Consider the following 42,802-nt stretch of genomic DNA (forward strand, 5'->3'; position numbering starts at 1 on the left):
ATATTCCTCTCCATAAAACAAAAATACCACAGTCAAAATGACCGTGGTAGACCCAAATTTTATACTTTCTTATCTTTTAAAAAAAGGCCTGTCCAAAAGTCGGTTTTTAGACTTTTGGACAGCCCCTTTTCACCCCAATGCCACGTCCAGAATCATCATCAATACAAAGCCAACCATTAAACTCATGGAAGCTAAATCTTTATTGCCTTTTTCTTGTGAACCCGGAATCACTTCTTCGGCTACCACAAAGATCATGGCTCCGGCTGCAAAGCTTAATGCATAAGGCAGCAGAGGTTCTATAATTGTAACAGCATATGCACCCATGACCGCAGCAATCGGTTCCACCATGCCCGATAATTGGCCATAGAAAAAGCTTTTTTTTCTCGACATGCCTTCCGCTCTTAAGGGCATGGAAACCGCAACGCCTTCAGGGAAGTTTTGAATGCCAATGCCCAGCGCCAGGGTTAAGGCCTCGGCTATAGATGCCTCCGTTCCCCCGCTGGCAAGTGCACCGAAGGTAATTCCCACCGCCAACCCTTCGGGGATATTATGCATGGTGATCGCCAGGACCAACAATGTACTTCTCTTTCTTTTTTTCGGATGATAGCCTTCCGCTTTGCCAAACGAAGCGTTGGGATGAAGATGGGGCAGCAGTTTATCAATTCCCCACAAAAAAATGCCGCCCAGCAAAAAACCAAATGCTGATGGAAACCAGGTTCCTATGGGATTGCCTTCGGACATGTCAATGGCCGGAGCCAGCAAAGACCAATAACTGGCTGCAATCATGACACCGCCGGCAAACCCTAACATACTATCCATTAGCCGCTGGTTTATTGCTCTTGTGGCAAAGACGAGGGCAGCTCCCAAAGCTGTCATTCCCCATGTAAATAATGTTGCCATGAATGCTTGTGTAATAGGGGTAAAGTTCAGAAAAAAATCCGCCATCGTGCATGAACTCCCTTTAAGTAAATACCGGGATAAAAAAGTGTGTACAGGAAACAATTTATGTACGATCCATCATTTTGTCAATCCTTTAACAGGTTTCAATAAGGTTTCCCCGCTAACAAGCATATTACAACTATATTTATTTTATACAATCATATTTATTATCCATTTCTCAATGGAAAGTAACTTCTTTCGGGATAGAGGGATATGGAACAGTTTTTTCCATGAAAGAGCAATTTATCCGGGAATTTTTCACGCTGGCTCACCCAAGACGGAGCTCGAATCATTGCTCGATCTATATATTCCAGGCAACTTCCTGTATCGTCCCATGAAATAAGAAAAGAAGGAAACGTCAGTTCCTTCTTTACCATAAATAGTCTATTATTTCCCCTTTAAACAAATTGGTATCAATGTTGCAGCTTTTTGCATCAATGCCATACTGCCAGCCGAGCACATTGGCCCCATCCGGCGCCTCCGGCTTATATTCGGGGGCATTGGCTTGCGTGCTAATCCCCGTTTGCGGATGGGCTGTCCATACAATCATCTTGGATTCCAATTTTTCATCGCTTTCAACCATTTCTTTAAAAACATGATAAAGATCTTGTTCTTCGGAAAAAACACCGTAAATGCCGGCATGGTAACCCGAATTTTCCATTCCTTCCATCCAGCCTTTGATAAAGTCTGAATCCACAGGATAGTCAGGCTCTATATCAACAAAAATCGCTTTTTCTTTCGGCACTCCCAATTCATCGGCCAAAGATGCCGCTTTTTCAGCATGGGAAAATCCGCTCTTATGTCCCCTTGCATCAGTGACATGATTATAAATAAGCAAGATTTTTATATCATTGGCATGCAAGTACTCCGCTTCCTTCACAGATAAACCGACAGACGCTCCTTCGAGGTCACCCAAGTATCTTCCCCACACCTTTGGTTCCCCAAAATTTTCCGCGACACAACGATACTGTTGTTCATTTGCAGAGCTGGCTGAATCGATTCCCCAAATGACCTTGTCCTTTCGTTCATGATCCTTTTCCTGTTGTCCGTTTTCTTGCTGCACCGGTGGTTCTTTTTCCTTGTTCACTGGTGGAACATGCCCCTTAAATATAAAAAGTAAAGAAATCAACATAAGGGTTGCGATGGCGATTAACCATACATCCCGCCACTGATTCATCTGCTTCTCTCCCTCCTTGCTTCAAAATATGCAAGGAAGGTAAGAAGAGAGTGGGTTCTGCCGGTTATTTTCGTTCCTTTGATTCCGCCAGTGCCTGCGCTGTACGCAACAACTATTTCCATTTGTCTATTTTATTGGATTATGATTAATCAGATGACAGCAAAAAGCGAACCCCCCAGTATTTGGAGAGCCCTCTTGTTAAGTATGAGGAGAATAACGTCTATGAAAGCGCTTTAATCAGGATGGGTTTAAAAGAAGTAGGAAAAGTCAAAAGCCAAATTCAGAAAAAAGATGGTGTGCACTAATGTAAAAATGATCCCCTGCTTGGTTGTTTTATTCATGTACTTGCACCTCCATTGGTTTTGTGTAACCAGTATATATCCTAAAGAATATCTTTGTAAACAAAAATTTTTCATTTTTTATTCACAAATTTTGTTAACTGCCCCTTGACAAAAACTCTTGCCATCTGATTGCTGCTGGTTCATTTTCATTATCCTGTTGCCTCTCGGTATACATGTACAATCACGATCTGATTGAATACATAATTTGTAGAAAGCATGTTCACGAGTGAAAGGAGGGTCAAGGTGGAAAAGGCTGAAGAAAAAGGTGGAAAAGGTGGATTTGCTTTAATTGTCGTGCTGTTCATTTTGTTAATCATTGTGGGAGCCTCGTACGCAGGTGGAGGCGGAGACGACCCGGTGTTTGTTGGGGTTGGGTTCTTCCCGTTCTTTCCATTCTGGTGGTGGTAATTTTTTCAAATCATAACCACCCGTTTTTTCAGAACGGGTGGTTTGTTCTACAACTGAACGCCTTTGTTGCCGGAAGCCCCTCAAGTCTTCTATATTTTGCTGCAAATACGATCTGTTACTTAATTAATGCCTCGCTGAAAGCTTTCCGGAACCATACATAGCGAATGATTCTCATTTTTTTTAAAAAAGGCCGCCTCAATCCGGGCGTCGCCTTTCTTGTTTAGTTATGAAGGAGAATTATAATTCATACTCCCATTCATCCTTCATATGTAAATAAAGAACGAGAAGTGCGTTTTCCAGCTCGGGCTGTTCTTTCCCGCCTATATCCACACCGAGTTTTCCGAAGAGAATGTCCGCCGTTTGTTTCGTAAATGCGGCCCGCTCGTGTGGCGATAGCGCAGAAAGCCGGTTGCCGTAAGTTTTCACCAGTTTCCAATCCTTGGCATCCAAAGAGTTCAGTGCCCAATCACCGATTTCGAGATCATGTTTCGTCAGGCCCCGCCTGTTTATTTCCTTCTCAACAGGTGACAGGCGCTTTTTTCCATTTGCCTTTCGCTCGTGAACCACAATCGTACCGGCCACAACGTCACCGACCCGTTTATGTTTTGGATGAAGAAAGATCGTCAAAATGCCAATTAAATAGCTGGCGGGCAAAGAATCGACGATGCGAAGCAGGTTGCGAATAAAGCTAGAAAGCAATGTCAGGCTGTGCCCGTTGTCCTGGATCACACGGATGCCGATTATTCGCTTGCCGATCGTTCTTCCTCCGGAAAAATATTCGAATGCAATAAAATATCCCCAATGAATGGCAAAAATCAAGATCATCACAATTCCCAAAAAAACCGGGCCAAAATTTGAATTTTCAAAGAGGGAAACTTCTCCTGTAATCACAATGAATCCGATGGCAAACAATAGCAGATTGACCGCTCCCAAAATAAGGGAATCAATTAAAAACGCAGCAGCCCTGCTCCCCAGGCCCGCCAGCTTAAATTGAAGGGAAACATATTCCGGCGTTTTAATGCCAACTTGTTCCTGATCCAATGAACACACTCGCTTTCAATAGTTGATTCCCCAAAAGAAAATCACTATCATAATAGGATAAAAGATAAAAATGGAGACGACATATGAACGCAAAACAATTTGTCAAAAAGCATCGGGATGATTGGAAACAGCTTGAACGTTTGACAGCAGCGTTGAGTAAAAACAAGCCCGATCTAAACGGGACCGGCATTAACCAGTTTTACAAGCTTTATCAAAAAGCGGCCAACCATCTGTCATACGCCCAAACCTATTTTCCGGAACAAGACGTAACTCATTATTTAAACGGCCTTGTTTCAAAAGCCCACAATTTACTATATAAGGACCAAATATCAAGTGTAAAGCAAATGCGCCATTTTTTCAGTACAACATTTATCAGGCTTCTATTGGAACAGTGGAAATTCGTATTGGCGGCCTGCGTTCTCTTTACACTGGGCATGCTTGGAAGCTTTTTTTCCGTCATCAATGATCCAATGAGTATATATTCCGTCATCCCTGCTGACATCGCCCAAAATGTTGACCCTGAGCAGCTTGGTAAAAATGACGGCCAAGTGCTTTCCACACTGATGTCCGCCAGCATCATGACGAACAATATACAGGTTACCATACTGGCTTTTGCCGGAGGGATTACATTCGGCCTGTTAACCGTCTATGTCCTCATTTATAACGGTATGCTCATCGGCGCCCTTTTTGCCTTATTTTGGCATTCAAACAAAACATATGAATTTTGGGCATATATCGTTCCCCACGGAATGATTGAATTGACGGCCATTTTTATTGCTGGAGGTGCGGGACTGTTAATGGGATACAAGCTTTTTGTTCCCGGCCGGCTTCCAAGAAGCCTTCATTTGAAAATACAGGCAAAACGGTCGGTCCAGCTGCTGCTGGGCACTGTTCCGCTGTTTGTCATTGCCGGTGTGATCGAAGGTTTTATTACCCCTGCCGCCATTTCTTTGGAGGCCAAATATTTTACAGCATTTGCCACAGTGATCGGGCTTGTTTTATACATTGCAATCGGCAAGATGCGTCTTGAAAAACACGAACAGCGATTTAATCAAAAAGAAGGGGTATCCGCAAAACAATTGTAAGCTTGGGCTGCTTTTGAAAAGGAGGAAACACCAACGCTACAAAAGATTCCGGTTCATCAGTTCGATATAGCCGGATATTGCCCTTGCAGCCAAGCTTTCTTCGCGGGCTTCAATCAGCTGCAGGCCGTGACTTTCCCATTTCGCTTTTTCCCGCTTTTTAAAAAGGAGCTGCTGCTGGGCAATGCTTTTTACCATTGCAGCCTGCACGGTATCGGGGTCGTCATCGGCCCTTTCCAAAAGAGGCCCATCTTCAAGCCCCAAGATTAAAAACAAATGCCTTCTTCTGAGGGTTTGCAAATAGCCGAGTGCCGTTTCCTCATGCAAAAATGTCCGCACATCACTGAACAACAGGAGGAGGCTCCGCTTTTTCTGCACAGTTTCCAAAAAGGCAAAAACGGCCGCATAGTTCGGCTCAACCGGATCTGCTTCCACATCATAAATGGCTTCCAGAATCGTTTGCAAATGATCCATCCCTTTGGCAGGCGGAACATATTTTTTGATGTCTTTGGAAAAAGCCAGGACGGAAACATAGTCTCCTTTTTGCAGGGCTGCCGCCGCAATGGCCACAGCGGCATCCAATACGCTTTCCAGGCGGCTGCCTTTTGCGAGCTCCGCCCCCATCATTCTCCCGCAATCCATTAAAATCGTAATATATTTCCCATGCTCCGGCTCATATTCATTTGTCATCACTTCACGCAGCTTGGCCGTTTGCCGCCAGTTGACCATGCGCGGATCATCACCGGGCACATAGCGGCGGATCTGGGAAAACTCTCCCGTTCCTTTTTCAAATTTGCGGATTTTCGACCCTTCATACAGCAAAAATCGTTGGGCGTCCTCCAAATATTGCTTCGTCTCGGTTAAATCCGGGATCACCTTAACCGTTTCCGGCAAATCGGCGGTTATTTGTTTTTCCCAAAGCCCCCACACACTTTTATATCTGACATAAAACTTTCGGATTTCATATTGTCCCCGTTTTCGCGCGGCTGTTTCATATGAAATCATTGCGGTGGTCTCCTTTTGTATATGGCCGTAAACAGGAAAGGGGGCGGCAAACGTTTGGGGAAGCCCATCCATGAATCTATAAGAAACGCGATGGCGCGACCGGTTTCTCACTTTTACCTTTACTTCATAGGTGAGGCCTCTTTCCATTTGCTCCGGTAATTGCCTGTTAAAAGCCAGTTCATTTTTCTTTGGGGACAGCGTTAAATCAACAAGACTTGCCAAGAAAAGAAGGATATTGATGGTTATGACTGCAGTCCATGATATTTCGGAAAAGAAACCAATCATGGTTAAACCCAAAGATAAAATAACAAATAAAATGAGCAAGCGTTTCGTCGGCAACATTCCTCTATCTTGGAACAGGAACCGCCCCCACCAGTTCTTCGATAATTTGGTCAACGGCTGCTCCCTCCAGTTCAACGTGCGGGGATAATTGGATCCGGTGCCTTAATGCGGGCTTTGCCACCATTTTAATATCATCCGGGGTCACATAATCCCGGCCCGCAAGATATGCCCACGCCCTGGCGGCTTTTCCGATCGATATGCCCGCCCTCGTACTCGCTCCGAAACGGATCGCTTCTGTTTCACGCGTCCTTCTTACAATGTGCATGATGTACTCTAAAATGCCTTCTCCAACTGTAACCTGTTCAATTTCTGCTTTTATGGCCAAAAAGTCAGCCAGATTCATGACAGGAGAAAATAAACCAGTATTCAGCTCGTTTTCCAAGACCTTTCTTAACACTTCCGTTTCTTCATCAAAAACCGGAAAATCGATATGGAGCTTGAATAAAAAGCGGTCTTGCTGCGCTTCCGGCAGCGGGTAGGTCCCCTCAAATTCAATCGGGTTCTGGGTGGCCACGACAAAAAACACTTCCGGCAACGGGTACGTTGTTCCCTGGATCGTCACCTGCTGTTCCTCCATGGCCTCCAAGAGGGCGGCCTGCGTTTTGGCCGGCGTCCGGTTAATTTCATCCGCCAATAAAATATTTGTAAAGATTGGGCCTTTTAAAGTCTCAAATTTTCCCGCCTGCATATTCAGAATCATGCTCCCCGTAATATCGCTGGGCAGCAGGTCGGGGGTGAATTGGATTCGCTCGAACCTGCCGTCCAATAGTTTTGCAAGCGTCTTGGCCATCGCCGTTTTTCCCGTTCCGGGAACCCCTTCGACCAATACGTGGCCGCCGGCCAAAATGGCCGACAATAAAAGCCGCAAGTTGGCCCGTTGGCCTAAAATGGCGCCCTCATATTGTTCCAGCAAGGCATGTAATTTCTCTCTCATCCATTCTCTACCTCTTTTCTTACACGATCGATTTTCTTGGACCATAGCAAGTATTCCTGTTTACTGATGGTTTCCTTCTTTAAAACGCCATCCAATCCTTGCAAAAAAACGTCAGCCTCTTCTTTCTGCCATCCTTTTTGTAAAAAGTAAGCGGTGAAATCGGTCCAGCCATTCTGAAATGATAAGCCCCGCTCTTTGAAAATCTGTTTTAAAAAATCAGCCTGGATGGCCAAAGAATCTTGATACCGCCGTCCTCTCATATACCAAGCGGCAAGCGCCCGAATGCTTTCATCGCTGAAACGAACAGTCTCTTCTCTTGGAATGATCACCGGGCCGAAACGCTTTCCTTTGTACCACAGCCAAAGAATGGCCATGATGCCCAATTGAAACATGATCAATAAAAACCATTGCGGATATAAAACCAGCACCGCCCCTGTCCCTTTTTCACCATGTATGTATTCATCAAAAAGAAACGCGTCTCCGCCAGCTTCGTTGAGCATAGAAATAACCAAAGGAACATGGTCCTCTTCCGGCAGCTCGGCATTCTTTAACCAGTTTGGAAATAGCGAGACAATCAATTGACCGTCCCCAACCTTCCGCTTCAGGGCGATCGGACCGTATTCATCGTGTAAAAGCACTTGATCATCAGGAGCGGAAATAAGCCGTTCATCATACGCCAGAATCGCGTCGTACTCATTCCCGTTTCGATCCAAAACCTTGCCAGTCCCTTCACCATCTATTGGTTCGGTGGACAAGCCAAACCATCCTTGGGGTTTCCGGGCCCATAATATGATGGTATTTCCTGCATCCATAAATTGCTTGTATGCATCCATTTCAGCCCCGTCCGGCATAGACGCTGGCTCGGCCATGACAAGCGTTTGCTTCGTTGCATCCGCGTTCAGGCGCTTCGGTGAATGGCGCCATCTTTGTACATTGTTTTTTTCATCTTTCAAGTATGTATACAATGCCTTTAAACCTGTTGGAGAAGGAGATTCGGAAACATACTCCCGATACTGTTTCGGCTGCTTCTTGTCCAGGAAATAGGTGGATGCCAGCAACAATACGAGAACCGCAACGCCCCAATACCACAGTTTGCTGTTTGAGGTGCTTTTTTGCAAAGCCCCATCCCCCTTTCCTGCCTAACTTCCCGTTTGCTCTTCAACTTGTTCCAGCCATCCCATGACTGTATGTCGAAAAAGACGATATTCTTCCTGTGATATTTGTTTCTCTCCATATGCTATTTCGTCAAACACCTTGGCCAATCCGTAAAACCTTTCGGCCCAAGTCACATTGGTGCGTTTGATTTCTTCGTAATACTCCCAATTTGTTTTCCAAATTTTTGCTTCCAGCCACTCTTTTTCATGGCAATAAAGAAGGAGTGCCAAAAAAAGATGGCGGGCTGCAAGGGAAAGATCTCCCAAGCTCTCCAGCTTTTTGGCTTCGGACAAATGCTTTAAACAGGTCCACTCCAAGTACTTCTTTGATTGAAATGGTTTTTCGTCACGAAATTTGCGTGATCTCGATACAGCCCGCGCAATCAGAAATGCCGCTATACCAAGAACGATGACGAAGATCACCACAATCAGAACAAGAAGCGGGCCCGAAACTGACTCTGAAACCTCCAAGGAAGGGAATAATTGACTAAGCCAATCTGCAAATCGTTCCTTTGCTTTTTCCCACCAATTGGATAAAGGATTACGATAATACGCTTGATATTCTTCTTTACTCAAAATCTTTTCAAGCTTTTTGCCCGCTTCATCCGCGTCTAACATGAATCATCACCTGACTTGTTAAGTGGTATGGTAATCTCCAATCATTTCCTTTAAATCGTCTGCATCTTGACGCGCTTTCAGGTCAAAATACATGACGGCATAACCAACGGTGAATATCACGGAAGTAAACAGCGTCCCTGCATTGACGATGATCGACAACAAAACGCTGTTGCCCAAAATAAGGCCGAAAGAAAATTCCAATGCCATGCTGATGCACGTAATAATCAAAGTAAATATCACATAAAGCCCAAATGTTGCCCAAAGGCGTCCTTTCGTAAGCTCCCAGCTTCTTGAAAGACCCGGCGTCCCTTCTTTAAACACAACTGAACCGAAATAAAAACTCCAGCGGGTCAGCAAAAGCCCGAGCCCAAAGGCGAATCCCAAAAAAAGAACAACAGCCAAAGCGATCCCGGCGAACGGAGACATAACCGCCCCCATGATCCCGACAAAAAACACGATGATCATTGGAATAAAGAAAAGCCCGGCGGTAATCAGACCAAACAAAATATTGCTTCCAAGCATGGGCCAAAAGCGTGAAAATGCCTCTTTAATGACCGAGCCCACGGTATATTCCTCGTCTTTTCTCATATGGTTAACAGCGAACATGATGGCGGCCCCAGCAATCGGAGCAAACAACAGGGAAAGCAAGCCCGAAACAGCGAGTGTCGCATCCGCGTCCGTTGAAGTTTCGTCAAAGCTGCCCAAAATATTCTCAAACCACGTGCCTCCCGTTTCCATCTCCCTGAAAAAACTGACACCTGAAGCTAGTTCCATTACTGCCTGCAAAACATAAATGGGCCCCAAAAAAATGAGCATGATCAATATTAATTCGGAAAACTTCTTTTTGCTGATAATAAAAGTCAGGTCCAGGATTTGCCCAAATCCTTTCGGACTGTCAATCTTTGATTCCACTTTTCTACCTCCTATAGCTGTTTATCTGCTTATTTTATCATTTTATTATATGCATGGGCATCCCATTTTACCAGAAAGCGGGGCCGAAAAATAAATGATTCATTGCCCGGTTCAAGAAAAACAAGGAATGGCATGACCGTCAAATAAAGCGCCGATTCATTGGGGGAGAAGTGCTCCCTCTACCTGGCACGCTCGAATTCCAGCCGTTTTTTCACGACAAAAAAAGCCAAAAATGAAACCGCTTTCACAAAATATTGCGAATATTAGATGTGTTAATCTGATAAATACCATGTTATAATATAGAAATGTTTATACGAAAGCGGAGGTAGACTGACGCCATGAGTACAACAAAGGAAAAAGCAAAAACCTTGAATCTGGAAGATATCCTCATTGCTTATCAATTTTTGAAAGACGTAGTGGCCCATACGCCTTTGCAAAAAAACGAAAGATTATCCGAGAAATATGATTGCAATGTGTATATAAAAAGAGAAGATTTGCAGCATGTGCGTTCGTTCAAGCTGCGCGGTGCTTTTTATAAAATGAAAAGAATCGAAAAAGAGGCCCGCGAAAAAGGCGTTGTGTGTGCAAGTGCCGGAAACCATGCCCAGGGCGTCGCATACGCATGTGCCCAATTGGGAATTAAAGGTACGATTTTCATGCCGCAAACAACCCCCAAACAGAAGATCGACCAAGTGAAAATGTTTGGCCGGGAATATATCGAGGTGGTTTTGACAGGTGATACATTCGATGAGAGTTCTGCACGCGCAAACGAATGTGCGGTGGAAGAAGACTTAATTTTCATCCATCCGTTCGATGACCATCAAATTATTGCCGGACAGGGAACCGTTGCGGTTGAAATCATGAATGACATTCATGAACAGGTGGATTTCGTGTTCGGAAGCATTGGCGGCGGCGGTTTGATGGCCGGTTTAAGTACTTATATTAAAAACGTCTCTCCGCATACGAAAATGATCGGGGTAGAGCCCGAAGGCGCACAAAGCATGAAAACATCAATTGAAAACAAAGCTGTTACCGCGCTTCCGGCAATTGATAAATTTGTGGATGGCGCTGCTGTGCAATGTGTTGGAAAACATACATTTGAACTTTGCCAAAAACATGTCGACGATATTGTTTCCGTACCCGAAGGAAAAGTGTGCACAACCATTTTGGATTTATACAACCAACACGCGATCATCGCCGAACCTGCCGGGGCCCTGCCCATTTCGGCACTCGACTTTTACAAGGACAAAATCAAAGGCAAAACAGTCGTTTGCGTGATCAGCGGCGGAAACAACGACATCAGCAGAATGCAGGAAATCAAGGAGAAATCATTGATTTATGAGGGGCTGCTTTATTATTTTATCGTAAACTTCCCGCAGCGCGCCGGTGCCCTGCGTGAATTTTTGGATGAAGTCCTCGGACCCGATGATGACATCATCACTTTTGAGTACACGAAGAAAAACAATAAAGAAAGAGGCCCAGGCTTGGTCGGCATTGAACTGAAACGCCGCGAAGACTACGCAGGCCTGATTGAGCGAATGGAACGCAAAGGCATTTCCTATATGGAAGTCAATAAAGACAGCACGCTGTTCCACTTGTTAATATGATGACGAAAGGCGCCTGTTAGGGCGCCTTTTTCATTGAAACACTGTTCTCCCAGTAATACTCGTGGCGAAAAAATCGTGATGATGAAAGCTGCTTGCCGAACGCAGTATTTTATCGCTATGAGAATGATGGCAAAATTGGATGATGAAATATTTCCATACATTCAAATAGTCCGGTCTCCTTGGTTATGTGCACTTTGTGTATTAAGATTTTGGCTGATGCTTTTTTAACATTTGCTGCAAGTATTCGTCTGATTTTCCTCTCGGGATGCTCAGGCTTTGCCAATCTTCATTTCTGATTTGCTTGCCTATATATACGATTTGGCCAATATGATAAGCATAATGCGCCAACTGCCTCTCAATTGCCTCCATGGCCAAATGGCTTTCACCGCGGATAAGTACACGCTTTAATAAATCTTCTTCCTTTAAATGATTTAATGCTTCAAAAAACACACTCCACCCCTTTTCCCAAATCCTTATCAATTCATTTTTTGAGGATACGTCATCTGCAAATTCTTGTTCCCGGTTCCTATACGGCTTTTCACCATCTGATTCCAAAAAGTCGGTCCATCTTGAAACCATGTTGCCGCTAAGATGTTTTACGATAACGGCGATGCTGTTTGATTCCTGATTCATTTTCCAATGAAGATCGGCTTCCGATAATTGGGCAATTGTCTGATCCCCAAGCTTTTTTATACTTTTAAACCTCTCCGTTACAATTCTTAAATACTCAGATCCGATATTCATGATGAACCTCCCCCGCTTTTGATATAGAAGCTGGCGACTCATTACCGGCCTTGGATTACTTTTGGTAAATGGACTTTTTCGTTAGGACAAGCGGGTCCTTTAGATTGGTTTTGTTGGGGTTCACTTTGCTTTTGGGCGTGATTACTTCTTCGGCGACCCTTTCAAATTATCAAGCAGCCTGTATAAAAGCTATCCCAAAGAGAAAAATTTTAACCTGGAAAATATGGGCTTTTTTTTTTTGAAGGCCATTTCTATGGGCGTCATATACAATAGGGAACCTCTTTTGTACCAGAGGCATTATTTTAATGACTTTTTAAATACATAACTGACTTTGTCGTAATCCATTTTATCTTCATAGAAACGATGCGCATCAGTACGTTGCAGCCCCGACGACAAAGCAACACTTTCATATTGATTTCTCTTTGCCCATTCCTGTACATATGCCAGAAGCTTTGCGCCATATCCGTTGGAACGTTTACGAACATCTGTCACTAAATCACATACCCACACAAACCTGCCGTAATAAAGCGTAATCATTGGTTTAAACCCTGTAACGGCTGCTAATTCACCGCCGTCAAACAGGGCAAACATTTTGTATCTGTCTTTTTCTTGAGCATCCAATACCAATTCAAGGTAAGTCTTTTCATCGAGATGGGTTCTTAACTGTTTCATGAGAGAAAATGCTTCAAGTATCTCCGATTTTGTTTTGAGCTCTTTCATTTCCATCTTTATATCACCTGTATTTGTATGGGATTGGGGTAAAGCAGATCTTATGCGGGTACTGCTTCTTTTCCCTTATTCTACCTTAAGCGGTTCGAAAGAACCATAAGTCATTATAGGCAATATTACGGTTGGATTCCTGTTAAAATGAATCTCTTAATCCTATTAAATATTTCCCGGTGTTTCCGGGCCCTGGATATTTGAAAATCAGGTCATTATTATGCATTATGCGGAATTGACAAAGGGATGTGTGATAAGCGCTGCAAACAACTCTTTGCGGAAAATTTGTTTTTACTTTTCTCCTTCATTTACATTTATAGCGGCGCCCGTTCAAATGTTTATTTTCCGGGCAATTTGATCATGATAGTATATTTTGGTTTTTTGTATGCCATTATCTTAGTATATATTTGACTAGATTTTAATAAAACTTATAGGTATACTATGATATGATTTAAAATCTATAGAAGGGACAGCAGAGAATGGATCCAAAACATAGACAGAAACCAATGAAGTTTTTAAACTTCATTGAAGAGATAGGCAACAGACTTCCCCATCCTATTACCATTTTTATTTTATTTACACTGGTTGTCATGATTGTATCTCATATTTTCTATTTAATGGGCACAAGCGTTACCTATGAAGGAGTTAATAAAGAAACGATGGAGACAGAGGTCCTGACCGTGAAAATAGTCAGCCTCCTCGTTCCTGAAGGCATAGCGTATATGTTATCAAATGTTGTCAGCAACTTTACTTCTTTCGTGGCTCTCGGCCCGGTTTTAGTAGCAATGCTCGGAGTAGGAGTTGCAGAAAAAACAGGCTATATTGGTGCATTGATGACGAATACTGTCACAAAAGCCCCGAGAAAGCTTGTTACGCCAATCGTTGTACTGATTGGCGTTCTTTCGAACGTGGCTGCATCTGTCGGCTATGTAGTTCTCGTCCCGCTTGGGGCCATTATTTTCCTTGGTTTTAAGCGCCATCCATTGGCGGGATTATCAGCCGCGTTCGCAGGAGTTGCCGGAGGATACTCCGCCAATCTATTTCTCGGTACAAACGACCCTATCCTGAGCGGCATGACGACGGAGGCATCCCGCATACTGGATGCAGGTTATACTGTCAACCCGACGGATAACTGGTTTTTCATGTTTGCCTCCACTTTTTTGATTGTATTGATCAGTACTCTTGTAACGGATAAAATTGTTGAGCCGAGGCTGGGAACTTTTACGCCTGATGAAAATAAAACCATGCACAACATATCAAACGGAGAAAAAAAGGGACTGATCTGGGCAAATATTTCTTTGTTATCGACGATAGGAGCCATTGCCTTATTAACCGTTCCTAAAAACGGTGTTTTGCGCGGGGACGAAGGAAGTTTGATCCAATCTCCGTTTATGAGCAGTATTATCTTCCTGATGATGGTGGTCTTTTTAATCCCGGGTATAGTGTATGGGATCGTTACAAAGACGATCAAGAACGATAAAGATATTGCAAACCTCATGACTTCGTCGCTGGAAACAATGGCCGGTTTTATTGTATTAATATTTTTTGCTGCGCAATTTATTGCGTTATTCAATTATACGAACTTAGGAACTTTAATAGCAGTAAAGGGTGCAGGCTTTCTGCAATCCATTCACTTAGATGGAATTCCGTTATTGATTGCATTCATCATTATATCTGCATTCATCAATTTGTTTATTGCTGCGGATTCCGCAAAATGGGCCATCATGGCTCCTGTATTTGTACCGATGTTTATGCAAATGGGCATTGCTCCGGAAGTTACCCAGGCGGCTTATCGAATAGGTGATTCTGCAACGAATATTATTTCTCCTTTAATGCCGTTCTTTCCGCTCGTTGTGGCATTCGCTCAACGCTATGGGAAAAATAACGGTATTGGTACAGTCGTTTCACTCATGCTGCCGCATTCCATCGTTATTCTCATTTGCTGGACCATCTTCTTTGCCATATGGTATTTTATTGGCATCCCGGTAGGCCCCGGTACAAGTTTAACCTACTGACACTCAAGGAGAAAGGAAAATAGATATGAAAGTAACGACAAAATGGACAGGCGGCCGGGCATTTACTGCAGTCGGTGACTCAGGTTATGAAATCCGAATGGATGCGACAAAAGCGTACGGCGGATTGGAAAAGGGCGCGACTCCGACAGAAATGCTCTTGAGCTCACTCGCCGGCTGTATCGGCATTGATGTCACAATGATTTTAAAACCGCATTTGGAAAAGATCACCCATATTGAAATTATCACAAATGGTTTGCGTGCTGAAGAAGCACCGAAAGGATTTACGGATATTGAAGTCACATTTATCGTTGACGGTGAGATTGATTCGAAGAAAGTATGGAGAGCCATCCGATTGGGTGAAGAAAAATATTGTTCCGTATCTGCGTCATTAAAAGCAAATATTGTTTACAAGCTTATATTGAACGGGATAGAACAATGATTTACATTCAGCAGAGGAGCATATAGATTGTCTATTGCTCCTTTTTTCGGTTTATAGGCTGCAGAAACGAACTTTTTTTACAAAGTGAGATCGTTCATGAATGGAACTGAATGGATATACCCGGCATAAGGTAGCTCACGGTCATATAGGGCCGGGAAAAGGATTTCGCTTGGGTGATAAGAATCAGGTTGTTCCCATTCTCTCTCATTCGTTACCGAGCAACGAAAGATGAAGATGTTCGGAAACTTTAAACTCCTTTTCGTTACCGAAGCAACAAATGATCCGATTGTTCGGAAACTATTGCCGCTTTTTGTTCATTCTTTTGGCCCTTCCTAAAAATACCCCCTTTCCTTCTAGCTCTTGCCACTTCAAGCTTTTAGTGACATATATCATTGCCTTGAATATGGTAAAAAGAGATCCATTTGTGCTTTCTTTTTGAGGTGACCATATATGAAAATACATGTTGTGAAAAGCGGGGACACCCTTTGGCGCATCTCACAGGAATATGGGACAACGATTGGCCAGATTGTTGCGGCTAATGGCCTGGAAGATCCAAACAGGCTGGTAACAGGGGAAGCTTTGGTTATTCCTGCACCTTATCAACAATATGTGGTTCAGCGTGGCGATACGCTTTGGTCTATCGCCAGCCGTTTTGGTGTAACCATTCAGGAAATTGTCAATGCCAACAGGCTGACTGACCCATCAAGGCTGTATATTGGCCAACTGTTAACCATTCCCGTTCGATACCACATTGTTCAACCGGGAGAAACCCTGTCAGCCATTGCAAAGCGATATGGAACAACTGTTGCTGCGATTGTCCAGGCAAACCAAATTCAAACCCCCGGGGTGATCCATGTTGGTCAAAGGCTGAGAATTCCGGAGGCCCCGAAAACAGCCATTGAAGTAAATGCCTACGTAACCAGAATGGGCCAAAGAGGAGCGAATCTCGTTGCACCGCTTGCACCATATTTAACGTATATTAGCCCGTTCAGTCATAACGTGACGGAAGACGGCAGTATAACACCTTTAAATGATGCTCCGCTTATCAGAGCAGCCCGAGAAGGAAATGTTTCTCCGCTGCTTGTCCTTACAAACATGGACGGGGGTAAGTTTAGCTCCGATCGGGCTGCCCTTATTTTAAGAAACCGGAACATTCAAAATCGAGTGATGGCCAATCTATTAACGTTGCTGCGCGAAAAAGGATACTCGGGGATCAATATTGACTTTGAATATGTCTACCCGGAGGATCGCGAAAATTATAATCACTTTTTAAGGAAATTAGTTGATCGGTTGCGGCCGGAAGGATTCTCGGTATCAACTGCTGTGGCCCCGAAAATCAGGGCTGATCAGCCCGGGCTGTTGTATGAGGCACATGATTATGCTGCACATGGCGAAATTGTTGACTTTGTGGTGCTTATGACTTATGAATGGGGGTGGGCTGGCGGAAGGCCATTGGCCATTGCACCCATCAATGAAGTAAGAAAGGTTCTTGACTATGCGGTTACAGCGATTCCCCGCCATAAAATTGTCATGGGGGCACCGCTGTATGGCCGTGATTGGAAAATACCCTGGGTACAAGGGACATTCGCCAAAACAGTCGGCCCGAGAGCGGCCGTCAACCTTGCTGCCAAATACGGTGCAGCCATCCGCTATCATGAAACCTACCAATCTCCATTTTTCCGTTACACGGATGAATCAGGCCAGCAGCATGAAGTATGGTTTGAAGATGCCCGCAGCATGCAGGCAAAATATGATACGGTAAAAGAATATGGACTCGGAGGCATCAGCTATTGGGTGCTTGGGCCGGCTTTCCCGCAAAATTGGCCGGTTTTAGAAGCAAATTTTATAATAAATAAAAAGTAGTAGAGTGTTTTCTGTTATCCGCGGGTATTCTTCCGTTATCCGCGGGTATTTTCTGCTATACGCGGGTATTTCCGTTTATCTGCGGGTATTTCCGTTTATCCGCGGGTATTCTTTCGTTATCCGCGGGTATTCTTCCGTTTATCCGCGGGTACTGTTCCGTTATCCGCGGGTATTCTTCCGTTATCCGCGGGTATTTCCTGCTATCCGCGGGTATTTCCTGCTATCCGCGGGTATTTTCCGTTATCCGCGGGTATTTTCCGTTTATCCGCGGGTATTTTCCGTTATCCGCGGGTATTTTCTGTTATCCACGGGTATTTCCTGCTATCCGCGGGTATTTTCCGTTATCCGCGGGTATTTTCCGTTTATCCGCGGGTACTTTCCGTTATCCGCGGGTATTTCCGTTTATCCGCGGGTATTTCCGTTTATCCGCGGGTATTCTTCCGTTATCCGCGGGTATTCTTCCGTTATCCGCGGGTATTTTCCGTTATCCGCGGGTATTTCCGTTTATCCGCGGGTATTCTTCCGTTATCCGCGGGTATTTCCGTTTATCCGCGGGTATTTTCCGTTATCCGCGGGTATTTCCGTTTATCCGCGGGTATTTTCCGTTATCCGCGGGTATTTTCCGTTATCCACGGGTATTTTCCGTTATCCGCGGGTATTTTCTGCTATACGCGGGTATTTTCCGTTTATCCGCGAGTATTCTTCCGTTATCCGCGGCTTGCCTTTAATAGCTGTTTTTTTACATAATAATGATTAAGGGAGCCAACATACAGTTGGCTCCCTCTTTGTCTGCAAGAAGTGTCTTTGACAACACATTCATTATTTAGATGCAGGTATGTCCGCATCTTGATCTTTCGGTGTTTGTTTCGATCTGAACCAAGCAACGACAATTGCTGCAATGAGCGTAAATCCAAGATAGCCCATGGCAGGATACACTGTTCCGACAAGTGTAATAAAGCCGATAAAACTTGCGCCAAACGCGGCAATTCCGCAAATGATCACAAGAAGTTTAAATCGCGGGGTATCCGTATTGGCAATACGTGCGGTAAACGCGTAAAGCATTCCCACTGCGGTGTTAAAAATCATGCCTAATAAAACGATGGCGAAGATCGCGCCAAAAATCGGGGAAATTTCATTTGCCAAATAGAGCATCGGCATATCGACTCCAGAAATTGTATCTAATTTTGCAAACATTCCGATATTGATGAGGAAGATTAAAAGTCCCAATCCTATACCGCCCATAATTCCTCCCCAGCCGGCCGTCTTTTCATCTTTTACAGTACCGCCCATAACCGCAAGCATCGCGGCCCCTGCAGCGATGTTATAAGAAACATACAGGAAAGAACCAAGCACCCAGTTGGAAGCTGCCGGTTTCAGGGAATGAGCTGTTTCCTGCATTTGCGCAAAAGTCCCGTCCATTGTAGACAATGAATAAATCGCAATCATGATAACCGCCAAAACCAAAAATGGAGTGACAATCCCCATAGCTGATATAATCTTCTGAATATTAAGACATACAACAAAAATAGTAATAAGTGCAAGCAAAATATTCCCGGCGATTCCCGGAACCCCAAACTGCTGTTCAAATATGGAACCTGCCCCGGCAAACATCACAACGGTAACCCCGAATAAGAAAAAAGTCATAATGACATCCACGGCTATACCCAAATATTTACCGCAAATATGATAGATGACTTTCTTATGGGAGGTTGTTTGCAGACGACTTCCCAGCTGACTGAGATTCATGCCAAAAAAGGCAAATAAGAAGGTTGCCACTGCAGACCCGGCAACTCCCGCCCAGCCAAAACTTGTAAAAAATTGCAGGACTTCCTGGCCAGATGCAAAGCCGGCTCCAACGATCAGCCCAATAAATGCCCCTGCAATTTGAATACTTTTTTTCATGAAGAGTTCTCCCCTTTTTATGATTGAATTTTTTGTCAATTAATTATACAAGAAGGAAGGAGGATGCCTTCCTCCCGTCATTTTGAAAATGTTTTCTTCTTGGTTGTAAAGCTCTCGATTGTTTCCAGGTCCGGCTTGTACCCAATTCCCGGTTTGTCTGGAACCGTAATATAGCCATCCTCAACAGTTACTTCCGGTTTGATAATGTCTTTTTCCCAGTAACGGGAAGAAGCGGCTGTATCGCCAGGCAACGTAAAATTGGACAATGTCGTCAGCGCAACGTTATGTGCACGCCCGATTCCCGATTCCAGCATGCCGCCGCACCAAACCGGGATGCCGTGGCTTTCGCACAAGTCGTGAATGCGTTTGGATTCTGTCAAACCGCCGACGCGGCCGATTTTAATATTGATGATCCGGCAGCTGCCCAATTCAATCGCCTTTCTCGCATCCTCGCATGAATGGATGCTCTCATCAAGACAAACCGGCGTTGTCATTTCTTTTTGCAGGCTAGCATGATCGATAATGTCATCGGATGCCAAAGGCTGCTCAATCATCATTAAATCAAACTCGTCGAGCGCTTTTAACGTATCGATATCATTTAATGTATATGCCGAGTTGGCATCGGCCATTAATGGAACGTCCGGAAACTGTTTTCTGATTTCCCTTATGACATCAACGTCCCAGCCCGGCTTGATTTTCACTTTCACCCTTTTATAGCCTTCTTCGATATGACCTTCGATCAGGCGCAAAAGATCTTCCACGGTATCCTGGATGCCGATGCTGATGCCGACCTCAATGTTGGATTTTTTTCCGCCAAGTGCAGCAGCAAGGGAAATGCCTTTCTCCTGACAATACAAATCCCATACAGCGCCTTCAAGCGTTGATTTGGCCATGTTGTTTTTGCGTATATTGGAAAAAATCTCTGAAACTTCGTCAGGGTGTTTTAGCTCCTGATTTAATAAAGCCGGAATTAAAAAGTCCTCCAGTACATGCCAATTTGTTTTCATCGTTTCTTCACTGTACCAGGGAGAATGAAAAGCAACCGATTCACCCCAGCCGCTGTTTCCGTTCTCGTCTTTCGCTTCAAGCAAAATAAAGTCTCTGTTCTGGAGTGTTCCAAAACTCGTTGTAAATGGAAACTTCAGCTTCATTTGCATATGGCGCAACGTAACTTCCTTAATTCGCATGTTTTTCCGCCTCCAATAATTCTCTTTTTACCAATTTATAATAATGGACAGGTCCTTCTTGCTCTTTCTCAAGCGCGATGGCCACATAACCTTTGCTAAACAATGTTTGGAAAATATTCCGTGTCTTCATCCGCCAATCAATGACAAGCATGTTGTCTTTCTGTTTCATCTGCTGGAAAAAGGCAGGAACCGGGACAAAAACGATATCATGATCCTCTATTTCAGATAAGTGAGATTCAATATTCGCCAATTTTGGCATTTCTTTTTTGGCATACTCCCAAGGAATCCGGTACGCTTTTCCAGTGTCCAGCAGGTTGAAACGGCGATCAATCCACCATTCCAATTTGAAGCGGTCCGTAGGAAGACCCTTGTTTAAGGAATCATCCATGTCCCCGTAACAATTTTCAATATAAGTTGAGCATATGCCGCCCAGTTTGGATAAATTTAAGTATGCATTCCTGCTTTCCAATGGATCATAGGTCCACGTCAGTAACTTATATCCCATTTTTAAGGCAGCAGCTTTTTGTGCTTCCTTTAATTTTTTTCCGATTCCTTTATGCTGATAATCAGGATGAACCCCAAGCATATGCGAACATAAATATATATTCCCATCCGAATAGCCGGGAAAACTGTAGCTGAATCCGACAAGTTCTCCTTCAATAAACGCACCGAGCATCAACCCGCCGTTCCGGACTGCCGTGGCCGTTTGATGAATCGGAATCGGCTCCATTTCCCAAACGGTTTTCTCCAATTTTTGTACGAGCTGCAGCTCATGAATAGTATGAAGTGTTCGTATCTCAATCATTTGAATACCTCTTTTATAAGATGATTAAGTAAAAAATAATCCATCACTGTTGATTTGATCATATGCTTCTTTCCGTTTTTCGAAGTTATGCTTATCCTTGATTGTAACGCCTGCAACTATGGCATTGATGAAAGAAATCAAAGCGGGGGCAATGTCAAGGGTGGACATTTCCATGGAATGAAGCGGCAATAGGATATCAGCTGCCTCTCTGATCGGGGCAAGCGGGGAATCCGTAATGCCGATAATAACCGCTCCACTGCTTTTGGCCATTTCTGCAATCTGAACCGTTTCCTTCATATAACGGTGGAAGGAAAGTGCAATAAAGACAGATTGACTGTCCATTCCTGTAATGGCGGAAAAAATATCGTCTGTATCCCTTCGGATCAGTTGCACGTTCTCCCTTACAATGCCAAGTGAAAAGGCAAGCCAGTTTGCAGAGGAGAAAGACGATCTCAATCCGCATACATACACCCGCTCGGCTGAAACCAAACTGTCGACAGCCCGGTGGAAGTCGACTTCGTTGATATGCCCGATTGTTTCCCGAATGAGCTGGCGGTCCCTTTCCATCACCTGCTCAAAAAAACGGGGCTCGTCTGCCAACTCCATTTTCGAAGAATAGTAGTGGGTCAGACTGCTTTTTTCAAAAATAATTTGATCGCGTACTGTTTTTTGCAACTCTGAATAGCCCGACAAACCAATGGCATAACAAAACCGGATGACGGTCGTCTCACTCAGCCCGATCATCTCCCCGATCTCTTTTGCTGAATGGACGGCAAATTCCCTTGGTTGTTCAAGAAAATATTTGGCCACTGTTTGCTGGCCCTTTGACAGACGTCCATAATGGGATTGAATCATTTCCGTTAATTTCATTGCGTTCACCTTTACGAAGAAGGGGAAACTTTTCCATTCATGAATGATGAAGTTTCAGCTTCATAGTTTATTATAAACTTACCATATTTGTTCGCTATATACAATCACTTTTCTGAACATTTCTTGCATTAAAGGAAAAGGAGATTTTCGATTATTTTTTATTATTTCTACATTGACAAAATCGAACAAAAATAACATAATTGAACATGATAGTTGTTATAATTGAACAACAGAAAAAAGGAGATTACAGCATGTTGCTTTTGGAACGGCGAAATTGGATTGAAGCACAAATTCGTGCGAATGGGAAAGTGGATATTGAAAAATTGGCAAAAGAGCTAAATGTCTCAAGTATGACCATCCGACGGGATCTTGCTGAACTCGAAAAGACGGGTAAAGCCATCAGAACACACGGAGGCGCCATTTCTCCTGATTCGCTTATAAGAGAGGTTCCCTATTCATCGAAAGAAAACCGAAATATGAAACAAAAGAAAATGATTGCAAAAAGTGCTTTATCGCTCATTCCCAAAAACGCCAACATCATTTTGGACTCCGGCACCACTACATTAGAATTGGCAAAACTTTTAAAAACCAGGAATGACTTAACCGTTATAACCAATGATATAAAAATAGCGGTTGAATTAATGAATAGCGAACTAAATGTAATGGTCGCCGGCGGTGAATTGCAAAATCATGTTGGAGCTTTATCGGGATGGCCGACACAGGAGTTTTTCAAAAACATCCATGTAGATCTTTTCTTTATGGGTGTACATGCGATTGACCTCGAAGCAGGCATTACATCCCCTTCCTTTGAAAAATCATTGATCAAAAAATTAATGATGGGCGCGGCGGCATCCACTTGGGCACTCATAGACTCAAGTAAATTTAACAAAATATCCTTTTCTGCCGTTTGCCCGGTTACAAGCATAGAGGGCATTATAACAGATGATGATTTAGATGCGGGTGTGCGGGCAACATATGAAGAAACTACAGTCATCAACTTTAGTGGAGGCGAACACAATTGAATGTCGGAGTGATTGCAGATGACTTGACGGGGGCTAATGCAACGGGTGTCAGGCTGGCGAAACAAGGTTTTAAAACCATTACAGTTGTCCAAAATGCTCCTCTGCCTGATCAGAATAAATATGATGCAATTTGCGTTGATACAGACAGCCGCTATATTCACAGGGAAACCGCCAAAAAACGGGTCAAAGAAATTATCAAGCAATTTAAAGAAAGAGGTGCAAAGGTTTATTGCAAGCGGATTGACAGTACAGCCAGAGGCAACCTGGGGATTGAAATCGACGCGGTATTGGAAGAACTCGGAGATGCGGCAATTGCCGTTGTAGTTGCTTCGTACCCGGATTCAGGCCGAACCACCGCCGGCGGTTATTTGTTGGTGGATGGAGTGCCTGTACAAGAAACGGATGCAGCCAAAGATCCGATCGCACCGATAACAAAATCGTATATTCCTGCCATTATTGGGGAACAGAGCAGTTACAAGGTAACTCTTATTGGCCTTGACGTCACTTTGTCAGGTGTAGACGCCATTACGGCAGAACTTCAGGTGAAAATATCCGAAGGAAACAGGATTATCGTATTTGATGCGGTTAATGACGAACAGATTGAAATGATTGCTGCGGCGATGGCCAATGTTCATGAAAATGTAATGGTTGCTGTTGATCCCGGCCCCCTGACCGCTTATTATTCAAAAGCTTTTTTACACAAAAAAGCCGATCAGCTAAAACTGTTGGTAACGGTTGGAAGTGTCACTTCTGTAACTGGAAGACAACTTCATTATTTATATGCCAAAACGAATACAGAACCAATTTTTGTCGACCCGCAGGCACTCGCAAGCTTTGGTGGCAGTTGGGAAATGGAAGTGAAACGGGCGGCCCTTTTAGGGGTTGAGGCGTTGAAATCCCAATCGATTCTTATCATCACCACATATCATCCATCTGCCAAACGCCTGGATTTAAAGGCGATTTCAAAGGCAGATGGCGTTTCTGAAGATGCGCTGGCAAAACGGATTACTGACGGACTTGCAACTATCACACGCAAAATAATTGAACAAGCGGAATACAGGGTCTCTGGCGTTTTTTCTAGCGGAGGCGATGTGACGGCATCTCTTTGTGCGATCGGCCATGCGAACGGTATAGAGCTTGAAGATGAAGTTTTGCCGCTCACTGCCTACGGAAAATTTACAGGCGGATTTTTTGATGGTCTCCATGTGGTCACAAAAGGCGGCATGATCGGTGATAATAGGGCGATTTATAAGAGTATTAAATACATGCAAACAAAGATTTCACATCATAAAGGGAGTGTTCTAAATGGTTAATCAAGCAAAAGCACATATCGCCATTCCAATGGGCGACCCGGCAGGGATTGGACCAGAAATCACTGTCAAATCACTGGCTAAAGCTGAAATTTATGACGTGTGCAAACCGGTCGTAGTTGGTCATACTGAAGTAATGAAAAAGGCACTGGCCGTTACACACACAAATCTTGAAATCAATGAGATTTCTGAACCGGAAGAAGGCAAATATGAGCACGGAACCATTGATATGATAAACCTCGACAACCTGAACATCGATCATCTCGAGTGGGGCGTTGTGCAGGCTCAATGCGGACGGGCCGCCTTTCAGTACATTAAAAAATCGGTGGAACTTGCACTGGAGGGAAAAGTTGCAGCGATTGCTACAACTCCCATCAACAAAGAGTCTCTCAAAGCAGGCGAAGTGCCCTATATAGGACACACTGAAATGCTTGAAGATCTGACGAACTCCAGGGACCCATTGACAATGTTTGAAGTAAGGAACCTGCGCATTTTCTTCCTGACCCGCCATGTATCGCTTAAAGATGCCATCTCCCAAATGACCAAAGAAAGAGTATTTGAGTATATCGGGAGATGTGAAGAAGCATTGAAACGTCTGGGAGTCGAAAATCCGCTCATCGCCGTTGCCGGATTAAATCCCCACAGCGGGGAAAATGGCTTGTTCGGCCGTGAAGAAGTTGATGAAATTAAACCCGGGATTGAGATGGCTGTTGAAAAAGGATACCGCGCGGTTGGCCCCGTTCCAGCCGACTCCGTATTTTACCAAGCACTCCAGGGCAAATATGATGCTGTTCTCTCCTTGTACCATGATCAAGGTCATATTGCGGCAAAAATGACCGACTTCGAGCGGACAATTTCAATTACAAACGGCCTGCCATTTTTGCGTACATCAGTGGACCACGGAACAGCATTCGATATCGCCGGCAAAAACATCGCCAGCAGTGTCAGCATGGAAGAATGCATCAAACTGGCCGCAAAATATGCTCCGAACTTCCGTTCATAAAACACAGGTTGTAAACTCTCTTGGGACGCGATTCCCAAGAGGGTTATGAAATAAGAAATTTAGGGGGTTAAAAAAATGGCAGAAGTCACAGCTTCAGGAGGCCAAATGATGTTTGGCCTGGTATTAGGGATAGTCCTTTTAATTTTCTTAGTTTTAAAAACAAAGATTCATGCTTTTTTGGCACTTATTCTCTCCGCTTCCGTGACCGGTCTCGTAGGGGGCATGAAGGCGTCCGATGTAGTAACGGCAATTACTGAGGGATTTGGTTCTACACTTGGTTCGATAGGTATCGTGATCGGCTTTGGGGTCATGATGGGAAGGATTCTCGAAGTTTCCGGGGCTGCCGAGCGAATGGCCTATACGATTGTAAAAGTACTGGGAAAGCGCAAGGAAGAATGGGCGCTTGCAATCACTGGATATATTGTTTCCATTCCCATCTTTGTTGACTCGGCATTTGTCATTTTATCATCCCTTGTTAAAGCGCTTTCGAGGAAAACCGGTAAATCTGTCCTTTCCTTGGGGGTAGCTCTTGGCATCGGACTGGCTGCTACTCACCATGCGGTGCCACCTACTCCCGGCCCGCTCGGAGTTGCCGGTATTTTCGGAGTGGATATCGGGATGATGATCCTTTGGGGACTTGTTTTGACGATTCCCATTATTATTGTGGGCGTTTTTTATGCAAAATGGCTTGGAAAAAAAATCTATCAAATTCCGGATGAAACAGGCCTTGATTACATTCGCCCAGAAAAAGAAATCACGGTGGAGGATTATTTGGCTGTCAGTGAATCCAAGAATCTTCCCTCATTAACGAGAGCCATGCTTCCAATTGTCATTCCAATCCTGTTGATTTTTGCAAATACACTGCTCGCCGCGCTTGAACTGTCCGGCGGCATTTATGATTATATTACTTTCCTTGGATCACCCATCATTGCAGTTGGCATCGGCTTGATTTTTGCCATTTATGGGCTTTATGGGCACGTCAAACAATCCGAGGCACTGGACAGAATGGAAGAAGGGATTCAGACCTCCGGCATCATTCTGCTTGTAACAGGGGCAGGCGGCGCTCTGGGCAACGTACTTCGTACAAGCGGGGCAGGCGATTTTATCGCGGAACAGATTGCCAGTATCCAAATGCCGGCTATCCTGATCCCATTTATTATCGCTTCAGTTGTACGTTTGATCCAGGGAAGCGGAACAGTTGCGATGATTACGGCAGCATCTATTTCCGCCCCCATTTTGACAGGACTTGATGTCAATATGGCGCTTGCCGCACAGGCAGCTGCCCTTGGAGCCATGGTTTTCTCATACTTCAACGACAGCCTGTTCTGGGTAATCAACCGTATGCTCGGCATTAAAAATGTGAAAGAGCAAATCCTGACTTGGTCCGTCCCGACTACCTTGGCATGGGGAACTTCCCTTGTCATGCTTTTAATTGTCAACGCTATTTTCGGATAAGAAAAGCGCTGCGTCTTTCTTACAAGTAAGAGGTGGGAGTTTGGATTGATTAAATTGCGAACTGCCAAAAAAAGCTGTACACCCTCCGCCTAAATAGGCTGGAGGGTGTTTAAGTCTATCTACTAAGAAGAATGGGGCAAGAAGCCGAGTCAATGACAATCTGCTGCTCTCATAATTGCAGGAGTGCAGTTAAGTGCACCAGTGGCATGGGCCACTATTTTTTGTTTGGCCAATGTTTAAAACGCTGGCCGCTCCGCTTATATAATCTATATACAATGAATGTAAGTGCTTAACACGCAATCATTTTAGACGATCGGTATTTATTATGAATTGGCCCGGCAAGCCAATGCCGTTACCCGCGCCGGCGTTATTTCACCGAAAACGGTCAAAGGAACGGGACCCCATTGCCCGCGCCCGAAAACGGTTAAAGGAACGGGCTCCCATTGCCCGCGCTGGCGTTATTTCGGTGAAAACGGTCAAAGAACGGAGTCCCATTACCGATCTTTTCGGGTATAGAATACGAATAGTCAAAAAAGGATGGGAGATCAATGACTAGACGCAATGGCTTTTTGTCAGATTTTTACGTTTGCATTCAAAAATTCATTTTTATATAGGACCCTTATGATTTTTAACTCTTGGAAAAGAAACAGCGGGGAAATCCTATCTTCCTTTCGGATATTTGCCTGATTAGCAACGTGCCCAGTATATGCTCTTTGAAAAAGAGCTGTACTAAAAAATAATCAGGCGGCCTTATGTGTGAAGGCCGCCTTCATATTTCATTCAACTGTTCGCTTTCCATTTCGTAATGCACTTCATCAATGATCCATTTGTTTCCATTGATTTTTTTATAAAAGATGGTCAATGTCGCAGGCCCGTATAATTCAACGGAGCTGAACTGGCTGATAGACATCTCCGTATCGCTTAATTTTTTGAATTCGTATGGAAGTTCGCTGTCAAACCAGAGCGGAGGCTCAGTCGGAATGTGTTCCAGCACTCCATTTTTCTCAATAAAAAAAGCGTTGAGAAACTCTTCTGCCAAATCTAAGTCACTTACATTTTTATAATAGTTCATATAGTCTTCTTTCGTTTTTAAGCCAAGGCTTTTTCCATCAGGATGAAGCGGAAGGATAAAATCGTCCGCAAGATCAACAGCCATTTTCTCCATCCCTCTTTTATCATTGACGTTGTTCGCTCCGCTGCCCTCGAGCTGGATGGCTTGTGGAGTATGTATGCCGGAATCCCCGGGGGTATAAGAAAAGAACAAACATGTGGCTGCTAACAGGTTCAACATCATTGGCGCGGGCATATACATTCCTCCTCTTTTTATATGATCAAGTTATTGTATTTATGATTTTCCCTAATGCTCAGGCGGCAAACTCATTAATTGATTCGGTAAGAAAAAAAGCTGCGGATTTCGGGAAATTCCCGGTTATTCCAGCAGCTTTTTACCAAAAAATCTATTTGATTGGCATCCAAATCTCATGATTCCAGTAAATGCTTCTCCATTTAGTCTATGGCTTTTTGCAAAGCTTCAGCCAATGCCATGCTGATCAGGACAGTTAAAAATGGCGGTATTATGATTGAATTCATCAGCTTTTTTGAAAAAATACGGCCGGCCCTTCCCTAAAGGCCAGCTTCTGTTTTTCCTGAAATCATTTTTTACATAATCCATCTGACTACCCTTTATAATTGGAAACCCTCCAATAGATCACAGTATTGGGTTCAGCCGGCCACTCTGTTCCCTCGCTTTGATGCAGGGTTGTCCATGATCGCTGTATCCCATGCTTCAAATACACTTCGTGATTGGGAGCCTGCTCATGCATTCCGGCAATGTCATAAAATCCGCTCCGTAAAAAAGCAGCCCAAACTTGATAGTCGACGGCGGGCGCATCGGCCAAAGGATTTTCAACCGAGTGCTTCAACACGAAGGAAGCTTTATTCTCTTCCACTTCTACATCTTCCAAGTAGATGCCCTCATCGGAAGGAACCACTTCCCCCTTCAATTTTCTCAGCATCCCATACCCTTTCATTTTCCCTATGTCTTTGTTCAACCTGATCTCAAATTCATCAGCTGTTACAACAATTTCGGCCATCGAGCGGTAATCCTTGGATGCGGGATCAAAGCCGCGCCCATCGCCTTTAAAATAGCGGTACGGGGACGCGTCATCCGGATTTTTTATCCAGCTCTTTCTCAAAAATGTTTTATACAGGAATTGCCATTCCTTTTTCTCGGATGGCGCATCACCAGATTTTAATATCTCTTCCAACGGATCCAACACTTTTGTCATATGGAATTTTTCGATGGCGGCTTCCGGAAGCTTCTCATCATTCGAATCTTGTTCAAACCCCGGCAAAGGCCGTTCAGCGTACACGCGATATGTATATGCCACCTGGCTCCTTACCCAGCGGTCTACAAAGAAAGGCTCTTCCACTTTGGCAATTCTTTTGCCGTTCTGGTAAATGGCATATTCTTCAACGCCTTCAATTGGCTCCCACTCCATCGCAACCAAAGACCGCGAAATAATAGTGGTTTGAATGCATTCTTTTAGCACATTCTCCGATTCCCTGAATTTAGCGGCCGTTGAAGTTTGGACTTTTATCCGTTCCGGCGAACTTCTTCTGGCCCCTATTTCAATTGTATAAAAATAGGCAGTCCCCGCAGCCAATTCACTGTCCGTAAAGGATTCATCCTCCCCTTCATAAATCAGCCGGCCTTCTCTGTAAATCCGGAACGGCCCCTTTCCGCTCTTAAAATGAAAAATGATGTCATTTGTTGTCTGCTCAATCGACTCAATCGGGAAGCTTTTTGGATACGACATCTTTTGCTGAAGCTTTTTACCAATCATTACAAGGGCTGTTCCAATAAAGCTGATTAACGGTATCAAATAGCGCCTGACCATATAATTGTCCTCGCTTTCCCTTAGAAAAATTGCATTTTGAACCAGTGACAAGAACCCATCATATCCTGCATCAAGAAGGGATGGTGATGATCTCGTCAGGTGAGTTTTTTCAGGAAATGCTCTCTATATATTGTATCGCCATTTTGGGGTGAGGCGCCAGAAAAAGGAATATCCCAGGTAAAGAATCAATGCCTGTGCTGACACAAATTCTATTAATTAGGGGATTTCCCCTATACCATCGGCCTCCTGCTTTGATTATGGTTAGAGTAGAAATTTTATAGAATGTCAGAAAGAAGGTTAACGCATGAAAAACTCTTTTAAAGTTGTTATTGCCGGAGCCGGCACAGCCGGAATATTTGTCGCAGCGCGTTTACTTCGGAAGTCACATCATTTAGCTAATGACATAGCTATAATGATCCCGCACAAAAACACTATTATCAACCGCTATGGACGCTTGTTGGCGGAGGAGCCGCGAAAAAAGAAGATTCCGAGCGTGATATGGAAAGCCTCATTCCGGAAGGAGCCGTTTGGATTCCACAAGCTGTCGATGCTTTTGATCCAGATCATAACAAAGTTATTTTAAAAGATCAAACAGCCGTTACCTATGACTACTTAGTGGTCGCTGCCGGAATCGAAATCGACTGGGACTCCGTTAAAGGTTTAAAAGAGGCACTCGGCTCCAAAAATGTCTGCAGTAATTATTCATTTGAGCATGTGCACTACACATGGGAAACGATTCGCAATTTCACTTCCGGAACAGCCTTGTTTACACATCCGAATTCCCCGGTAAAGTGCGGCGGTGCCCCCCAAAAAATCATGTACCTTGCGGAAGATTATTTCCGTAAAAAAAAGATACGTAAACTTTTTGAACTCGACATTTTCGAATAATGAACAGCATGCAAAGCTCGAAAAGGCTCCCCAATTGTTCATAAACCGATTGGATGCTGAAAACCTCGGTATCGAAAACGGCTCGCTCCGGATATGGAACGAAAGAGCGAATGTGAAATGGCCTATGAAAGATCAAAGTACGGGAATGCCAATTTCCATCGTAATTTTCGGGAACACAAAAAGAAAAAAACGAAAGAAAACATATAGTTTCCTTTCGCCTGGATTTCAGCACTTATTTATTTCCCTTTCTCATAAAGCCTTTCATGTTCCTGTTTTCCGTAAGAATATTGTTTCGGATCTACAGGAGTCCAGTCCTTGTTAGGTGTATAGAACCTCAATAAGTCTCCGTACATCACCTTATCAGATAACTGAAGGTCACGGATGACCGACTCATTGACTTCCAGCATTTCTTTCGTTGGTTCTTCGATCTTTTCTTTCGTCGAGTTGTCGTAATATACACCATCGATTTTGCTGAACTTCTCAGTCATGAAGTCACCGTTTCTAAACGGTACATACGCTTTATGATCTTTTGAAAAAAGGTCAGTACCCATTTGGATATAATCCTGTGCTTTGATGCCTTGCAAGTGCAGCAATGTCGGCATGACGTCGACTTGTCCTGCGTACTCATGGTTTACGCCTTGGCCTTTTACGCCAGGCACTCTGATCATCAATGGAACCCGCTGTAATTCTGCATGTTTCAACGGAGTGATTTCCTCTCCGATCAATTCCTCCATTGCCCGGTTATGGTTATCGGAAATACCGTAATGGTCGCCATAAATGAGGATAACGGAATCATCGTATAAACCTTCTGCTTTCAAATCGTTTATGAACTGTTCCAAAGCTTCATCCAGATAGCGGGCTGTCTGGAAATATCTATCCACTGATGCATCACCTGTTTCGGCAGGTGCAATGGTTGCATCCTCATCATCAATCAAATATGGATGGTGATGGGTCAGCGAAATAAGATGGGCATAAAACGGCTGTTTCAAAGATTTCAGCATCGGGATGGACTCTTCAAAGAACGGTTTATCTTTCAAGCCATAGCCGATGACATTTTCATCAGCCATATTATAATAGCTGGCGTCAAAGAATTCGTCTACACCAAACTCTTTATAAATTTCATCACGGTTCCAGAATGATTTATAATCGCCATGTAGCACCGCGCTTGTATATCCATGCTGATGCAAAATCGCAGGCAATGCCTGGTACGTATTATTCCCTTTCATGACAAACGCGGATCCTTGCGGCAATCCATATAATGAATTGTCCATAATCAATTCTGCATCAGCTGTTTTACCCTGCTCGGTTTGATGGAAAAAGTTATCAAAATACGTAAATTCAGGATCACGCACCAAAGAATTCAGGAAAGGAGTGACCTCTTCCCCGTGAAGCTTATAATCAATTAAGAACGTTTGGAAAGATTCCAAATGTATTTTTATGATATTTTTCCCTTTCGCTTTGCCGAAGTATTCGGGATTTGGCTGGGCATACTTGCTCTTCGTGTAATTTTCAACTTCCGTCATATCATCACTTGATGCCATTACCCGCTGTTTCGAAGATTTAAAGCTTTGGACAGCATCATAAATGGTAAAGTTGTAGGCTCCAAGATATTTGACAATATAATTTCGGTCAAAAGTCCGCTGCAATAACTGCGGACGGTCAATTTCGGCAAGTCCAAGGTTCACAACAAACAATATAACGCCTGATGCCAAAACCATCAAAGGCTTGCGAAGCTTGATGCGATCTTGTGACCAATTTCCTTTTGCTTTTACAAAATAGACGATCATGATGATGATATCCAACGCATAAAAAATATCGTGCCATGCTACCAGATTAGCAATGCTTCCTCCGAGACTTCCAAAATTGCTAGTCTGGGTCAAAGTCGGAATCGTTATAAAGTCACTGTTAAAGCGGTAGAAAACTACATTGGCATATAATAGAAAACTTAGCGCAGAATATATCGAAATCAACCATACGCCCACCCGTTTTCCTTTTGCAAACAAGGCCAAGCCAAGAAAAATCAGTGCGGAATTCAGCGGGTTAAAGAACAGCAGGAAATGCTGGATTCCATTTTTCACTCCCAGGTTAAATTCAGTTTGGTAGATAATATACGTTTTAATCCAGAAGAAAAGTACCATCACTGTAAAAAAGCCCGTTTTTGTACTCAAGAATTTCTTCATCGTTCCCACCTCAAATATTCTAGGGCTGTCAATTTACAAAAAATAACCCAAAACAGAGATATCGAACATTCTGCCTTGGAGTTGTTAACTGGCTCACTTTACTTTATATGAAGCTCGTTAATGAAAATTGATACTAAATTATTAAACCACATGTTTGCCAAACAGTAAACCCAAAAGGTGAAATGGAAACGCTCCCATGTAAAATAAAATTGCAGAAATGTGAAGAAAAAACTCGGAAGCTGGGAAGCGGCTGCCAATTAAACCCCCAATAATCAATGCTTGGACCATATAAAGCGATGTCGAATTTTTTTAAATCAAAAAGACATGATCGAAGCAAATGCTTGGACCGTGGACAGTCGTTACAGCTTTGTACATTTTTGGAATCATTGGCATGGTTGTTGGCTTAGAGAATTGAAAATAGGCCAGGCGGCGACGTCCTGTCGCTTCGCCTGCACTAGGACCTCCTGTCCGTCGGCAGGCTCAGGCAGCGACGTCCTGTCGCTTCGCCTGCACTAGGACCTCCTGTCCGTCGGAGCTGCACATAGTACAAATAAAAGGATTAAAAGCCCAATGAATTGCAGCATACTAAATAAACGAAAAGTTGCAATTGCAAACTTTAGATTTACAAAATAAAAAATCAATTATTTTTCATGTTAAAAATCTCCTTTGTAGTAGATTTGGACAAAGCTTCCGTCTATTTTATAAAGGAGTTTTCTTTTCAGTTACTATCTTCATTTTTACATAGTGCATGCCGTTCTAATATGACAAAAATGTAAGGTGAATGTTAGGTGAATCGATGGCAGGCCATGTAAAAAAGGAGCAAAATAAAGACAGATCCCCAATAAGCATGAACAAACCAATTGTATATGTTAAAAATGTTAATAAACGGTATTACATTAAAAGAAAAAAAATATACGTATCATTATAAAAAAGATGTTCAGTTTGTGTATTAGGATTGCATTGAAAAATAATCAAACTTAAACTGTTACTGTTCAGCCTTTTGTTCTTGCCCGAACCCGCCAAATGGGCGTTTTACTGGAAAATATTGTAAACACCAACACTTGTCAAAAAAAGGCTTATCATTTGGACATGGGGGGAATAAAATACGCAAAGGACCTTCCATTCCACGATACATCCGAGTGGAAAGTGAGCTGTTCTGAAATGATTTACCTATTGATTGCCAGCTTTGCTGTCATTGTATTTTATGCCATTATTCCTACAATCGTTATAAGAACATATGGAAAAGGGATTACCAAAAAAGTCGAGGGAGAAAAAGGAATAGCCCTGACTTTTGATGATGGTCCTAATCCGGAATATACAATGACACTGCTGGATCTTTTAAAAAAATACCATATCAAAGCTACCTTTTTTGTAATGGGAAACAAAGTAAAAAAACACCCGGAAATCATTAAACGCATGCATCAAGAAGGCCACGTAATTGGCATCCATCATTTTCATCATCTATCCAATTGGGTCTTGCCGCCGTTTTATTTAAAATGGCAGTTAAGCATGACAGAAAAAGCCATCAGGGATTGCATCGGTGAAAAAGTGAACTTTTATCGTCCGCCATGGGGACACTTTAATTTATTCACAAAATATGTAAGCAAAGACTATGAGGCCATCATGTGGTCACATGTATTTAGAGATTGGAAGATTGAAAGCTGCAAGACTACCCTTCTTGATCAATTGCGCAAAGTGCCGGAGGACGGTTCTATCCTGCTGCTTCATGACTGCGGGAAAACAATGGGGGCAGACCAAACAGCGCCCAAATATATGATGGAAAATCTGGAAGTTTACTTGAAGGAAAGTATAAAAAAAGGAAGACGGTTTATAACTATAGACAGCAACAGCCATTACGATCAAAAGAGGTCATTATGAATATAAACACGCTGTTAAACGAGATTGATTTATATGGATACATGATCATCTTTTTATTTCTGTTCTTTGGAATTGTTGGTGTCCCTGCCCCCGAAGAATCACTGTTATTTTTAATCGGGGTGTTAATCGTTCAACATAAACTGTCCTTCCAACTGGCAGCGTTGTGTGCTTTTCTGGGTGCCTTTTTGGGAATGCTTGCCGCCTTTGGTTTTGGTAAATACGTTGGACACCCGTTCATCAATAAATATGGCAAGTATGTAGGAATTACAAGGGAACGCTGGAACAAAGTACAACTTCAATTTCAAAAAAATAGCCATAAAACCATCTTATTTGGCTTTTACATGCCGGGTATACGACAGGTTTGCCCCTATTTTGCCGGGATAGCACAGGTTCCTTTTTTTCAATTTGTCCTTTTCTCCCTGTTAGGGACGCTGCTTTGGATTTTTCCTTTTATTGCTGCAGGATATTTCGCGGGAACGGCATTTAATATTAATCCAAAATACGTGCCCTATATCGGTGTTTTTTTCTTATTTATCTTTGTGATGTATGTATTCATCAAGCTTTTAAGAAAGAAGAAGCAAAATCATTCCCCTGATTGACTTAGAGCACTTTCCCGGCCGGGGCTCTCTTCCTGCTGCTGAACATGGCTTTCTTGGTCTAGCAATTTTTTGTTAATGATTCACTGCAGCGGGTATGCATTTTATAGAACAGGAGATGAAACAAATGAAAAAAATTTTGTTTTTACCCTTGCTGCAAATGCAATCGGGACATCACCAAGTAGCTGAAGCGTTAATGGATGCATTAACAGAACATGCAGAAGGAATGGTCATAAAAAAAATGGAGCTGTTAAGTTATGCAAATAAAGCTTTGGAAAAAGTAATTACAAACAGTTACTTAAAATGGATCCGTTATGCGCCAAAAACATATCATCTCGCCTATAAACACTATTTTTCCGATCCATCCAAAACGGACTACTTTTTCAAGGGGTATCAATTTTATTTTATAAGAAAAATGGAGCAACTACTAAGTGAAGAAAAGCCGGATTTAATCGTTTGCACGCAAGCCTTCCCATCCTATCTTTTAAGTAAGATAAAATCGAAACAAAGATGTGAAATCCCCATTATTAACGTTTATACAGATTTCTTTATAAACAGTGTTTGGGGAAAAGAAGGGATTGACGCTCATTTCCTTCCAAGCCGGGAGGTAAAAGAAAAGCTTTCGACTCAAATAACGAATGAAAACTTGATCGTTACCGGTATTCCGGTTCATGAAGAGATTTTGAAAAATACAGTTCCAATTAAAACAGAAGGGCGCCCCAAAATTTTAATTTCCGGAGGAAACTGCGGGTTAGGAAGAATGTTACACATAGCTCGGGAATTAAAGAAGTCCTCACACTTTGATTTTTTGGTGCTTTGCGGAAAAAACAAGCGGCTGTATGAGGAAATCCATTCCTGGAACCTGGCATCTATCCAGCCTTTGCCATACCTTTCATCAAGGTTGGAGATGAGACAACTTTACGAGGAAGCTGATGCCATTATTACCAAGCCGGGAGGTGTCACAATCAGTGAGGCATTACGAAAAAAAATTCCTATTTTCATTCATTCCGCCCTTCCCGGGCAAGAAGAAATGAACATGCGCTATCTAGAAACACAACATCTTGTCTTCAATCTTAAGGAGGGTGTATCGCTGGAAAAACAATTGCTTGATACATTGTATGATGATATTAAAATAAAACGGTGGGAACAGGCAATGACTGCTTATCATGAAGGGCTCGAACTGAAAAACCCGAAAGATATAGTGCAAGTCATCCAACAATTACTCGATGGAAAAACAGACCGCATACAGTCGCTTTTCAGTTAAGGCAACTCGGGTGGCCTCTAATGGGCTGCCCGAGAAGGAGATATTCTTAAAAATGAAGAATCAAGAATGAAATACTGGCCGATAAAAAGAAATACTATCCCAATAAGGAAAATACTTTCCCAGCCTGAGCATGCGGTCTCTAATCGTGACCGTTTTTAATAGAAATCCCAAAGAACGGGCACTAAGCCCGTCCCGATGTTTGCCTACCTTCCCAGACATTCCCCTGTTCAATAGTAATCAAGCGCAGCATTTAGCCACTTCTCGGAACCAGCTTCGCCTGCACTACAAATCTCCCCTTATCGGGATCCAGCATGGAATCACAAGTTGATAAGGTAAGGATTTGATCATCAGCCTGCAATTCGACATCTGTCCAGTGAACGGATTCATCCATCATCTTCTGCAAAAGAGCGGCATACTCTCCGTCGGAATTAAATTCCGTTTGAATATAATCAAAGTCGGTTGTTGTATGATAAACGGCAAACACTTTCGCGTCGTAAGCGCCATACAGCGTATCAAAATAAATCGTTTGATGCGATTCAAAGAAATCTTTATTAAGAAATTTCTTCAACTGATTGAACATGGAGCCATCTTTCATTGAATGGCCGTAGATAATGGTATTCCGATCATGTGCAGTAATATCATTCCGGTAATCCATGAAAATACTGCCCGCACGAGAGTTTTCCTTTTTATAATTCCGGTATAAATAATATTCATTTGTATCTGCCTGCAAGATCGGATAATTGACCATCGTATCATCAATCGTGATCCAGCCTATGATATCAGGGTTTATCTGAAGCAATTTATGAAACTGAGGACGGATCTCACCTTCTTTGACCTCATCGATTTCAGCGGAATATTCATTATAATAGAGTTGCTGGACTTCTGCCAAAACCTGGCGATTTTTGTAATAACCGATGAAAATGCTCGCCAGCTCATATCCCGAATAAACAAGGACAATGAAACATAAGATGGTGAACACCTTTTGTCCAATTCTTCCTTTCTTTTGCCGTTTTCCGCCCATCATCAACCACCTCAAGCAAAGGATTATTGAATTCCCAAAGGGAGGATATACAAACCAGATTCCTCATCCATTTTGACAACCGTCTGTACTCCGTATATTTCTTGAAGCAATTCAGAAGTAACGACTTGTTCAGGGGTGCCTTTCTTAATCAGTTTCCCATCTTTCATCACCATAATCGTATCACTATAGCGAATAGCTTGATTAATATCATGGAGCACCATCACAATTGTTAAACCATTTTCGCTATTTAACTGTTTGACCAATTCCAATATCTCATACTGGTAATAAATATCCAAGTAAGTGGTCGGTTCATCCAAAAATAGATACGGGGTACTTTGCGCCAATGTCATTGCAATCCAAGCACGTTGCCGCTCGCCACCCGATAGTTCACTGATCATTTTATTCTTCTTATCTATTAAATTTGTTTTTTGTAATGCCCATTCAACAGCTTGTTGATCATCAGATGTCTGTTTGGAAAAGAGTGATTTGTACGGCAGTCTTCCATAGCTTGTCAGCTTTTCTACTGTCATATCGGCTGGTGCCCTATTTTGTTGATGTACAATGGCAATTTTTTTTGCCAGTTCCTTTGGCTTTATGTGAAGCAACTGTTTCCCATCTATGATCACTTGCCCTTTATTCGGAGCATAGCTATTGGCTAATATTCCTAACAATGTTGACTTCCCTGATCCATTTGGGCCAATAATGGTCGTAATCTTGTGCTGATCTATCTTACTGGAAATATTTTTAAGATGATTCGTTTTCTTATCATATGAATAAGTAATATCTTTAATTTCCATAGATACGATCACTCTTTCTAAGTAAGAATATTAAAAATGGCCCGCCAATCAACGCCATAATGATCGATGCAGGAATTTCATTTGGGGCTATTAATGTTCTTCCCAGTGTATCGGAAAGTAAAATAAATAGTGCACCTAATAGCGCAGAAAAAGGGATGAGTACTTTATGATCTGTTCCAACCAGTATGCGGCCGATATGCGGTACAAGCAGCCCCACAAATACGAACAATCCAGCAGTGGCAGTAGCGACTGATGCAAGCAACACCGCAATCGCTGAAATGACGAAACGCGCTAAGTTCACATTAAATCCCAGGCTTTTCGCTGTTTTATCTTCCAATGCCAAATAGTTACACCAAGCATATACAATGAGTGCCAAAATTAATCCAATTGTACCGTAGATAACCATTATTTCCACATCACTCCACTTCTTCATTGCTAATGTGGATGTTGTTACTTCCTGTACCATTGCTGTTGTATAACTTCCCCGGTAATTAAATGTTTGACTTAAACTCGTAAAAATCGCATTGATTGCTACTCCGATTAAAATCATCCGCAACGGATCTAAACCTGATTTCCACGAAATGGAATAGACAAGAAAAAATGCCAAGGCGCCGCCTAAAAAGGCAAACAAAGGCATATAAAAGTATAAAGTCGGAAAGATTGCCACCAATAACATCGCCATAAAACCTGCACCTGACGAAACACCAATTATTCCCGGCTCTGCTAATGGGTTTTTCATTACTGCTTGCAGCAACACGCCTGAAACGGATAAAGCCGCTCCTGCAAACACTGCAATAATAATCCTCGGCAGACGCAAATCCCTAATGACCTGAACGTCTCCATTTGTACCAGTTATTAGCCCGTTTATTAATTCACCGAAAGAAACATTGATACTCCCCGTATTGACCGAATAAATAAGTGCAATCATTAATAATACAATTATTGTCATAAAACTAAGCCATTTTTTCTTCATTTAGAACATCCTTTTCATTCAACAACGATATGTTCACTCTTATTCCGAATAAAGCATTTCTACCATCACATCTAATGCTTCGGAAACAGCTAAGTTTCCGGTCGTGCCGAAAAGAGTCTCCTCCAAATCATAAACCCGATTATTTTTTACAGCCTCAAAATGTTTCCATATATCATTTTCCTTAAATTCTTTATCAAACATTTCTACTACTTCATCCGGCATTCCATGTGCCGCCCGTAAAATAATATCAGGATTTGATTGCTGTAGGTATTCGGTATTCGAGGCGAGATATTCAACTTTTTCGCCAGAAAAAACATTTTCACCGCCGCATTTTTCAACCAGGTCACCTATGTACGAGCGATCGGTAGCAACTAAATAGCTTCCAGGAACCCCCATTAGAATGAGAACTTTAGGCGCAGGTTTCCCTTCAATTTTTTTCTTAATTTCTATTAATTTTTTATCAAATTCATTCACTATTTTCTCTGCTTGCTCTTGACGATGATATTGTTCTCCGATCTTTAACACTTCCGCATACATATCCTCGATACTTTCTAAATTTACATATCGCGTATGAATGCCGGCATCATCAAAAACAGACTCTAAATCATGTTTTAATGTTGTCACAGACATCACTTCTTTCGGCTGCAATGACATAATCAATTCCATATCGGGACTCATCGGATTTCCAACTTCCGGAACCCCCTCATATCTTTCAGGCAAATCTTTGTAACTTGTTGGAACACCGATTAAATCTAACTCTAATGCATCCATTATTTCCGTCACTGCTACAGTTGTAGCTACTATTCGATTATTTTCGGGATCATTATTCTCTTTTATCATTTTCTTTGTATTTTCTCCGGATGAACAACCCATGAACAACATGTTTACAATCATTAATAAAACAAGGATTTGCTTTTTCATAAAAGTGTTCCCACCTATGGTATGAGAGATTGTCAAAACAGGAGTCTTGTTACCCAGAACAGAGGCAACAAGACTCGACTTAACGTACTTCTTAACGATTCGTATCCGTTTTTCTGCGCCACTTGATGATTAAGAAAAGGAGTGATCCCATTAATAAAGTGGCGAATAAAATAATTTTTGCTTTATCGGCTGTTTTAGGGTTGATTCCCAGTTTGTTCGTAATGCCACTGTTATTTTTATTGATTTTATCGCCGTTACGGTCAAATGCAGGAACCGTGACATTATCTTCGTTGCTTTGCTCAGACTTAGTTTCTTCATTCGGCTTTTGCTTCGCTTCCTCTACCTTGCCTTTTGGCGGGTAAATTTCACCCGGTTTTAATAGCTTGATAGAATTTGGATCGAAAGCAAACTGCACATCATATTCGTTGTGATAGCTTAAGCCAGGAATGTCAAAGTCGACTTTGACCCAAGCATCCAGTTTCTTAAATAAATCGTCTACTTCAAATTCCACGATACGAGTATCCGCCTTCGTGTCCGTACTTAATACGGTTGGCGCAGCCAATTTCCCTTGTCGATTGACTTTAAGGTCTGTAATCCATGAACTGTTTTTTAGCGTAATCGCTATACGTTTCTTTCCATCTTTTACTTTCAGATGACCTGGGCTAACAACATAATCATTCATCACAGATGTTTGGTTCGTATTGTATTTTAATACTTTATATTCAATCGAATACTCTCCATCTTTTAAATTTCTCGGATCGATGGCTTGATTTTGTTTATTTTCATTGCTACCATTTTGGCCATTGTTGTTGCCGTTTTGGTTTCCATTATTCGAATTATTGCCGTTATTGTCTTCTCCGATTGGTTCTTTGCTATCATCCACAAATCCGTTATCGTCGTTTTGTATTAGCTTAAGTTGGTCTGAATGGAACTTAAAGCGGATGTCATATTTGTTGTCGTATTCGAAACCCGGAATTCCTTTGACGATAATGTGGACTTTACCATTTAAAATCTTATCCAAATCTTCGACAGGAAATTGAACGATGCGTGTATCATCCTTCTTATTCTCACTTACAGTTTTTACCTCTTTAAATTTATTGCCAAAAGCTGTCTGGAATGACTTCCACCACGAACCATTTTTTAATGTGGCCTGAACCGTATATTTCCCTTTTTCAATTTTGACTGTTGCCGGTTTAACAAAATAACCATCAGCTACAGAAGAAACATTTTCTTTATCTTTCCACACGACAAATGGCAGCGTGTAAACTCCATCTTTGTATTTTGAATCTTCTTCGCCTGGCTTTTGTCCTGGTTCTCCGCCAGGATTTTCCCCTGGTTCCTCACCTGGGTTTTCTCCTGGTTCCTCACCTGGATTTTCTCCTGGTTCCTCACCCGGGTTTTCCCCTGATAATGGGATTTCACTCGGATCAAATTTAAAGCGGATGTCATACTTATTATCATAATCAAGTCCAGGAATTCCTGTCACGATAATATGAACTTTGGCATTTAGGATTTGATCAAGATCATCTACTTTAAATTTAACAATCCTTGTACCTTTCTTCACATCTTCACTAACAGTGGTAACATCAACAAAATCATTACCTGATTGCACCTTGAAATATTGCCACCATGAACTGTTCTTTAATTCAGCTTGGACAGTGTACTTTCCATCTTCTATAATCAGTTGGGCCGGCTTTTCAAAATATTCATCCGCTACAGATTGTTCGTCCTTCGCTGCTTGCCACACAACAAACGGTAGCTTATAAACTCCATCTGCATATTTCGGATGATCGGTATCTCCATCTTCTTCTTCCTCTTCTTCATCTGCTGGTGTGACACTGTCTTCATTGAATGCTAGACGGAGTGGTTGGTCACCATTATGCGCCCCTGCCGTATATTGCACTTGCGCGTTCATCAGCGTTGTTAATTGATCAAGCTCATACGTGACTGCTCTCGTATTCTTCGCTTCATTTACATCTTCTGTTACTGGCTGTTTTCCTTCCACTTGAAAACCTGTAACAGTCTTATGATCAGTTAAAGTAAGCGTCAGAAGGGTTTTTCCACCTTTTACTGCCAAAGATGCTGTTTTTTCAATGTATCTTGCCATGCCAGATGGCTTATCTTCTTTAGCATGCAAGGCTTCAAGATCTATCGTGTAATTTCCATCCTCCAAATGTATCGGCTCTGGCTTATTCTCCACATTTTGGAGTTCCATTTTGCTCGGATCAAATTTAAAGCGAATGTCATACTTATTATCGTAATTAATAAATGGAACAATAATATGAACTTTGGCATTTAGGATTTGATCAAGATCAGATACTTCAAACTCAACAACCTTTGTATCCTTTTCTTCATCTTTATAATCATTCCTTTCGCTACGCTCAAGGCACAACACCGCATGAAAATGAAGCATTATGCCTTTTATCTTTCGTTTTAAAGTAGTAATCTATTTTTGAAGGAGCCTGTATACACTACAAATCACGGGGAGG

35 protein-coding genes and 3 pseudogenes are annotated in these 42,802 nt (G+C 42.7%); 16 read left to right on the top strand and 22 right to left on the bottom strand.

Translation table 11 applies throughout. From position 1 onward, the window contains the following. Positions 1-129: 129 nt before the first annotated feature. Both AB1L08_RS10065 and AB1L08_RS10070 read right to left on the bottom strand, forming a co-directional pair. Entirely contained in the window at positions 130-945 is an 816-nt protein-coding gene (locus AB1L08_RS10065) for a ZIP family metal transporter (RefSeq protein WP_413064524.1), read from the bottom strand. Between the two features lie 364 nt (positions 946-1,309). Next, complete coding sequence (locus AB1L08_RS10070) at positions 1,310-2,116, bottom strand: glycoside hydrolase domain-containing protein (RefSeq protein ID WP_413064525.1); 807 nt, start codon at positions 2,114-2,116, stop codon at positions 1,310-1,312. Between the two features lie 584 nt (positions 2,117-2,700). Here AB1L08_RS10070 and AB1L08_RS10075 point away from each other — a divergent pair. Next, positions 2,701-2,799: pseudogene (locus tag AB1L08_RS10075) on the top strand (YjcZ family sporulation protein); the annotation flags it as partial. A 303-nt stretch (positions 2,800-3,102) separates the two neighbouring features. On the opposite strand, the gene AB1L08_RS10080 reads toward AB1L08_RS10075, so the two are convergent. Next, positions 3,103-3,915: an RDD family protein gene (locus tag AB1L08_RS10080; protein ID WP_413064526.1), complete on the bottom strand. Its 813-nt coding sequence runs from the start codon at positions 3,913-3,915 to the stop codon at positions 3,103-3,105. Between the two features lie 74 nt (positions 3,916-3,989). Between AB1L08_RS10080 and AB1L08_RS10085 the strand changes: the two genes are divergently transcribed. After that, the gene (locus tag AB1L08_RS10085) at positions 3,990-4,991 is read left to right on the top strand and encodes a stage II sporulation protein M (protein WP_413064527.1); all 1,002 of its coding nucleotides are present in this window, start codon (positions 3,990-3,992) and stop codon (positions 4,989-4,991) included. 36 nt (positions 4,992-5,027) lie between these two features. On the opposite strand, the gene AB1L08_RS10090 is transcribed toward AB1L08_RS10085, so the two are convergent. Genes AB1L08_RS10090 through AB1L08_RS10110 form a run of 5 tightly spaced genes read right to left on the bottom strand, consistent with a single transcriptional unit; the run spans position 5,028 to position 9,953 of the window. Next, positions 5,028-6,389, bottom strand: a complete 1,362-nt coding sequence (locus tag AB1L08_RS10090) for a DUF58 domain-containing protein (RefSeq protein ID WP_413064528.1) — start codon at positions 6,387-6,389, stop codon at positions 5,028-5,030. Further along, positions 6,340-7,269 (bottom strand): AAA family ATPase, encoded by a 930-nt coding sequence (locus AB1L08_RS10095; protein WP_413064529.1) that lies wholly within the window; start codon positions 7,267-7,269, stop codon positions 6,340-6,342. The genes AB1L08_RS10090 and AB1L08_RS10095 overlap by 50 nt, the downstream gene beginning before the upstream one ends. Further along, entirely contained in the window at positions 7,266-8,387 is a 1,122-nt protein-coding gene (locus AB1L08_RS10100) for a DUF4350 domain-containing protein (RefSeq protein ID WP_413064530.1), read from the bottom strand. Before AB1L08_RS10100 ends, AB1L08_RS10095 begins: the two co-directional genes overlap by 4 nt. Before the next feature lie 21 nt (positions 8,388-8,408). After that, complete coding sequence (locus AB1L08_RS10105; protein WP_413064531.1) at positions 8,409-9,041, bottom strand: DUF4129 domain-containing protein; 633 nt, start codon at positions 9,039-9,041, stop codon at positions 8,409-8,411. Positions 9,042-9,059: 18 nt separating this feature from the next. Beyond that, the gene (locus AB1L08_RS10110) at positions 9,060-9,953 is read right to left on the bottom strand and encodes a DUF7847 domain-containing protein (RefSeq protein WP_413064532.1); all 894 of its coding nucleotides are present in this window, start codon (positions 9,951-9,953) and stop codon (positions 9,060-9,062) included. 338 nt (positions 9,954-10,291) lie between these two features. On the opposite strand from AB1L08_RS10110, the gene ilvA reads away from it, so the two are divergent. Continuing rightward, positions 10,292-11,560, top strand: a complete 1,269-nt coding sequence (ilvA, locus tag AB1L08_RS10115; protein ID WP_413064533.1) for a threonine ammonia-lyase IlvA — start codon at positions 10,292-10,294, stop codon at positions 11,558-11,560. Between the two features lie 201 nt (positions 11,561-11,761). Here ilvA and AB1L08_RS10120 read toward each other — a convergent pair whose 3' ends face one another. Next, positions 11,762-12,304: a DUF1572 domain-containing protein gene (locus tag AB1L08_RS10120; protein WP_413064534.1), complete on the bottom strand. Its 543-nt coding sequence runs from the start codon at positions 12,302-12,304 to the stop codon at positions 11,762-11,764. A 297-nt stretch (positions 12,305-12,601) separates the two neighbouring features. Continuing rightward, entirely contained in the window at positions 12,602-13,030 is a 429-nt protein-coding gene (locus AB1L08_RS10125) for a GNAT family N-acetyltransferase (protein WP_413064535.1), read from the bottom strand. A 473-nt stretch (positions 13,031-13,503) separates the two neighbouring features. Between AB1L08_RS10125 and AB1L08_RS10130 the strand changes: the two genes are divergently transcribed. The 4 genes from AB1L08_RS10130 (at position 13,504) to AB1L08_RS10145 (ending at position 18,098) form a co-directional block, all read left to right on the top strand. Next, on the top strand, positions 13,504-15,039 hold the full coding sequence (locus AB1L08_RS10130; protein WP_413064536.1) for an AbgT family transporter: 1,536 nt from the start codon (positions 13,504-13,506) through the stop codon (positions 15,037-15,039). 25 nt (positions 15,040-15,064) lie between these two features. Then, positions 15,065-15,478: an OsmC family protein gene (locus tag AB1L08_RS10135; protein WP_413064537.1), complete on the top strand. Its 414-nt coding sequence runs from the start codon at positions 15,065-15,067 to the stop codon at positions 15,476-15,478. Positions 15,479-15,928: 450 nt separating this feature from the next. Beyond that, positions 15,929-17,341 (top strand): glycoside hydrolase family 18 protein, encoded by a 1,413-nt coding sequence (locus AB1L08_RS10140; protein ID WP_413064538.1) that lies wholly within the window; start codon positions 15,929-15,931, stop codon positions 17,339-17,341. 4 nt (positions 17,342-17,345) lie between these two features. After that, on the top strand, positions 17,346-18,098 hold the full coding sequence (locus AB1L08_RS10145) for a hypothetical protein (protein ID WP_413064539.1): 753 nt from the start codon (positions 17,346-17,348) through the stop codon (positions 18,096-18,098). A 62-nt stretch (positions 18,099-18,160) separates the two neighbouring features. Here the strand turns inward: AB1L08_RS10145 and AB1L08_RS10150 are convergent, their stop codons facing one another. The 4 genes from AB1L08_RS10150 to AB1L08_RS10165 form a co-directional block, all read right to left on the bottom strand. Further along, positions 18,161-19,243 carry a YkvI family membrane protein gene (locus AB1L08_RS10150; RefSeq protein ID WP_413064540.1) on the bottom strand — a complete coding sequence of 361 codons (1,083 nt, stop codon included), beginning with the start codon at positions 19,241-19,243 and terminating at the stop codon, positions 18,161-18,163. Between the two features lie 77 nt (positions 19,244-19,320). Next, entirely contained in the window at positions 19,321-20,430 is a 1,110-nt protein-coding gene (gene menC / locus AB1L08_RS10155) for an o-succinylbenzoate synthase (protein ID WP_413064541.1), read from the bottom strand. After that, complete coding sequence (locus tag AB1L08_RS10160) at positions 20,420-21,235, bottom strand: GNAT family N-acetyltransferase (protein WP_413064542.1); 816 nt, start codon at positions 21,233-21,235, stop codon at positions 20,420-20,422. The genes menC and AB1L08_RS10160 overlap by 11 nt, the downstream gene beginning before the upstream one ends. Positions 21,236-21,259: 24 nt before the next feature. Further along, positions 21,260-22,105: a MurR/RpiR family transcriptional regulator gene (locus tag AB1L08_RS10165; protein WP_413064543.1), complete on the bottom strand. Its 846-nt coding sequence runs from the start codon at positions 22,103-22,105 to the stop codon at positions 21,260-21,262. A gap of 251 nt (positions 22,106-22,356) precedes the next feature. On the opposite strand from AB1L08_RS10165, the gene AB1L08_RS10170 reads away from it, so the two are divergent. From AB1L08_RS10170 to AB1L08_RS10185, 4 genes are all read left to right on the top strand, one after another. Beyond that, on the top strand, positions 22,357-23,127 hold the full coding sequence (locus tag AB1L08_RS10170; RefSeq protein ID WP_413064544.1) for a DeoR/GlpR family DNA-binding transcription regulator: 771 nt from the start codon (positions 22,357-22,359) through the stop codon (positions 23,125-23,127). After that, positions 23,124-24,440 (top strand): four-carbon acid sugar kinase family protein, encoded by a 1,317-nt coding sequence (locus AB1L08_RS10175; RefSeq protein ID WP_413064545.1) that lies wholly within the window; start codon positions 23,124-23,126, stop codon positions 24,438-24,440. Before AB1L08_RS10170 ends, AB1L08_RS10175 begins: the two co-directional genes overlap by 4 nt. After that, on the top strand, positions 24,433-25,440 hold the full coding sequence (gene pdxA, locus AB1L08_RS10180; protein WP_413064546.1) for a 4-hydroxythreonine-4-phosphate dehydrogenase PdxA: 1,008 nt from the start codon (positions 24,433-24,435) through the stop codon (positions 25,438-25,440). The genes AB1L08_RS10175 and pdxA overlap by 8 nt, the downstream gene beginning before the upstream one ends. 75 nt (positions 25,441-25,515) lie before the next feature. Further along, positions 25,516-26,895 (top strand): GntP family permease, encoded by a 1,380-nt coding sequence (locus tag AB1L08_RS10185; RefSeq protein ID WP_413064547.1) that lies wholly within the window; start codon positions 25,516-25,518, stop codon positions 26,893-26,895. A 769-nt stretch (positions 26,896-27,664) separates the two neighbouring features. Here the strand turns inward: AB1L08_RS10185 and AB1L08_RS10190 are convergent. Then, positions 27,665-28,201 (bottom strand): hypothetical protein, encoded by a 537-nt coding sequence (locus AB1L08_RS10190; RefSeq protein WP_413064548.1) that lies wholly within the window; start codon positions 28,199-28,201, stop codon positions 27,665-27,667. 370 nt (positions 28,202-28,571) lie between these two features. Beyond that, the gene (locus AB1L08_RS10195; RefSeq protein ID WP_413064549.1) at positions 28,572-29,846 is read right to left on the bottom strand and encodes a DUF3238 domain-containing protein; all 1,275 of its coding nucleotides are present in this window, start codon (positions 29,844-29,846) and stop codon (positions 28,572-28,574) included. A gap of 253 nt (positions 29,847-30,099) precedes the next feature. Between AB1L08_RS10195 and AB1L08_RS10200 the strand changes: the two are divergent. Both AB1L08_RS10200 and AB1L08_RS10205 read left to right on the top strand, forming a co-directional pair. Beyond that, positions 30,100-30,653 (top strand): annotated as a pseudogene (locus tag AB1L08_RS10200) (NAD(P)/FAD-dependent oxidoreductase); the annotation flags it as partial. A gap of 1 nt (position 30,654) precedes the next feature. Beyond that, positions 30,655-30,789, top strand: a pseudogene (locus tag AB1L08_RS10205) (hypothetical protein); the annotation flags it as partial. Positions 30,790-30,919: 130 nt separating this feature from the next. Here AB1L08_RS10205 and ltaS read toward each other — a convergent pair. Then, the gene (ltaS, locus tag AB1L08_RS10210) at positions 30,920-32,863 is read right to left on the bottom strand and encodes a lipoteichoic acid synthase (protein WP_413064550.1); all 1,944 of its coding nucleotides are present in this window, start codon (positions 32,861-32,863) and stop codon (positions 30,920-30,922) included. A 1,161-nt stretch (positions 32,864-34,024) separates the two neighbouring features. Here ltaS and AB1L08_RS10215 point away from each other — a divergent pair. The 3 genes from AB1L08_RS10215 (at position 34,025) to AB1L08_RS10225 (ending at position 36,601) form a co-directional block, all read left to right on the top strand. Then, positions 34,025-34,741 carry a polysaccharide deacetylase family protein gene (locus AB1L08_RS10215; protein ID WP_413064551.1) on the top strand — a complete coding sequence of 239 codons (717 nt, stop codon included), beginning with the start codon at positions 34,025-34,027 and terminating at the stop codon, positions 34,739-34,741. After that, positions 34,738-35,340: a DedA family protein gene (locus AB1L08_RS10220; RefSeq protein WP_413064552.1), complete on the top strand. Its 603-nt coding sequence runs from the start codon at positions 34,738-34,740 to the stop codon at positions 35,338-35,340. The genes AB1L08_RS10215 and AB1L08_RS10220 overlap by 4 nt, the downstream gene beginning before the upstream one ends. Positions 35,341-35,464: 124 nt before the next feature. Then, positions 35,465-36,601, top strand: a complete 1,137-nt coding sequence (locus AB1L08_RS10225; RefSeq protein ID WP_413064553.1) for an MGDG synthase family glycosyltransferase — start codon at positions 35,465-35,467, stop codon at positions 36,599-36,601. Between the two features lie 250 nt (positions 36,602-36,851). On the opposite strand, the gene srtB is transcribed toward AB1L08_RS10225, so the two are convergent. From srtB to AB1L08_RS10250, 5 genes are all read right to left on the bottom strand, one after another. Further along, on the bottom strand, positions 36,852-37,625 hold the full coding sequence (gene srtB / locus AB1L08_RS10230) for a class B sortase (RefSeq protein WP_413064554.1): 774 nt from the start codon (positions 37,623-37,625) through the stop codon (positions 36,852-36,854). A 20-nt stretch (positions 37,626-37,645) separates the two neighbouring features. After that, complete coding sequence (locus AB1L08_RS10235) at positions 37,646-38,419, bottom strand: ABC transporter ATP-binding protein (RefSeq protein WP_413064555.1); 774 nt, start codon at positions 38,417-38,419, stop codon at positions 37,646-37,648. Beyond that, positions 38,409-39,392: a FecCD family ABC transporter permease gene (locus AB1L08_RS10240; RefSeq protein WP_413064556.1), complete on the bottom strand. Its 984-nt coding sequence runs from the start codon at positions 39,390-39,392 to the stop codon at positions 38,409-38,411. The genes AB1L08_RS10235 and AB1L08_RS10240 overlap by 11 nt, the downstream gene beginning before the upstream one ends. Before the next feature lie 39 nt (positions 39,393-39,431). After that, on the bottom strand, positions 39,432-40,313 hold the full coding sequence (isdE, locus tag AB1L08_RS10245; RefSeq protein WP_413064557.1) for a heme ABC transporter substrate-binding protein IsdE: 882 nt from the start codon (positions 40,311-40,313) through the stop codon (positions 39,432-39,434). Between the two features lie 91 nt (positions 40,314-40,404). Further along, positions 40,405-42,726 (bottom strand): NEAT domain-containing protein, encoded by a 2,322-nt coding sequence (locus AB1L08_RS10250; RefSeq protein WP_413064558.1) that lies wholly within the window; start codon positions 42,724-42,726, stop codon positions 40,405-40,407. Positions 42,727-42,802: the final 76 nt, after the last annotated feature.

The sequence above is a fragment of the Siminovitchia jepli genome, from assembly GCF_047228825.1.
Lineage (GTDB): Bacteria > Bacillota > Bacilli > Bacillales > Bacillaceae_C > Siminovitchia.

Coding starts and splice junctions, on each gene's coding strand:
- pdxA (WP_413064546.1), top strand. CDS start 24,433: ATGGTTAATCAAGCAAAAGCACATATCGCCATTCCAATGGGCGACCCG.
- AB1L08_RS10135 (WP_413064537.1), top strand. CDS start 15,065: ATGAAAGTAACGACAAAATGGACAGGCGGCCGGGCATTTACTGCAGTC.
- AB1L08_RS10120 (WP_413064534.1), bottom strand. CDS start 12,304: ATGAATATCGGATCTGAGTATTTAAGAATTGTAACGGAGAGGTTTAAA.
- AB1L08_RS10250 (WP_413064558.1), bottom strand. CDS start 42,726: ATGCTTCATTTTCATGCGGTGTTGTGCCTTGAGCGTAGCGAAAGGAAT.
- AB1L08_RS10190 (WP_413064548.1), bottom strand. CDS start 28,201: ATGCCCGCGCCAATGATGTTGAACCTGTTAGCAGCCACATGTTTGTTC.
- AB1L08_RS10215 (WP_413064551.1), top strand. CDS start 34,025: ATGATTTACCTATTGATTGCCAGCTTTGCTGTCATTGTATTTTATGCC.
- AB1L08_RS10170 (WP_413064544.1), top strand. CDS start 22,357: ATGTTGCTTTTGGAACGGCGAAATTGGATTGAAGCACAAATTCGTGCG.
- srtB (WP_413064554.1), bottom strand. CDS start 37,625: ATGATGGGCGGAAAACGGCAAAAGAAAGGAAGAATTGGACAAAAGGTG.
- AB1L08_RS10105 (WP_413064531.1), bottom strand. CDS start 9,041: ATGTTAGACGCGGATGAAGCGGGCAAAAAGCTTGAAAAGATTTTGAGT.
- AB1L08_RS10140 (WP_413064538.1), top strand. CDS start 15,929: ATGAAAATACATGTTGTGAAAAGCGGGGACACCCTTTGGCGCATCTCA.
- AB1L08_RS10165 (WP_413064543.1), bottom strand. CDS start 22,105: ATGAAATTAACGGAAATGATTCAATCCCATTATGGACGTCTGTCAAAG.
- isdE (WP_413064557.1), bottom strand. CDS start 40,313: ATGAAAAAGCAAATCCTTGTTTTATTAATGATTGTAAACATGTTGTTC.
- AB1L08_RS10125 (WP_413064535.1), bottom strand. CDS start 13,030: ATGGAAATGAAAGAGCTCAAAACAAAATCGGAGATACTTGAAGCATTT.
- AB1L08_RS10160 (WP_413064542.1), bottom strand. CDS start 21,235: ATGATTGAGATACGAACACTTCATACTATTCATGAGCTGCAGCTCGTA.
- AB1L08_RS10070 (WP_413064525.1), bottom strand. CDS start 2,116: ATGAATCAGTGGCGGGATGTATGGTTAATCGCCATCGCAACCCTTATG.
- AB1L08_RS10240 (WP_413064556.1), bottom strand. CDS start 39,392: ATGAAGAAAAAATGGCTTAGTTTTATGACAATAATTGTATTATTAATG.
- AB1L08_RS10085 (WP_413064527.1), top strand. CDS start 3,990: ATGAACGCAAAACAATTTGTCAAAAAGCATCGGGATGATTGGAAACAG.
- AB1L08_RS10095 (WP_413064529.1), bottom strand. CDS start 7,269: ATGAGAGAGAAATTACATGCCTTGCTGGAACAATATGAGGGCGCCATT.
- ltaS (WP_413064550.1), bottom strand. CDS start 32,863: ATGAAGAAATTCTTGAGTACAAAAACGGGCTTTTTTACAGTGATGGTA.
- AB1L08_RS10235 (WP_413064555.1), bottom strand. CDS start 38,419: ATGGAAATTAAAGATATTACTTATTCATATGATAAGAAAACGAATCAT.
- ilvA (WP_413064533.1), top strand. CDS start 10,292: ATGAGTACAACAAAGGAAAAAGCAAAAACCTTGAATCTGGAAGATATC.
- AB1L08_RS10185 (WP_413064547.1), top strand. CDS start 25,516: ATGGCAGAAGTCACAGCTTCAGGAGGCCAAATGATGTTTGGCCTGGTA.
- menC (WP_413064541.1), bottom strand. CDS start 20,430: ATGCGAATTAAGGAAGTTACGTTGCGCCATATGCAAATGAAGCTGAAG.
- AB1L08_RS10220 (WP_413064552.1), top strand. CDS start 34,738: ATGAATATAAACACGCTGTTAAACGAGATTGATTTATATGGATACATG.
- AB1L08_RS10065 (WP_413064524.1), bottom strand. CDS start 945: ATGGCGGATTTTTTTCTGAACTTTACCCCTATTACACAAGCATTCATG.
- AB1L08_RS10130 (WP_413064536.1), top strand. CDS start 13,504: ATGGATCCAAAACATAGACAGAAACCAATGAAGTTTTTAAACTTCATT.
- AB1L08_RS10225 (WP_413064553.1), top strand. CDS start 35,465: ATGAAAAAAATTTTGTTTTTACCCTTGCTGCAAATGCAATCGGGACAT.
- AB1L08_RS10150 (WP_413064540.1), bottom strand. CDS start 19,243: ATGAAAAAAAGTATTCAAATTGCAGGGGCATTTATTGGGCTGATCGTT.